Raw genomic sequence first — 47,602 nt, forward strand, 5'->3', positions numbered from 1 at the left:
TACCTGATGGCCAACCTCGCCACGCAGGACGGCGCGACGGATGTCGGCCAGAACATGAAAATCGATTACATTCGGGCGTACTCGAACGACGGATCCAACCCGACCGTCGCCCTCGACCGTGTCTCCGCCCCCGACGGCAAGGATCCGGGGATGTACGGCGCAACCGCTCTCAACGGCGGCCCCGCGACTCCATCCGCGCCGGTCGAGCCCGTTCCAGTATCCACCACGCCGGCTCCGACCAATCCGGTCCCCACGACGCCATCGTCAGTGGAGCCGCCTGCCCAGGTCGCCCCGCCGCCGGTCACGCAGCCCACCAGCGACAACGTCGTCATCGCCGGCGACAGCACCGGCACCCCTATTGGAACTCCCATCAGTTCGACGAGCGCAGTTCATCCCGAGACTTCGGGGTCGGCCAGTGCCGTGCAGCCCGCCGCCTCCAGCTCATCAAGCGCTCCGGCCACTGACCCAACAGCCATCGCCGACTCGTCAGCGCCTGCGAGTGGAATGGCCCATACGACACCGGTCGAACCCACGGGTTCAACCAGCCCGACCAGCGTCTCGCTCAGCCCCCCGATTGCGGCGGCCGTACCAAGCCCCACCAATCCGGCCGCCACCTCGTCGGGTATTCCCGGCTCGGCGGTCACCAACTCGACCGGCGCGGTCGGCGGTGCCACCAACGCGCAAACCATTCCAGTGTCCGACTCGGGAGGCTCCCTCGCCCCAACAGCCACTATTTCGGGCAACGCAGCACAGCCTCTAGCTGTCAGCCCGACGAGTTCGATCAACTCAACAGGCATGCCTCAACCAGCAACTACAAATTCTGGAATGGTTGGAGCAAATGCCTCTGGAATTGCAAACAGCTACGCTTACCGAACATTTACTTCTACTTCGCAGGCGAGAGTAGCGGCTTTGACGGCGCAGAAGAAGGTGATCCAATATGCCGTCAAACACCCAGAAGCGAGAGGTATAGCCAACAAAATGTTAGAAATCCTGATGAGTCATTGGTAATGAACCTATTTTAGGAGGAAATAATCTTGATGGTGCTCGCTCGCTTGCCCGGCGTCTGGAGCACCGCTCACCTAGACCGAAGCGCCGCAAGAAGGCGTTCGTCATCGCTCTGCGCTGGCCGACGCCTTCGACGCTTTGCCGAAATGATGAGGGTGCGCCGGGGCCCCGCTGCCGGCGAAGTGCGAACTCTTACGGCGCCTCCGACGTCAGCGCCGCTGGCAAACTGGTGCAGTGAATCGACGATGCGCTGACCCACGTGGAGAGCGCGGTCAACAGAGAGACTCGGCGGCGCAGGCCGACAACGCGCCTTGACCGCAGGACGCTGCTGGAGATGCTGGCCGCGATCCTGCCTTGCGGCCATTTCTTGATCGGTGAACGCGACGGCGCTGCACCACTGGTCGTGGACCGGGTTCGGCATGGCGGAACTCCGCGCCGGGTCGGACCCGGCGGCCTCGAATGGGTTCCGGGCTGGGATCAATCTGGCACCCAGAGGCTGTCGAAGAACGCGAGAAGTTGGGATTCGTGATCCTCTAAGGCTTCGCCAATCCCGAGGTCGAAAGATACAACTGCACCATCTGCGCGGCGCACGACGCATTAAGGCTCAAAGTTCGCGGCCGGAAGGATCAGCCCAGCTGTGGCCTCGGCAGGGGTTTGTCGGCGCAGGCGATATGAGCGCCTCGGGTGCATAGCGAAATATAGGCGGTCGCGATCCGTCAAAGGCATACCGCCTCTTTTCACGCTGCCGAACGGGCCACACCGGCGTAGTTGGGGGCGCCGGCCGAGGTATGAATCCACTCGTCCCCGTGATGACGGGAGCAGCACGGCTGACCGAATTTCACCGGCATTCGCCGGTAGCCATCCGGGGCATTGGGGTAAGCGTTGGGGTGAAACAATAGGTTTGTGAAGAAGTAGCAGCCATCTCAACCACTTGGTGAGATATGCTGGCGGAAGGGGTGGGATTCGAACCCACGGTGGAGTTGCCCCCACGGCGGTTTTCAAGACCGCTGCCTTAAACCACTCGGCCACCCTTCCCCGGCGGCATCCGGGTGCTCACGGTTACGGCTCCCGCGGACCCCGCGTCAACCGGTAAGCATGCAGCCCGTCCGGGCCGAAGCATCAGGCCGCCCGGGGCCGATGGGCGTGCGCTGTTCGAGAACCTTGACCGTCCTGTGCGCCACGACGGTCGTTGGCTTCGTAGAAAGGCAGGCCACGGCAGTTGACCCGTTGCGCCTTTCCCCCTATCTCACGGCCGCCCGGTCTTGACGACTGGGCTCTATCTCCCGGGCGTGAGACGGCTCCGGGAGCGCGAACCAGAGAATGGTTCATTGGGGGATAGTTTAACGGTAGAACGGTGGACTCTGACTCCTCTAGTCCTGGTTCGAATCCAGGTCCCCCAGCCACCTGATTTCCTAAGTCATCCTGATTGCTGAATCGAAAGTCGTGCCGCCCCGCGGTGTCGGCACCCTTCTACGCGCCCCAGCTAGACAGGCCGCCATGCGCGGCGAGTGAGCGGCGGAGCTGGGATCGCGAAACCAATCTTGCGCGGACGCGTCGTCGACTTGCGGCGCCACAAGTCGACGACCTTCAGGAGCGGCTTGGCCCGGGTTAACCCGGGCGCAGCCCTGCAACCGCCGACCCAGGGGGTTGGAGACGGTCGGTGCGCGTGGGGTTCACCTTCCAGCGCGCCCACCGCAACAGGTTGCAGGCGGCGGTAGCCGCAGCGCATCCGTGCGGCAGAGGGCTCACTCAGCCGCATCCGCAGTGGGACCTGCGGTGCGGAGCGCTCGCGGTAGCGTAGAGACCAAGGCCCGAAGCCAATGGCCGGACAGGCCCGACCCTCCATGACATCGGCGGCCACCTGCAGGGGACCGGCGACGATGCGGCGCGCGGCCAAGCCTCACCACTGTCGTTTGAGCACGTCTCGGAACGCAGGGAGCGGTCCAGCGCCAGGGCCGGGCAGGCAGGTCGCCGCCGCCACGGTCCGGGCGCGGTGAGGAACGCGCATGGGAACCGACTGGGTCGGCGCCAGCGCGAGGTCAGTCATCGTGCAGCACGCGGTACTCGGCGCCCTCGAGGTCGTCGTACTGGCCGCTCCGCAACGCCCAGAGGAAGGCGAGCAGGCCGAGCAGGCCGAGTCCAAGCGCGATGGGGATGACGAGGAGGAGGACATTCATGACGGCCTCAGGAGGTTCCGGCGACCGGGGCTGGGGCCGTGGGCCGGTGCGCGGCCGGCACCGGGGCGGGCATCGTCGCGAGGCGGGCGCGCAGGGCGTTGGCCGTCACGGCGAGGGACGATCCCGACATGGCCAGAGCCGCGATCAGCGGCGTCAGGCATCCCGTCGCCGCCAGCGGCACCGCCAGCACGTTGTAGACCGCCGAGAACCACAAGTTCTGAAGCATGAGCCGTCGGGCCCGCCGACCCGCGGCGAGCACCGACAGGACCGGGGCGAGACTTCGTCCCAGGAACAGCGCGTGGGCGGCGGCTTGGCTCACATGCGCGGCGGTGACCGGCGAGAGCGAGGCGTGCGCGGCGGCGAGCGCAGGGGCGTCGTTCAACCCGTCGCCGACCATCAGGACCCGCCGTCCGGCTCGCTCGAGCGCCTCGATCCGGGCGATCTTGTCCTGCGGCGTGAGCCCCGCCTCCCACTCGGCGATGCCGAGGCGGCGGGCGACCGCCTCGACGGATGCGGCCCGGTCGCCCGAGAGGATCAGCACTCGATGGCCGAGCGCCGCCAGGCCGGCGACGACCTCGGCGGCGTCCGGGCGCAGGCCCTGGCGCACCGGGAAGGCGGCCGGTGCCCCGTCACCGGCCCGGAAGCAGATCACCGAGGCCTCCGGGTCGGCCGCCACCGCTGCCGCCGCCTCGGCCTCGGCCCCGCAAAAGCGGGCCGAGCCGAGCCGCAGCTCGACGCCGCCGACGACCGCGCGCACGCCCAGGCCGGCCGCCTCCTGCGCGCCTGGGAACGGCTCGGCGGGACCCGCCGCGGCGACGAGGGCCGCCGACATCGGGTGCCGGCTCGACAGGGCCAGCCGGGCCGCACTCTCCAAAGCTGCGGGCGCGTAGCGTCCGCCCGACAAGGTGGGCTCGGGCAGGGTCAGTGTGCCGGTCTTGTCGAAGACGACCGTGTCGACCTGGGCGAAGCGCTCCAGGGCCGTGCCGTCGTTGAGCAGCACGCCCTCGCGAAACAGGGCACCGGCCGCGACGACCTGCACGGCGGGAATCGCGAGCCCGAGCGCGCACGGGCTGACAATCAGGACGGCGACGGCATCGAGCAGCGCCGCGTGCCACCCGGCCCCCGCGGCGAGCCAGCCGACGAAGGTCAGGGCGGCGCCCGCGTGGACGAAGGGAACGTAGAGGCGCGTCGCCCTGTCGGCGAGCACGAGGGCGCGCGAGCGCGCCTCCAGGGCTCGCCGCATCAACCCCTCGACCTCGTCGAGCAGGCTCGCACCGGCCGCCGCGGTCACCCGCACCGTCAGGGCGCCGCTGCCGTTGAGCGCCCCGGCGAAGACACGGTCGCCGCCGCGCACGGCCACGGCGGCGGTCTCGCCGGTGACCAAGCTCTGGTCGAGGTCGGAGGTGCCGTTCTCGACGAGGCCATCGGCCGGCACCCGCTCGCCCGGCCGAACGAGGATGCGGGCGCCCGGGGCGAGTTCCGCCAGCGGGACATCCCGCAGGCCGCCGTCCGGCCCGGCGAGCGTCGCGCGCTCACAGCGCAAGGCCGCAAGGTTCTCCGCGAAGGCGCGCGTGCGCTGCCGCATGGCTTGGTCGAGGACGCGCCCGATCAGGAGGAAGAACAGCAGCATCACGGCGCCGTCGAAGTAGGCGTGCGTGGCACCCGACAGCGATTCCACGACTGACATCACCAGCGTGAGGACGACGCCGAGCGTGATCGGGAAGTCCATCGTGACCCGGCCTGCCCGCAGCCCCCGGACCGCGCCCTCGTAGAAGGGGCGCCCGGCATAGGCGGCAGCCGGCAGGACGATGACGGCCTGGATCCAGTGGAAGAGGTCGCGGTTCTCCGGGCTCATGTCCGAGATGTTGCCAGCCCAGACCGAGATGGCGAGCAGCATCACGTTCATCGACGCGAAGCCCGCCACCGCGAGCGCCTGGATGAGGCGCTTCGTCTCGGCGGCTTCCGCATCCGCAAGGCCGCCCGGTGCGAAGGGCTGCGCCGTGTAGCCGAGCATCTCCAGCGCCGCCAGGATGGCAGGCACGTCGGGCTCGGCCTCACGTGTCCAGGTGACGGCGAGGCGCCGGTCCGAGAAGTTCAGCCGCGCGGAGGCCACACCGGGCATGGGCGCGAGCCCGCGCTCGATGGCCTTCATGCAGGCGGCGCAGCGCACGCCCTCGACCGCGAACTCCGCGCGGGCCGATCCGTCCGGCGCGACGGCGACGAAGGCGCTGTGATCCCGGCCGAGGGAGGGCTTGGTGTTCGCCGCGCCCCAAGAGGCGTGGGCTTCCACGTAGGCGAGCGCCATGTCGGTGCAGCACATCGGGATGCCCCCTCAGTCCAGGACGATTCGGTGCCTGCGCCGGAACGCGACGCCGTCCTCGCCGGCGACCTCGACGACGAGGTCCCACTGCCCGCGCGCGACCGGCTCGGCTCGTGCGGCGTAGGTCCCGGCAGCGACCTCCGCGAGGTCGACCGCCACGTCCTTCCGCTTGTCGGTCGGGCGCTCCAGCCGGGCATGCAGCGCTCTGCCCCGGAGCGGGTGCGCCTCCCCGTCGGCCGCAATCACGGTCACGGTCGCGACCCCGGACGGGTGCCGGACCACCGACGCATCGAGGTGCCAGCCGAGGGCGTCCTGTTCCCGCGCGTGGCGCAGCTCGGCGTTGTAGAGCTGGCCGGCCCTGTAGGGCGAGGCGACCTCCAGCCCGGACCAGGTCCGCGTCGCCAGGACGAACAGCGCGGTATCGGCGGCGGCGACGGTCCCGAAGAAGGCGACGAAGACCGCCATGACCTTGCGGCCCGTCAGGCGGCCCGAGGCACGCGGCGGCATCGGCGGAGCGGCGGTCATGGCGCGGGGGCCTTGAAGGTGTCCTGCGCCCGGGCGGTCTCGCCCGTCGAGGCATCGGTGAGGTGGAAGGTGAGCTGGACGCTCGGATCGGGCCGCGCGTCCGCGGCGGCGAAGACGAGGACGCGGAACTCCTGGGTCGCATCGGACGGCACCGGCAGGTCGCCCGGCGCGCCGCCCACGACCTCGACGCGCGCCCCGGCGAGGCCCTCGACGGCGAGGGCGTAGTGCCGCTCACCGGGCCGCTTGTTGCTCAATCTGACCGTGTAGCCGTTGCGGATCGAGCCGTCGGAGAGCGTCACGTAGAGCGGGTTGCGGTCGTGCAGCACGCTCAGGCCCATGAAGCTGCGGGCGCCGAGTTGGTACAGCATGAACCCGCCGATGCCCGCCACGAGGGTCGCGTACAGGATGGTGCGCGGTCGGACGATGCGGCTCACCGGGCCCCGGCCCGCGGCGCGGCTCCGGCGGTTCGCCTCGGTGTCGTAGCCGATCAGGCCCGCAGGGCGCCCGAGCCTGCCCATGACCGTGTCGCAGGCGTCGACGCAGAGGCCGCACTGGATGCAGTCCATCTGCAGGCCGTCACGGATGTCAATGCCCGCCGGGCAGGCGGTGACGCAGGCGAAGCAGTCGACGCAGTCGCCGGCCGGCTTGCCGACCGCGCGAAGCGCGGCGGCCTGCTTGACGGAAACGCGGGGTTCGCCCCGCGCGTCCCGGTAGAGGATGTTGTAGGCGTGCTCGTCGGTGAGCGCGGCCTGGATGCGCGGCCAGGGGCACATGTAGGTGCAGACCTGTTCGCGCATGTGGCCGGCGAGCAGGTAGGTGGTCGCCGTGAGGGTCAGGATGGCGACGTAGGCCGGTGCCGGCGCTTGAAAGGTCGCGAGCTGGACGACCAGCGTCGGCGCGTCCGCGAAGTAGAGGACCCACGCGCCTCCGGTCCACCAGGCGATCAGCAGCCAGATGGAATGCTTCATCGTCCGGAGGGCGATCTTCTCCATCGACCAGGGCGCCGCGTCGAGCTTCAGCCGCTCGCGCCGGTCGCCCTCGATCAGGCGCTCCACGGCCAGGAACAGGTCGGTCCAGACGGTCTGGGGGCAGAGATAGCCGCACCAGACGCGACCCGCGACGGCGTTCATGAGGAACAGGATCAGGGCCGCGAGGATCAGGAGACCCATGACGTAGGTCACGTCCTGCGGCCAGAGCGCGATGGAGAAGAAGTGGAAGCGACCGCGGTCGAGGTCGAGCAGGACGGCCTGCGAAGGTTCGCCCGGGCCCCGGTCCCAGCGGATGAACGGCAGCGCGTAGTAGACGACGAGCGTCACAGCGAGCAGCGCCCACTTGATGCGCCGGAAGGTGCCCCGGACCGCCTGCGGCTGGATCTTGGTTCGGGCGGCGTAGAGCGACCCGGTTACCGCCGGGATGGCCGTCCGCGTCGCGGCGGCGCCGAACTTGCCGGCGCGCCGCGCCGTGGCCTTCTCGACTGTCCGGGTGGGTCTGGCGAGCGACATCGGTCCTGAGTTCCGTCCGGCGGCAGGCCGGCCTCGATGCCGTTAGGGCGCCGTCGCGCGGCTCGCCTTGATCTCGCTCAAGCCGGGGGGAGCCACGGTCGGGGCTGCTCGCGCCGAGCGTGGCTCGCGGGACGTCTTCCGGCCCGGCCCACTCGGGTGAGCCAGGCCGGCATCCCGCTAATGGCCGCCGCCCAGGCCGTGCACGTAGACCGCGAGCGACTTGATCGTGGCCGGGTCGAGACGGCCCTCCCAGGCCGGCATCACGCCCTTGCGTCCGTTCATGACCGTCGCGACGACCTGCTCGGGCGACGAGCCGTAGAGCCAAATCGGGTCCGTCAGGTTCGGCGCACCCATCTCGGGATTTCCCTTCGCGGTCTCACCGTGGCAGGCGGCGCAAGTGCCGGCGAAGGTCTCGGCGCCCTTTTCCAGGCTCGCCCCGGCAACGCCCGGTTTTCCCGATAGCGAGAGGACGTAGCTCGCCACCGCCTCGGCCTCGTCGCGCTTCAGGACGCCGTCGCGTCCGAAAGCCGGCATATCGCCGACATGCGCCTCGCCGTTGCCCGAGCGCGCGCCGTAGCGGATCGTGCGCTCGATCTCCTCGGGGCTGCCGCCCCAGAGCCAGTCGTCGTCCTGCAAGTTGGGGTAGCCCGTCCGTCCGGTGGCCGAGGTGCCGTGACAGGCGGCGCAGTTGTCGCCGAAGGCCGCCTTGCCGGTGGCGAGCGCGAGGCGCAGCAGCGCCGGGTCGGCGCGGATCTCGGCGACGGAGGCACCCGCGAGCTGCGTCTGCCCGCGCGCGTTCCGGTCGCGGCGAACCGCATCGACCTCGTCCAGGACCGTTTGGCGCTGGGAGTAGCCGAGCACCCCGCCGGTATAGCCGCTCACCAGCGGCCAGGCCGGATAGGCGACCCAGTAGCCGAAGGACCAGACGATGGTGGCGTAGAGGGTGTAGAGCCACCAGCGCGGCAGCGGGTTGTTGTACTCGGCGATGCCGTCCCACTCGTGCCCGGTGGTCTCCGGGGCCGCGGGCGGCGTGCCGGGGTTCGCGGTATCGGCCACGGCTCAGTCCTCGTTCAGGGGGAGATGGGCGGCCGCGTCGAACCGGGCGCGATTGCGCGGCCAGAAGGCGTAGACGGCAACGGCCATGAAGATGGTGACGAAGTAGAGTAGGCCGCTGGTCTGCGCGAAGGCGGATGCGTTCTCGTAGGTCATGGCGCTCACCTCAGGTTCTTCTTGTCTTCGTAGATCTTGAAGTCGACCATCGTGCCGAGCACCTGCAGGTAGGCGACGAGGGCGTCGATCTCGGCAATCCTGGCCTTGTCGCCGCCGAAATCGCGGACGCTGACGCCGGGATAGCGGCGCTGCAGGTCCGCGGTGGCCGGCCCGTCCGGATCGAGCTGCGCCTTCAGGTCGCTCCGGGCGAGCGCGACCATCTCGTCGGTGTAGGGCACGCCGAGCGCCCGGTTGGCCTTCAGGTCGTCGGCGATGGCGTCGGCGTCGATGGGCCGGTCCAGGAAGGCGTAGGCCGGCATGATCGAGGCCGGGACCACGGCGCGCGGATCCTTCAGGTGCTCGCGATGCCACTGATCGGAATACTTGCCGCCGACGCGGGCGAGATCGGGACCGGTCCGCTTCGAGCCCCACTGGAAGGGGTGGTCGTACATGCTCTCGGCGGCGAGCGAGAAGTGGCCGTAGCGCTCGACCTCATCGCGCATCGGCCGGATCATCTGGCTGTGGCAGAGGTAGCAGCCCTCGCGGATGTAGATGTTGCGCCCGGCGAGTTCGAGCGGCGTATAGGGACGGACACCCTCGACCGTCTCGACGGTGCTCTTCAGGTAGAACAGCGGCGTGATCTCCACGAGGCCGCCGATGGCCACGACGAGAAGCGCGCCGAGGAGCAGGATGATGGAGTTCTTCTCGAAGACCTCGTGCCTCTTCCAGAGGCCGGCTTGGGCGGTGGCCATCGGGCAATATCCGTGATGCGGGAGACGGTGCGGGGCCGCCGGATGGACGGCCCCGGGCTGGGTTCACTCGGCCGGCGCGAGGCCGGCGGTACCGGGTAGCGCGCCGTCCGCGGGCAGCGGATCGCTCTCGGCGGCGGTCTTGCCCGCGATGGTCATGGCGAGGTTGTAGGCCATGATCAGCGCGCCGGTCAGGAACAGCACCCCGCCGAGCGCCCGCACGAGGTAGTAGGGCTGCATCGCCTCCACCGTCTCGACGAAGGAGTATTCGAGGAAGCCGAGCGCGTTGTAGGCGCGCCACATCAGCCCCTGCATGATCCCGGCGACCCACATCGAGGTGATGTACAGGACGATGCCCAGCGTCGAGATCCAGAAATGCCACTCGACGAGCTTGAGCGAGTAGAGCTCGCGCCGGTTCCACAGCCACGGGACGAGGCAGTAGAGGGCGCCGAAGGAGATGTAGGCGACCCAACCGAGGGCGCCCGAATGCACGTGCCCGATGGTCCAGTCGGTGTAGTGCGACAGGGAGTTCACGGCCTTGATGGCCATCATCGGCCCTTCGAAGGTCGCCATGCCGTAGAATGCGAGCGACACGACCATGAAGCGCAGGACCGGGTCGGTCCGCAGCTTGTCCCAGGCGCCCGACAGCGTCATCAGGCCGTTGATCATGCCCCCCCAGGAGGGCATCCACAGCATGATCGAGAACGTCATGCCCAAGGTCTGCGCCCAGTCCGGCAGGGCAGTATAGTGTAGATGATGTGGGCCGGCCCAGATGTACATGAAGATCAGCGCCCAGAAGTGGATGATCGACAGCCGGTAGGAGTAGATCGGCCGCTCGGCGCGCTTGGGCACGAAGTAGTACATGATCGCGAGGAAGCCGGCGGTGAGGAAGAAGCCGACCGCGTTGTGGCCGTACCACCACTGGATCAGGGCATCCTGCACGCCCGCGAACATCGGATACGACTTGGAGCCGAGGAAGCTCACCGGCATCGCCAGGTTGTTGACGATGTGCAGCATGGCGATGGTCACGATGAAGGCGAGGTAGAACCAGTTCGCGACGAAGATGTGCGGCTCGGTCCGCTTCCGGAGCGTGGCCAGGAACACGAGCAGGTAAGTGACCCAGACGACGGTGAGCCAGAGGTCGGCGTACCATTCGGGCTCGGCGTATTCCTTCGACTGGGTCACGCCCATCAGGTAGCCGGTGCCGGCGACGACGATGAACAGGTTGTAGCCGAGCACCACGAACCAGGGCGCGAGCTCACCCGCGAGCCGGGCCCGGCAGGTGCGCTGGACGACGTAGAAGGACGTCCCAATCAGGACGTTGCCGCCGAACGCGAAGATCACCGCCGAGGTGTGCAGCGGGCGCAGGCGTCCGAACGACGTGTATTCGAGGCCGAGGTTGAGCGACGGCGCCCAGAGCTGGAAGGCGATGATGCAGCCGACCGAGAAGCCGGCGATGCCCCAGGCCATCGCGGCGACGGTCGCGAACTTGATCGGTCCGAGATTGTAGTTGGGTTTGCCGTCGATCTCCTGCCGCGGCGGCGCGGCGGGCCGGGCTCCGTAGCGCCTGAGGATGGTGACGAGGCCCGCCAGCGCGGCGAGCGCGAAGACGGCCATATGGATGGAGAACGGCGCATCGACCGCCCGGGCCGACGCCAGGGCGCAGAGGAGGGCCCCGACCATGAGGGCGACGCCGAGGCCGACCTCCCCCTCGGTCATGTACTTGGATGTCGGTGTCGCGGATGTTGGTGTCGCGGCCATGGCTCGCTCGATTCGCCCCACGCAAGAACGGCTACGTCGGCGCTTAGGGACGGGGACGCCCTCAAGCCTTGATCTCGATCAAACGGCCCGCCGCCACGCCGTCCCGCCGGGGCGCGGGGCCCGAACCGGCTGCCGCTCGCCCTCCGCGACGTCCGCCGGTGCCCTGTCCGCGATCGCGACGGCGAGGCGTGCATGACGGCGGGTGGTGGCCGGCGATGTCGGAGCCTCGGGGACGAACGCCACGCCAGACGCCCTCGGAGGGCCGGGCATCCGGTCGTACCGAGCGCCTCAACCGTCGAGCCGAACCACGGGCGGCGTCTCCGCCCGCGGGGGCCGGGACTTCGGTGAACCCGCCTTCGGCGGCTTAACGACCGGGTGGCCTCAAGCGCGTAGCGGGCGGCAGAACCCGAGTAGCCCCCGCGTCAGGATCATGGCCGTCAGAACCGGGGGCGCGAGGATCTTGGTGCCGGTGACCAGCGCGTGGAACGCGAAGCCTCCGGCGTTGAGAACCAAGGTCACGACAAGCAGCGCGCACACGCCGGCCACCGCCAATCCCCCGAGGAGGATTGCCGAGACGAACAGCACCGTGAAGGCACGGAGCGGGCTCCATAGGAGGGCAAGCGGGCGGGCGCTCATCGAGGGTGTCTCCGGCTGAACGCCCCTGCCGTCACACGCGCCGGGATGCCCGGCCTTGGGATGGATCAAGGACGGCGATGGGCACGACCATTCCGGCGGTCGACTGGCGTCCTCCGGAGCGTCTCGCCGCACACCAGTCCGACCTGCCGTACCCCAGAAGGCCCCGCGCCCCCGTTCCTTGATCCAGCGCAAGGCCGAGTTTCCCGCTGCGTCGCACGAGAGGCCGTCCGGTACGGTCGCTACCTGCCCGACTGCCAAGGAAAACGAAGCTATGCGTACCTCACTTGCCGTTCTCGCCGCCGGCCTGTTGGCCGGTTCCGTCCTGCCCGCGCTCGCAACCCCGTGCGCGCAGCAGGTCGGCGCCCTGCAGCGCCGCCTCGATAGCTTGGGCGCCGTGCGCGTCGCTGGTCTGGAGCCCGGTCACACCCTGACCACCGGCTCGGTCAAGGCTCTGCCCCGCGCGCTCGCCGAGGCACCGAGCGACCCGCAGATGAAGCCCACCCGCGAGAACGTCGCCGCCGCCCGCCTGCTGATCCGCGAGGCCCTTGAGGAGGACCGGGAGGGCAATCAGCGCGCCTGCGAGAACATCCTCACCGACGCCAAGCGCCTCATGGGCGCCCTGCCGTAGGAGGAATCCCGCGCCGGCCACGACGCACGGCGGGCGCGGACAACCCCCGACCTGGATCAGGCCCCGGTCACGTCCCGGCGGGTGGCCGGGACGCGCTTTCCGAGCCCGGACACGCCTCGCCGCCGGGGCGGACGGCCGATCTGGTTCCGCCCGCTGCCGAGAAGGGTCATCCACCATGTTCCACGTCACGCGCGACGTTGCCGCGAGCCCCGTCCATCCACCCGCTCCGGCCACAACCTATCGCGCCTTCCTGGTGGCCCGGGGTGGCCGCATCGTCGACATGGTCCCCCTGCACGCCGACTCCGATGATGAGGCACGACGCCAGGCTCTCGAGCTTGTCGGCGAGGAGGACATGGTCGAACTCTGGGCCGGGTTGTACGCGGTGGCGAGGTTCGAACGCGACGGCGCGGCGCATTCCGGGTCCTGAACGCCTTACCGGACGGCCTCCTGGCGCGGGCCCGAAGGCTGGCATGCAGCCCGTGATCGCCGGCCCAATCGCTCGCGCCGCCGTCTCGTTTCGAGGATGCAGGCACGGGGCACCGTTGCGATAAATCAATGCCAAGGCCCTTCCCGTGAGCTTGGCTGCCGGGTCATTCTCGCCTTCCGGATTCGACAGCTTCATCGCCATGCCCAACGGCGCCGCCACCGCGCACCTCTACAGACCCAAGCTCCTGACCGTACTGGCGGAGGGCTACCGCCTATCGGCCTTGCGCCGCGACCTCGTGGCGGGATTGACCGTCGCCATCGTCGCCCTGCCGCTCTCCATGGCCATCGCCGTCGCCTCCGGGGTCGCGCCGGACCGCGGCCTCTACGCCGCCATCGTCGGCGGCTTCCTCGTCTCGGCCCTCGGCGGCAGCCGCTTCCAGATCGGCGGGCCGGCCGGCGCCTTCATCGTCCTCGTCGCGACGACTGTCGCCCGCTTCGGCGTCGACGGCATGCTGCTGGCCGTGCTGCTCTCCGGCCTGATGCTGACCGCGGTCGGAGCGCTCCGGCTGGGCACGCTGATCAATCGCGTCCCGCATGCGGTGACGATCGGATTCACCGCCGGCATCGCCTGCACGATCCTGGCGAGCCAGTTGCGGGAACTCGGCGGCCTGAGGCTGGCGGGCGAGGAGCCCGGACCGGTCATTCCGAAGCTGGCCGCCCTTGCGCAGTCGCTCCCCACGCTCAACCCGGCCGCGCTCGCCCTGGGCACCGGGGTCGCTGCGGCGGTGTTCGCGCTGCAGCGGTGGAAGCCCGCTTTTCCCGGCATGCTCGTGGCCGTTGCGGCCGCCTCCATCCTCGCCTGGGCATTCCAGTTCGACGTAGCCACCATCGCGAGCAGCTTCGGCAGCCTGCCGCATGGATTGCCGATGCCGGCTCTGCCGCAGATCACGCGGCCGCTGCTCTCCGACATCCTCCCGACGGCCCTGACCTTCGCGCTCCTGGGCGGCGTCGAGAGCCTGCTGTCGGCCAAGGTCGCCGACGGCATGACCGCCCGCGTCCACCGCCCGAACATGGAGCTGGTCGCCCAGGGCGTGGCCAACGTCGCCTCCGCGTTGTTCGGCGGCATCAGCGTGACCGGGACCATTGCCCGGACGGCGACCAACGTCCGCGCCGGGGCAGCAAGCCCGGTTTCGGGCATGCTGCATGCGGCCTTCCTGCTGCTGTTCATGCTGGTGGCCAGCCCGCTGGCCGGCTTCGTGCCGCTCGCGGCGCTGGCGGGCGTGCTGGTGGTCGTGTCGTGGAACATGGCCGAGAAGGCCGAGTTCGTGCGGCTGCTCAGAGTGCGGCACACCGCAGCCGTGCTGCTCGTCACCTTCGGCCTGACCTTGCTGCGGGACCTGACCGCCGGAATCGTCGTCGGTTGCGCGCTGGCCGTGGCGTTCGCCCTGATGCGGGGAGGCGAACCGGTCGAGCGTTCTTAGAGGGCCGCCGATCCCTGCGGCAGCCCTCTCTTTCTGCAACTGCCGTCGTCGAGGCCATTGTCGCGACCTTGGCTTGCAGTGCCGTCGCGGACGCGAAGATCAGGCAGACGACGGCCCGCTCGAAGCCGAAGGTCCGCTTTGTCATGCGGCGAAAGGGCCGACGCGGTTGGCGCCACGCTCGGACAGCGCATAGTGCGTCCGGATACATCGCCGCGCAGGATCCCTCGTGAACCCGGACGAGACCCACGACGAGGACGAGGGCGAAGATTGGCGTTCCGTCAGCACGCGCCGGCCTAGCCCGAGAAGCCTCACCCTCGCACAGAGCCGCGCGCGCGAACCTGGGCGCGGGCGAACCGCGGACGACCCTGCCCAGATCCCGGCCATGGGGTGGAAGGACGTCTTCTGGAGGGTCCTGTACTCCGTCCCGCGCGATCGCGTCTTCGCAACGGCCGGGGGGGTCGCCTTTTTCACCCTGTTGGCGACCTTCCCAGCGCTCGCCACCATCGTGTCGGTCTACAGTCTGTTCTCGGACCCCCATGCCATCAGCCAGCACGTGAGCCTCCTCGCGGGCGTGCTGCCAGGCGGCGTCCTCGACCTCCTGTCCGACCAGCTCGTGCGCGTCGCCCAGCAGAGCACCGGCGCGCTCAGCACAGCCTCGTTGGTGGGCGTCCTAATCGCCCTTTGGAGCGCGAATTCGGGCGTGAGCGCCCTCTTCGATGCGCTCAATGTGATCTACAGGGAGCGCGAGAAGCGTTCGCTGATGCGCTTCTACGCCACCACCTTCCTGTTCACGCTCAGCGGCATCCTGTTTGCCCTGACGGCTACCAGCCTGGTCGTCATTCTACCGATCGCGCTCAATCAGCTCGGTCTGGGCGTGCTGGCGGATGTCACGCTGCGCCTCGTGCGCTGGCCGGGACTGCTCGTCCTCGTCAGCCTCGGCCTAGCCGTGACGTATCGGTACGGACCCAGTCGGCGCGAGGCCAAGTGGCGGTGGGTGAGCTGGGGTGGCGTCGCCGCGGCCGTCTCCTGGGTTTGTGCCTCGGTCTCGTTCTCCTGGTACGTGGCGAGCTTCGACAGCTACAACAGGATCTACGGTTCACTCGGGGCGGGAGTCGGGTTCATGACGTGGATCTGGTTCTCGGTGGTGATCGTGCTTCTTGGGGCCAAGTTGAACGCCGAGATCGAGCGTCAGACTGCACGCGACAGCACGACCGGGAGGCCGAAGCCGCTCGGGTCTCGCGACGCCCATGCGGCGGACACGATCGGACCGCCGGAAGGCTGACCGGGTAACGGCGAGGCGAAGAAGATCGCCGCGGAGGTTCGGGACGACGGCGCCGGTCCGCTCCGCAAACGTTTCGCGGGACAGGGGGACGGCCTTCTACCGACCCGGCGTGACCTTCGATGCCGATCGAGCCTGTTCCCGGGATCGAGCAGATCAGTGTTCCGACTGGATTTGCTTGGCCAGAGTTTATGCAATCAGAAGCTGCAATTCCGGTTGCATCAAATGCAAGCGAAATTGCTATGAGCATCTACCGGCCGACGGTGCATCCTTCACCTCATCGAGGTCGAGAGCTCTACCGGCGCTCGACGCCCGCCATCTCCGCGACTTGGACGTCCAGCGCATGCTTGCCCGCATCTTCACCTCACTGTTCCTTCGGGCTTGCAGCTCGCCGTCCTGCGGATGGGCGGTGCGCGCGGTCATCGTCCTGACCTCACGAGACGTGTCGCCCCGCGGCGGCACCACGAACGGTGGCCTGAGCAGGATGGTCCCCGTCCGGTAGAAGAGTCGGAGAATTTTTCGCGGGCGGTCCGGGTCAAGCCGCCCGGGCGAGATCGCCCTCGATCGCGGCGAGCGCCCTCTCCAGAGCCGCGAAGCAGATTGGATCGAAGGCCGTTCCGATGTCCGCCCGCATGATGCCGAGCGCTTTCTCGAGCGACATGGCCGCCCGGTAGGGCCGGTCGGCGGTCAGGGCGTCGAACACATCGGCCACCGACACGACGCGCGTCTCGGGTGCGATCGCATCGCCGCGCAGCCCGCGCGGATACCCCTTGCCGTCCAGCCGCTCATGGTGGCCGCCGCCGATGCTGGCCATCTCGTGGAACACTGCCGCGCGGATCAAGATGGTCTCGGAGAGGGAGGCGTGATTGCGCATATCGCGCCATTCCGCGTCGTCCAGCTTGCCGGCCTTGTCGAGGATGGCGTTCGAGACGCCGAGCTTGCCGACATCGTGGAGAAGCGCGGCGCGCTTCAGCCAGCGGCGACGCTCCGGCGTATAGCCGAGCTCGGCCGCGATCATGTCGGCGTAGACCGCGACCCGCTCCGAGTGGCCGGAGGTGAACGGGCTCTTGGCGTCGATGATCTGAGCGAAGGCCCGGGCGATATCGTCGAGGTAGTCCTCGTCCACGACGATCGGACTGCCGGGCGCCAGCGCGAACACCGCCTCCTCGACCTCGTCCGAGGCAAGGGTCTCCCAGAAGCCGGGTTCGGCCGCGACCGACTCGAAGCAAGCGACGACCTGAGGATCGAACCACGTTCCCGCGCGCGCGCGCGCCTCGGCGATCGCGGCCGCGGGGCCGGCCGCGGTGTGGAAGACGTCCACCACCTGGGCCAGAAGCGCCACGCGGGCGTAGAGCGGGATCGCGGGCCCGGCGAGGTGGTCCGGTCGCCCGCTGCCGTTCCAGTGCTCGTCCAGCGCGTGGATGGCCTCGCAGACGCTCGCCGGGAAACGAAGCTGGCGGGCGATCTGGGCACCGCGCTGACAACGCGTCTGGATGAGGTCGTCGACGATCGCGCCGCCGTTCTGCAGGATGTTGAGCACCGCCCGGAAGCGTTCCGCGAGGCCTGCCTTGAGACCCGTGTGGGAGAAGACGAAGCCCAGTACCTTGGGCAGGCTGTCGCTCACCGTCTTGAAGTCGCGCTTGAAGCTGAGATCGTCGGACAGGTAGAGCTCGCAGATACGCGCGGCGTTGCTGGAACACCCGAGGTCCTTCAGCATCACCGTGTGGTAGAGTTCCCAGAGCTGCAGGTCGCGCAAACCCATCGCCCGGCCCACGTGGAAGCCGATCCAGGTCGCCCGCACGCAATGCCCGACGGGCTGACCTTCCGTCAGGTCGAGGGCGTGGCTCAGAGCCCCGAGGACTTCCGATAGCTGGACCGTCCTGGCTTCTTCGCTCCGGCCCGTCACGGTCTGCATCGTTCCCGCCCGTCTCTTGCCCTATAGGCCTCAATAGGCGGCAAGACTGCCGATAGAAGCTGATTAAAACGTTGCGCCGCGGGCGTGTTCGAGCGGGCGGGACGCCCGGCAGGACGATCCGCGTGTCGGCTTCTCCGGCATCCGGACGGACGTCGAGGCTGCGATCGACCGCGATCGAACAGCACCTCTTCGCCCATCTGGCTCCCCGCGCCTCGTCGGCATCGACGGGGACGGCCTCTGCGCTGGCCATCCTGCCGTCGGGTCGGCCAAGGGCGTTCTCCCGATCCGTGCCTCAGAAATCTCGCGCGGGCCACTAGACGACCGGTCTAATCGTTCCTATGTCAGCGTCATGGCAAGCGTCAGCGGCAACATCGACACGAGGCAAGGCATCCTCGACACCGCCCACCGTATCGTGGGCGCGAAGGGGTTCTCGGGCGTCGGCCTCAACGAGATCCTCGCCGCGGCCGGTGTCCCGAAGGGCTCGTTCTACCACTACTTCGGCTCGAAGGAGGCCTTCGGCGAAGCTCTCCTGGCCGATTACTTCGAGGCGTATCTCGCTGACATCGACGTCACCCTCGCCGAGACCGGCTTGAACCACGCCGAGCGCCTGATGAATTACTGGGGCAAGTGGCAGGCGACACAGGGCAGCATCGACTACCAGCGCAAGTGCCTCGCGGTGAAGCTCGCTGCGGAAGTCTCGGACCTGTCCGAGCCCATGCGGCTGGCGCTCAAGGCGGGCACGGCCGGGATCATCGACCGTGTGACCGGGGCCATCGAGGCAGGCATCGCCGAGGGGTCGCTCCGGATCGACGGCGAGCCTCGTGCAACGGCCGAGACGCTGTACCACCTGTGGCTCGGCGCGAGCCTCATGGCGAAGATCGAACGCACCGACGTGCCGTTCCACGCCGCGATGAAGACGACGCGGCGCATCCTGAATCGGCAACAGGCCTGACCTGCGTGGCAATCGCAACGCCCGACTCGTCAAGCTCACATTGTAGACGACCAGTCTACTCAAGACCGAACAGAGGAGCAAACCATGACACCGCGAACCGCATATCCCGTCGCCCCCTACCTGCTGCTCGCCGAACTCGGGGCCGCCTTATTCGGCGGCACGGCGGCCTCCGCCGAGGAGCGCATCACCCTGGAGGTCATCGGGGCGGTCCGGATGGCGGCTGACCCGGATGTCCGCCGCGCCGACGGCGCCCATCAGAGAGCCGAAATCCCGCCGGCCCGCGAGACGGCTGCCGATCACGCCGATGCCTGGATATCCTCGCACCACAACTGACACGCCGGCGGGCGCAGGCGCGGCTGTTCGAGCCGTCTTTCCCATAACCTTCACCCACCCTCTGACCGCGGAGAACGACGATGAAGATCCTGATGGTGCTGACCTCTCACGACCAGCTCGGCGATACCGGCCGCAAGACCGGCTTCTGGCTGGAGGAACTCGCCGCGCCCTATTACGTGTTCAAGGATGCCGGCGCCGAAATCGTCCTGGCATCGCCCAGGGGTGGCCGTCCGCCGCTCGACCCCAAGAGCAACGAGCCCGGCTTCCAGACCGACCTGACCCGCCGCTTCGAAGCCGATAGCGAAGCCAATGCCGTCCTGTCGAACACGGTCCGCCTCGACGGCGTCACCCACGAGGGCTTCGACGCGGTCTTCTACCCCGGTGGGCACGGTCCGCTGTGGGACCTCGCCGAGGACCCCGCCTCGGTGCGGCTCATCCAGAACACCTTCAAGGCCGGCAAGCCGGTGACCTTGGTCTGCCACGCCCCCGGCGTGCTGCGCCATGTGAAGGCGCCCGACGGCAAGCCGCTGGTCGAGGGCAAGGCTGTCACCGGCTTCACCAATACCGAGGAGGAGGCAGTCGGCCTGACCCAGGTGGTCCCCTTCCTGGTCGAGGACGCGCTCAAGCGGAACGGCGGCGCGTTCTCCAAGGCGGGCGACTGGGAGCCGTACGTCGTCGCCGACGGCCTGCTGATCACCGGGCAGAACCCGGCCTCGTCCGGACCGGCGGCCGAGCGCCTTCTGGCTCTCTTCCGCAAGGGATGACTGCCGGGGGCGGTCAACCCGCGCGCCTGACGATCCCGGTCTTCGCGGAGGGCGACCGCATCAACTTGCTGGTTTCCGGCGGCGTCGCTGTCCCTGCTCCCGACGCAGGCAGCGACGCCATAAGACGGATTGTTGGGGTGGCTGGTCAGCGCCAGCCACGTCTGAGCGGGGTCGGATGCGGGACATCCGGCCCTTGACCCTGGGCCGAGGTCCATCCCTGCTCCGAACGAGCATGGCCCTCGGCTCGACGGGGCCCTTCGCGCCCCGGTGACGGTGAACCGACCGCCCCGACCGCACGGGAAACCGAACTCTACGCCGGCAGGAGGCCCGAGGCGCGGTAGCTCTCGATCAAGGTGTCGAACTGCGACAGGTCCGAGCGGCTCCTGGCGTAGAGTTGGGCGCCGGATACGGCGGCAAAGATGGCCCCGGCCCGGGCCTCGCTGTCCTCGGGCTTTGCCGTCCCCGCCATGACCAGCACCTTGGCGAGCCAGGCGATGTTGACGTCGGCGAAGCCCAGCGCCTCTCGTTGCACGGACTCCGGCAGGTTGGCGTACTCGGCCGACATGAAGCTGCACAGGCAGAGCCTGTTCCCGTCCTCGAGCGACCGGCGGAAAGTGCCCGGATAGAGCCGCAGGCATTGGAGCGGGTCCGAGGTCTCGGCCAGCATCGCATCGAGTTCGGCCGCGGTGTCCTCCCAGTAGCGCCGCGCCACGGCCGCGCCGAGGTCCGCCTTGCTGGCGAAGTGATGGTAGATGCTCGCCGCCTTGATGCCGACCTCGGCGGCGAGATCGCGGTAGCTCAGCCCGCCGTAGCCGTGCGCCTGCGCGGTCTTCCTGGCGGCCGCCAGGATCGTCTCCTTCGCGCTCGTGCTCACCTCTGCCTCCAGCTGCCAAACCTACCAACCGTTAGTTAGGCCTTGACGGGCGGGAAATCCAGTCCTAGCTCTCGACTGCCTAACGACAGGTAGGTACACCATCATGGCTCAGGACATCCTCTTCACCGATGCCACCGGACTGGCCGCGCTGATCCGGAGCAAGCAGCTGTCGCCCGTCGAGGTCGTCAAAGCCCATCTCGACCGCATCGAAGCCGTTGATCCTCAGGTCAACGCCATCGTCATCGTCGCCGAGGGAGCGCTGGCCGCCGCGAGACAGGCCGAGGCGGCGGTCATGGCCGGCGGGGAACTCGGCCCCCTGCACGGTGTGCCGTTCACCGTGAAGGACTCCATCGACACCGAGGGTGTGCCGACCCAGCGCGGCTCGCCCATCTTCAAGGGCCGGGTGCCGGCTGCCGACGCCACCAGCGTCGCCCGCCTGAGGACGGCCGGCGGCATCCTGCTCGCCAAGACGAACCTTCCCGAGTTCTCCTACTGGATCGAGAGCGACAACCTGCTCTCCGGCCGATCGAATAACCCCTGGGACCTCGACCGCACGCCGGGTGGCTCCAGCGGCGGCGAGTCGGCGGCCATCGCGGCGGGCATGTCGCCGCTCGGCCTTGGCACCGACCTCGCCATCTCTGTGCGCGGTCCGGCCGCGCAGACCGGCATCGCCGCGCTGAAGGCCACCCACGGTCGCATCCCGATGACCGGCATATGGCCGCGCGCGCCCCGCCGCTTCTGGCACGTCGGCCCGATGGCGCGCTCGATCCGCGACCTCGCGCTCGCCTTCTCACAACTCGCCGGTCCCGACGGGCAGGACGCCTTCGCCACGAGCGCCGTCTCGTTCAACGCGGGCATTGGTGCCGCGCCGGACCGCCCACTCAGGATCGGCTGGATGGTCGGGCCGGGCTTCGGACCCATCGACACGCAGGTCGTCGCGACCCTGCGCGCGGCGGCCGAGGCCTTCAAGGGTGAGGGGCACTTCGTGGAAGAGGTGCGCATTGCTGCCTTGGAACGCGACTTCGCCCTCGACGTGTTCAACAAGCTCCACGTCATGGAGATGAAGCCGGCCTTCCGCGAGGCGACGTCTGGACATGAAGACCAGATGTACAAGATGGCCAAGACGATGCTGTCCCTGCCGGACACCTCGGTCGAGGACTACGTCGCTGGCCTAGCAGGCGGCGGAGCGGCTGCGGGACGGTTACGCAGCCTACTTCCGAAACTTCGACGTGCTGCTGACCCCGGTGCTGCCGGTGCCGGCGCACAGGCACGGCATCACCGAACTCGTCGTCAACGGCGAAGTGGTCGACCTCACCTACCTGCAGGGCGCGACCGTACCCCTGAACGTGACGGGTTTGCCGGGGCTGTCGATGCGGTTCGGAACAAGCCGCGAGGGCCTGCCCATCAACGTGCAACTCGTGGGAAGCTGGCAGGAGGAGATCAAGCTCCTCTATGCCGCCTCGGTGTTGGAGGGCATCAGCCCGGTCCGCAGCCTGCACCCCAGCGTCTGAAGGGAGGGGACCTCGCCGGGGGCCATTCACCGGGTCCCCGGGACTCCTGAGGTTTGAGGACGCGCGTTGCGCCGCGCTCTCGGCCCCGGTTCCAGGGCGGCCGCCGTCTTGTGGCCGGATCGTATGCGGTATGCCCCATCGTCCGTCTCTCGCCGGCCCAGGCCGACGAGGCCAGATGACACCCGAACGGGTCCCGCCACGGTGGGGTCGGCAGAGGCGGTCGTTCCGGATCCGACCCCGGTCGGTCATCCAGCCGGCCTTCGCAACGCCCCGAACGCCGTCATTCGGCAGCCGTCCGATCCCATCGAAGACGTCGGTCGCTACCAACGGTTTCGGAGGCAGGCGCACGCCAGGGAATATCACGCCTCCTCGGCCCCTGTGACCTCGCCACAGTGTCGGAAATGCTTTTCCAACACGCGGGCCAGTCTTCGGGGCGGCGGGGTGGGTGACCGTGGGCCGGGCACGCCGGATTGTTCTGCCATGCCTCTGTGCGGCAAATACTCACCTCGAAAAGGCAGAAAATCTAGCAATCTTCGAACCCGTATGCGGTGCAAATGAAATTATTGCTTAAACCATTTTTTATAACATACATCAGCGACGCCTTCGTCACGGTTTGCGGACGCCATTCGGTGATGACGTGCGATGATTGAGATCACAGCAGATTGTCTTGCGCCGCACGAGGGCGACTTGGATCACCCCGTAACGGAAGTTGCGGGTGCCTTCGGTCTGGCTCGGGCCGCCACCTATGCCTTCATCACCAGCGACGAGAGGGGCCGCATTACCTTTGCGAACGCGGCCGCCGCAGCCCTCTTCGGCTACAGTATCGGCGAATTGTTGGGCGCGAACATCGATCTGATCGTTCCGGAGCGATTCCGTGCCAGCCACGAGGCCGGCATGGCGCGGATGGCCCGCCACGAGCCCTCGCGTCTGTCCGGTCGAACGGTCGAGGTCATGGCCCGCCGCCGCGACGGCGGTGAGTTTCCCGCCGAGTTCACGCTCTCGATGTGGCGGGACCGCTCCGGCCTCGGCTTCGGCGCGATCCTGCGGGACATCTCCGAATGGCGGGCGCGCGACGAGCGTCTGGTCCAGTTGGCCCATCATGACCTCCTGACCGGATTGCCGAACCGCGCCTGCTTCGAGGAGGCGCTCGATGCCCGGCTGGCGGCCGGAAACGCCGTCGGCGTCCTCATGCTGGACCTCGACGGGTTCAAGGAGGTGAACGACAGTTGGGGGCACAGCACGGGCGATGCGCTGCTCCAAACCCTGGCGATTCGATTGCCGGCGTGGCTCGGAGCCAATGCGGTCTTGGCGAGGTTCGGTGGCGACGAGTTCGCCGTCATGCTGCCGAACGCGGGCGACACCCCGACGCTCGCCGCGAGCGCGACGACGCTCCTCGAAGCCTTCGGCGCCCCCCTCCGGGTCGGATGCCACACCTTCCACATCGGAGTCAGCATCGGCGGGGCCGTCGGCTCGACGCAGGGCGCTTCCGCGGAGGAGCTCATCGGCAATGCCGACTTGGCCATGTTTCGAGCGAAGCAAGAGGGGAAGCGCCGATTTCGCGCCTTCCAGCCCGCGATGCGCAGCGCGCTGCTATCCCGGCTGGCCATGCGAGCCGAGCTGCACGCGGCGGCCCGAGCGGGCGAGTTCGTGCTGCACTACCAACCGCAGGTCGCTCTCGAGACCGGGCGCATCGTCGGCGCGGAGGCCCTCCTGAGATGGCAACATCCCCAGCGCGGCCTGCTTCTGCCAGGCGCCTTCCTGTCCCATCTGGAGGATCATCCCCTGGCCCTGGAGGTGGGGCAGTGGGTCGTCGAGGAGGCATGCCGACAGGCCGCACTGTGGCGCGATGCCGGCCATCCGGTGATGAGGATGGGCGTGAACCTGTTCGCCGCTCAGGTGCGGTCGAGGACGCTCGCGTCGGACGTCGTCGACGCGCTCCGGCGGCACCGGCTGTCACCCGGGATGCTGGAGCTCGAGATCACTGAGACCATCGTGCTGAGCGTCGACGAGGCCGACCTCGACCAGTTCCGCGACCTCCATCGCCGGGGGGTTGGTATCGCGTTCGACGATTTCGGCACGGGCTATGCCTCGCTGAGCTCGCTCAAGCGGTTCCCGCTGACGCGCCTCAAGATCGACCGGGGTTTCGTTCGGGATTTGATGGCCGAGCGGCACGATGCCGCCGTCGTGCGCGCCATCGTCCAGATCGGGAACGACATAGGCCTCAACATCATCGCGGAGGGCATCGAGACCAAGGATCAGGAGGCGCGGTTGGTGGAGATGGGTTGCCGGCAGGGGCAGGGCTACCTTTACGGCAAGGCGCTGCCGGCGGCGCAGTTCGCGGATCTCGTCCGGGCGTCCGGCAGCCTCGAGCGGTTGGCCGGTTGAACGGGCAGGGCCGGTGACGCGCAAGCGGCGCCCTTACCTCCGCGTTGTCTATCCGGACCGACACCTCCCGGCTCCGCGGCCCACCGCGATGGATCGCGAGCGGGTGAAACGGCAGCGTCCGCTGTTTCGCACTGCTTCGCCGAAGCAGAGTGTCGCGAATCCACGCGGACCGGTCACGCGACTGAGGTAGAAACCCTTCGCGGTGCAGAGCGTCCGCACCGTACCGGTACGGTGCTTCACCGCCATCGCTGCCCGGGCTGGCCGCGTTCGATTCCAACTCCGGTCCCGAAGGCGGTCAGGACGACGATGCTGCGGGGACCCCTCGGGGGCCAAAGATTCGCCCGCAGTATGCCGCCAGATGGTCTGTCCGGTCTGGCGTAGCGCGAAAGGCGATGTGGCCGTCGGGGCGGATGAGGACGATAGCGGGCTGACACTCCAGGCCGTAGGCCCCGTGAGCCTTTCCGTCGAGATCCGACAGCACGGGCACGTCAGCGCCGTTCAGGAGCGGGCCGGCGAGGACGAGCCGCGGTCGCACCCAGTTCCAGGGCGCGACGGCCTCGACGGCTGCGCGCAGCGAGGCGCCCGCCTCCGAAGCCCCCCCGTCGAAGCACAGCAGGGCCCAACCCGTGGTCCGCCCGTCCGGGTTGTAGAAGAACGGGAAGAGTGAGGTCGTTCGGCCATCCTGGGTCACTTCCGCCTCGGGGGCCCGCTCGCCGGGCTTCGGCCCGCGTTGAAGGAGATGGCTCAGCCCCTGGAGGTGATCCTCGCTGAGCGGGCTCGTCGGATACCGCACCGAGAGCTGCTGCAGGTCGTCCGTACCTTGAAGCAGGGCGCCGAGGCCTGGAACCACCTTGGTCGCCAAGCCGAGGGCCGCATCCGTCAGGGGGCCGCGGTAAACGGTACGGCGAAAGCCCTTCGCCTGCTGCTCGCTGAGCCTGGCGTGCTCGCCGCCGCGCTCGACGTCGTAGGAGTCGAGCAGTACCGGGGTAGCCTGACCCCGCAACGTCATGGCCAGCCGCCACGCGATCTCGACTGCGTCGTGCAGGCCGGCGTTCATGCCCTGGCCGCCGATGGGCAGGGACAGGTGGCCGGCGTCGCCGGCCAGGAATACGCGACCACGGGCGTAGGCCGGCGAGACGCCGTATTGAAATCGGCTGTGGGTCAGCCATTGCGGGTCGGTGAGCGTCAGCGTCTCGTCGCCCGTGACCGCGCGGGCCACGGCCTGGACCTCGTCCAGCGTCGGATCGCGATCCGGCACGTCGGCGTCGTCGGCCAGGAAGAACAGCCGGTGATAGCCACCCCAGACCGGCATCACGCCGCAGAAGCCGCGCTCGTAGTAGAAGAACCAGAGCTGATCGGGCTCCAGTGAACGCCGCCAGGAGAGCTTGGCGTCGACCTGGCGGTTCATCCGGCCCTCGAACCGCTCGGGTTCGAAATCCAGGTCGAGTTGCGGGCGCAGCGTGCTCTTGGCGCCGTCGGCGGCCACGAGGTAACGGCAGCGCAGCCGGCCATCCGGTCCCTCCTCGCCGCGTCTCGTCGTGATGGTCACGCCGTCCGCGTCCTGGGCAACGGCGACGACCTTGCAGCCGCGCTCGATCCGGCCGCCGCGCCCTTCGTAGGTTTCGGCCAAGGTCGTCTCGATGACGTCCTGCCCGCTGTACAGGACCTTCGGGTAAGGGCTGGCGACATCGTCGATCGGAATCGGCGTCGTTTGCGTTCCGTTCATGAAGAAGTTGACGAGGCGAATGGGATAGGCGCGCTCGGCGAGGGCGTCGCGGAGGCCGACGCCGGCCAAGAGTTCCTGAGGGCGCGCCCAGAGGTTGTTGGCCCGGGAATAGGCCCGACCTTCGGTCCGCGCCTCGAGGACGAGGCAGTCGACGCCGTGATGGCGCAGGGCACAGCCCGTGGTCAGGCCGACGGGACCGGCGCCCACGACGATGACGTCGGCGTCCAGGGTGTCCGGAAGGATGTCGCGGGACATGAAAAGCTCGGGCTCGGGAACGGAGGGGCTCACGCCGGGCAGATGCCGGGCACGTCTACCTTCCGGAACAGGTGCGGGCTCACCGTCGCGCCCTCGGGGTAATCCGACAGGCGGGCCCGGAACTCGGGATTGGTGAAGGCCGCGCGGAAGTCGGCGACGCTGTCCCAGACGGCATAATTCAGGAACACCCCGCTGCCGGCGAGGCCGCGATGCAGCTGGGTCGACACGAACCCAGGCTGGCGCTTCATGACCTCCGCGTCGGCGGTCCAGGCGGAGACCAGCCGGTCGGCATCCGCGGCCTGGACGACGAAGGTGTTGATCAGGACGACCGGACCGTCCTCCACCGTCAGTTGGTCGGCCAGGGTGACGGTGCGGTCCATCTCGACGAACGTCGGCATGTTCAGGCTCCTTGGGTCTGGGGGTGGCGGCGTGCGGCGGGCGCCGGCTGCGCCGTGTCGAGCCGCCGCTGCATCTCGCGCAGCAGGGCGCTCGCGGCTTCGAACCCCTCGGGCGACAGACCGGCCGTAAGGTCGTCGGCCCAGCGCTCCTGACGTTCGATGGCCGTGCGATAGGCAGCCTCTCCCCGCTCCGTCGCAACGACCAACATGGCTCTCCGGTGATGCGGGTTCGGGGCGAGGCGGACGAAGCCCTCGGTCCGCATGTCGTCGACCAAGCGCTGAACCGCCTGTCGCGTCAGACCCATGTTGCGGGCGATGTGGGCGACGGGGAGGGGGGCCGCCGAGAGCGCGATGGCGCCCAGCACCTGCCAGCGGGCGCTCGTCAGCCCGAGGTCGCCGACCAGTGCATCGCCCGCGGCGAGCAAGTCGCCGTTCATGCGGAAGACCTCGATGACGAGTCCGGTCCACGCGCGGCGAAGGTGCGCCTGATCGGGCGCGGCGGCCCCTGTCGTTGTGTCCATGGCAGACACCATAACGATTCGACGAGATCGGTCAATACGACAACAGGTTGTCATATTTCGTTGGTGTCCTCTCCTTGGCCGAACGCTGGGATCGATGCGCGGTCCTCCGTCAGATCGCGGCAGCTCGCGGGGAGGTTCGGCCGTTCCCGCACGGCGTGCGGCTAAAGGTGTCGCCGCGTCCTGCGCGGGAAACGGCCGGCGCGAATCCGCGACGCTGTCCGTATGCCGTCTCTCGTGCTGCGGAGCGGACCGGCAGACCGCCACCCGACGCGGACGCGCGGTGAGCTGTCGGCGGGAGTTGAACCTAGCCGAAGACCGCCGGTCCCCTTCGGACAGGGATTGCTGAAGAGCGGATAGGCCCTTCCCGACTCATGCCGGAGACGTGGGTAGCCGTCGCCGCATCCCCTGAGCGGCCCTTCGTCGGGCGTTCGGCTGACGGTGGGAAGGGGGCGTTCGCCTGACGCTCTGTATGAGGCGGACGTGACCCGCAGCGGATGTCGAGCATCGACCGCGGGCAAGCGCCCTACGTCTCTTCGAGCTTCTGGCCTAGGCTCGCCCGATGGGACTCTTGACCTTCAGCATGAACGCCACCCTGGACGGCTGCGTCGACCACCGGGAGGGGATCGCCGACGACGAGACACACGCGTATTTCACCCGCCTCATGGACGGGTGCGGGGCGATGCTGTGGGGCCGCATCACCTACGAGATGATGGAGAGCCACTGGCCGGCGGTGGCGCGCGGTGACGTGGAGGCGCCGCCGACGATACGGGCGTGGGCGGTCAAGCTGGAGGACAAGCCGAAATACGTGGTGTCGTCGACGCGAAAGGACTTCCCGTGGACCAACAGCCACCACATCCGTGACGACCTAAGAACAGGCGTACAGAGGCTCAAGGATGCGACGCCGGCGGGCGTGCTCCTCGGTAGTGGCCAGCTCGCGACCGAGCTGGACCGGCTTGATCTGATCGATGAGTACAAGCTCCTGATCCACCCCAGGATCGCCGGACGCGGCCCGACCCTGTACCAGGGCGGCCTGCCCAGGACGCGACGGCTCGCGCTGGTCTCCGCGACGCCGCTCGGCAATGGCGCAGTCTCCCTGCACTATCGGCACGAACACGGGCGCAACGCCGCATCGCACACAGCTCGGGGATCTGCGCATCGCGGGCGCCCCGCCGATTAGCGATCGGCATCGATCGCCTGCCTCCATCAATCAGGACAAAGCACCCACGCGTTGAGCGTGCGGCGGTGGAGACCTTGGCTGGCTGCCAGCACGGGCGGTGTGAGGCCGATCGCGGGGGCAGGGCAGTCCGATCCTCATGCCGAGCCATCACGAGCCGAACTTCTACGAGGGGTCGGGACAGGCGCGGTGGCGATGTCCGCCCACGAATATTGTCTCTCCGAGGCAGACTGGCGGAAATCCAACCCGGGCGGTCGGTCGGCTTGCGACCCATCTCGGCCGTTCCAGCGGGGATCGGCGCATCTCGAAAGCGGTCGATCGCTGGTGGTTCAGCACCTCCGGCTCGGGGTGGTGAGCCGCCACTGGGGCTACGCCTGAAAGCTGAACTGCCGGTTGGCTCCCAACGGCGCCGATCAGCCGGCGCGACCGCCTCTCGGAGGCGGACGATGTGACAGCGTACGCCGGCGTACCCCAGGGATACCGGAACTCAGCATTCGCGCAGTCCGTGAGTCTTCTATGACGTGCAACCCCGGGCACATAACGGGCGGACGTGGAACGTTCGATCGAGCGCACCGGCTCGCGCAACGCACCATTGCGAGCCGTCTGCTTGGTGACGCGATACGCGAACGTCGACTGTGTCCCGTATGAAACTGACTGGCCGCAAAATACAGGTTAGAGAGACCCGATATTCCGGGACAGCAGAACCGATACCGTGAGCTTCGTACCCAGCTCCCTCTTCACGACCGAGAGTCTGCCCGAGCGCGACCGTTTCGATGCTTGGCGCACCCTGTTCTCCGCCCACGATCTCGATGCCGACCCACAAGACTTCTCAGGCAGCATCGAGACCGCCCAGATCGGTGCGGTCGCCCTGCGCGTCATGAACGCCGCGCCACAGGGGCCGGGCCGGTCGAGGCCGCAGATCCGGCGCGACGGCATGGACGGCTTCGTCCTCTACTTGAGCCAGCACGCCTACACCGTCGAGACCGAGCGCGGCGTGCTGGACGTTCCGGCGGGCGCCATCAGCCTCAACGATCTGTCGCAGCCCTACCGGCGCAGCCGGGTGCCGGAGACGGACTCTCTGATCATCGCGCTTCCGCGTTCGTCCATCGCCGCCCTGCTGCCCGACGAGGACGCGTTGCACGGGCTGCTCCTGCACGGCGGTTCAGGGCGCTTGCTCGCCGATCACATGCGGAGCCTGGCGGCGAACCGACACGCGATCGCCGCGGTGGACGCCGGCCATCTCGCCCAGGCGACGCTCCACATGATCGCGGCCTGCGTGCGCCCGAGCCTGGAGGGCGTCGCGCGGGCGGGCGCACCGCTCGATGCGGCGCGCCTCAGGATCGCGAAGCAGTACCTCCGCTCCCATCTGGCGACGCCGCTACGCATCGACGCTATGGCGAAGGCGCTCGGCATGTCCCGCTCGCAGCTCTACCGCTTGTTCGAGCCGGAGGGTGGGATAGCGCGCTACCTCGCGCGCCAGCGCCTCGGGGCCGTACGAGCAGCGCTCACCGATCCCCTCGAGCGGCGGTCCATCGGCGAGATCGGAGCGGCTTACAGCTTCGGCAACAGCGCCATCCTCAGTCGTGCGTTCCGGCAGGCGTACGGCTTGAGTCCGCGCGACTACCGGGCGTCCGTCGGGGGTGCCTGAAGAGAGCGGAGTTCCTGTCGAAAACGAGCTCCCTCGAGCGATGCCGCAGCCGAAGTAGCCGCCGGCCGTGAGCGCAGTCCGGCCCAACGACATGAACGGCTCATTCCCATCTTAGAATGGATCGCCGTCGCGTAGACGCGGTCGCCAGACCGCTGCGAAACGGCTTCGGGGAGGTAATCCGTTCCGCCTCCGGCCGGGTCCGGTCGTTCAGGACCGATCAGAAGGCCGGCCAGCGGACGTTCCGAACGTTAGAGACGGGTCGAGAGCCGGCGCAGGGGCGACGTCCGCTTCTCTGAAGCACCCGGAAGCGGCCCGGCGGAGATCCATCCGTCGTGGATGCTCACCAGCGCCGGTGCGACAGCCGACGCCCGTCGAAAGCCGCCGGTCCGCTTCGGAGGAGAGAACCGGAAAGCTATCGTCGTCCCGTCGATCGTCGATCCCGACGCGATCGTTCAGATCGGATCTCAGCGCGCCCTCGGAAACTCCAGGGGGAAGTTGTTGAGCACACGCCAGAGTTCGTAGCCGATCGACACGGTCTCCATGAGGATCCAGCCGCGCACCTTGGCACCCAGCGGGATGAAATCGTAGTCGGGCCACGGGGACCGGTCGGGGTCCTGCTCGACCAGCACGCGAAACAGGCCGCTCTGCTGCGCCGAGGGGTCGACGGCGCGCACCCGCCCGTCGAACATGCCTTGGGCCACCGACGGCCAGCCGCTGAACTGGATCGCCGGCCAGCCCTCGAAGGCGAGGCGCACGCTCTGGCCGGGCCGGATCAGGGCGACGTCGCGCCCGTCGACCATCAGTTCGACGACGCGGGTCGGCGCGAGCGGCGCAAGGGTCGCCAGGGTATCCCCCGCGTTGACCAGCGTGCCGGCGGCCGCCGCGTTGATGTGTAGGATCCGGCCCTCCCTCGGCGCGCGAACGAGTTGCGCCGATTGGCGGTTCACGGTCACCTCGAGCCGGCTGAGCTTGGCCTTCGCCTCCGCCAGCTTCGCGCGCTGCTCCGCCACGCGGATCTGCGCGGCCTCGAAGTTGCGCCGCGTCACGAAGCCCTTCTCGGCCGCCTCGCGGGTCTGGCTGACCTGACTTTCCGCCACCTGCACTCCCTGCTCCGCTGCAGCGATCTCGGCCTCGATCTGCTCCCGCTCGGCGGCGAGCCGCTTCAGCAGGAACGGATCGTTGTCCATGAGCTGGGCGATCGCGTCCCCCGCGCGAACCCGCTGGCCATCCTCGACGTACCAATGCTCAACCCGGCCCTGGACCAAGGCCGTGACCGTCTGCACGCGGTCGGCGGGATTCGGGGCGATGACGCGCCCCGTTCCGGCCGCGGTCTGCACCCAGGGCACGTACAGGAGGATCAGGACCGCCAAGCAGATCGCGATGCCGATGATCCAGGTCAGGACGGCCGCCGCGCGGGGCGGCCGGATCGAGGTCAGGCTCGGGAAGTGTCGGAGGTGTTCAGGCCGCGACAGCATGGGTCCTCTCCCTCAGCACGGGTTTGTCGAGCCGGTCCTCCGGGTCGGCGGCGCGCACATAGCCGTGCGAGCCCAGCCGGATCTGGCCGTCGTGGATCGGTTGTCGGGGGCGACGCGTGACATGCAGAACCGTCGTGCCCATCTCCCGGAACCTCGCGAGCGCCGCCGCGACGCGGTCCGGTGGCAGCAGGTCGAGCAGCGTCGACAGGACGACGAGCTTCGGCCGCTGCAGAAGGGCGGCGGCCAGCTTCAGCGCGACGGCTTCCCCCACCGAGAGCGGCGCGCCGGACACGGAGAGCGGCGTGTCGAGGCCGGAGGGCAGGCGCCCGAGGCGCTCGGCCAGGCCGACACGCTCCAGGCAATCGTGGATCGTAACCGCATCCTGGCCCTCGACCGGCGACAGGACCTCGCGAATGGTTGTCTCGGCGAGCGTCGGCCGATCCAGCACGAGGATCTGCGCCCGCAGCGCGTCCGGACCATAAACTGCGATGTCGGCTCCGCCGACCATCACCCACCCGCGCTGCGGCCGAACCCGTCGCTCAAGGAGCGCCGCGACCGTCCGCTCAAGCCTCTCGTCGGCGGGCATGGCGAGGATCTCGCCGCTCTCGACCGCGAAGTCGAGGCGGCAGCCTTCGACCTCGACCTCGCGCAGGCGCAGGTCTCCTTTGGCCGGGCCGGGGCCGGTCCACTGATCCCCGTCCGCCGCCTCGATCCCCTCGAAGAGCGACAATTCATGGAGCGCCGCGACGAGGTCGTAGAAGGCCCGCGCATGCGAGCCCAGTTGGGAGATGCCGTAGAAGGCGGCCGACAGGACGAGTTCCGCCGCCACGAGCTGCCCGAGCGACAATTGCCCCTGCAGGATGAGCCATCCGCCCATGGCCAGGAGGGCGGCACTGGCGACTGCGTAGACCAGGAGGAACCCGATGGTCTGCGCGAAGGTGTGGCGGAAATGCCGGCGATGCGCCCGCAGGTAAGCGGCGGTCATCGCCTCGGAGCGCGCCATCGCGGCCGAGAGCCGATTACCGTGCTGGTAGAAGCCGTTGGAAGCGCCGACGCTCTCCAGCCAACGCGCCGTCCCGTGCTTCGCATGGCTCAGTGCCGCGCCGGACCGGACCGCCGGCCCCGCCCAGAGGAACCCGATGCCGAGCAGCACGGCGGCGACGACGAGATTGAAGGCGAGAAAGAACGGATGATAGAAACTCGTCAGGACGAGTCCGATCGCGGCTTGTAGAAGGATCGCGAAGCCGCCGACCAGGAGATGCGGGACCGCCTTCTGGACCGTCATCAGATCGAAGAAGCGGTTGAAGAGGTCGCGGCGCCCTGTCTCGTCGAAGTTCGGGACTTTCGCGTGGAGCGCACGCAAGGTGATTTCTGCGACGATCCTCGCGAACACGCGCCGCTCGAACAGCGCAAGGACGTAGATCCGCGCGGCGCTGAGCAGGGCGGCGGCGAGCAGAAGCCCGAGCAGAAGCCCGGACAGCACGAACAGGGGCGCCGGCAGCGCCGTGTTGGCCACCGAATTGATCAGGAGCTGCACCGACACCGGCACGGCGAGGCCCAGGAGCGCCACGGCGACCCCGTAGACGACCGCCGTCCAGATGAATCCGGCTTCCGGCTTCAGCAGACGCGCGATGAGCCTGCAGGCTTCCGTCAACGTCAGGGGCGTGTGTTTGATCGCATCCATGGGTCGAGGACCTTTCAGATCCGGTCGGGGGCGTGCGAGGAGGCCATGCCGCCGCCACGTTGCCGGGCATGGCCGCGGAGACGCGGATAAATCGTCGGGGTGCGCGAGCGCGGAGTCGACCCGGTACCGCCGGCCCATCCCGGGCGCGAACTCGTCCGGTCCGATTTAGCCGGCTGGCGGTTCACCGGAGGGCGTTCGGCGGATGCCGGTGGGAGACCCTCGAGGGCGAGGGTCGCACGCACGGTCCGCCATGTCGGGGGCACGGCGGACCGATTTGATGCCGGCCCGTACCGGATTGCGGCCGGCCGTCGGGTCGAGGCGATGCGCCCGCTTCAGCAGCGGTAGCCGCCCGACGTCTGTCCGTACTGCTGCACGGGGAAGTGCTGCTGGTCGGCATTGCCTTCCTGGGCCGAGCTTCTCCGGCAGCCGCCGACGGTGGGCGTCAGCACGTCCCCCGTGACGATCGAGCCGGTCGAGAGCCCATCCCAGGTCGTCCGCGGAAGGGGCCGCGACGGAGTGCCCACACGCAGGTCGGCGAAAGCGGCGGAGAGCGGCGCGACGCAGAGCGCGGCCGCGACCGACAGGATGGATAACTTCTTCGACGCCTTCATCGCTTGTCTCCAATCAATTGTGCGCTCGTAACGCGCTGTCCGTGGATCGAGGCGGGCAGGGAGACCGCAGTCTTGCGGACAGTTCCGCCTCATCCACGCAAATGATTTGGCGGCGCCCGGGTCGTACCGCAATTTCGCAACTTCAATGGCCCTCATTTGGAAAACAAATGACGACGAATGCATCGCGCGGGCTGCTGTATATTTAATCCCCATTGTTCAACTCGGGCCGATGATCGTGTGTGTTTCGTCACATCACACCAGTACGGGTGCCGGGGATTTGGCGGAGGCTGAAGGCCCGAGCTTGATGTCTCGCCCCGTTGAGATGATTTGACGGCGATGCCCGGCCCGCCGTTGCCCTTCGACCTCGACCTGCTGCGCACCTTCGTCGCCATCGCCGACAACGGGAGCTTCACGCGCGGCCAGTCGGTTGGGCCTGACGCAGTCGACCGTGTCGCTGCAGATCAAGCGCCTGGAGGAGGGCGTCTCCCGTCGCCTGTTCGACCGGGACGGCCGGGAGCTGCAGCTGACGCCCGAAGGCGAGGTTCTGCTCACCTACGCGCGCCAGATCCTCAAGCTCGGCGGCGAGGCCCTGTCCCGGATCGTCACCCCGGAACTGATGGGTCTCGTCCGGCTGGGCACGCCGGAGGATTTCGCGACCACGCACCTGTCGGAGGTTCTGGCGTGCTTCGCTCGCACCCATCCGCATGTCGCGCTCCAGGTGAACTGCGACTTCACCGTCAACCTCCTCGACGACTTCTCGAAGGGGAAGTACGACCTCATCCTGTTCAAGCGCGAGCCACAGGGTCCGAGCGGCGGGACCAGGGTCTGGCGGGAGGTCCTGGATTGGGTCGCGTCGCCGCGTCTCGTCGCGGAAGCCGGCGACCCGATTCCGCTCGTCCTCTCGCCGGCGCCGGACGTCTATCGCAAGCGCGCGCTGTCGGCCCTCGATGTCGCCGGACGCGACTGGCGCATCGTCTACACCAGCCCGAGCCTCGCCGGATTGCAGGCCGCCGTGCAAGCCGGGCTCGGGGTGACGGTGCTGCCCACGGAAATGATCCCCGCGGACATGGTGTCGGTTTCGGGCTGCCTCCAACTGCCGAAACTCCCCGATACGGAGATCGTCCTCTACCAAGCGCCGGGCCATGTCTCGCCGGCGGCTGAGTTGTTGGCGGCGACCATCGTCGCGGCGCTGGAGCGGCGCGTCGTGGCGCCTGCGGTGTTCGTGCCGTGAGGACCAGAGGCACTTGCGCGCAGTCCGGCGGCCTGCTGCGCTCGGCCTTGGGTCCGATCCCGCGTCGGCGATGATGGCGAGCTCGCCGCACGCCGGGGAATGCACGGCGTCCGAGTCGTGGCGCTGCGGCCCGCAGGTGTTCCGGGGGAAGCGCATTCTGTAGGGTCGCCGGCGAGTACCGGACATACCCATTCAGGTTTTCTCCCGGTGGAAGTGAGCCAGACGGGACTCCCACGAACATGCGCGTGCCGAGGTATGCCGGACGCCCCCTCCGCCAGGGCGGTGGATCGAAGGATCGCGCCGGTATTCAATCCGCGTCCGCTCTGGGCGATCCGCCTTCAGCTGACCTCCTCTCGCCTGCCGCCGGCCGCTGGATGGACTCGATCTTCCTGATCCGTTTCCGCACATTCTGGACGACGCCAATGCGTCGATCGATCGTGCGCTCGTTCCTCGCAGGGGGGGCCAAACATCCATTTCGTGTCACCAAGTCGTTTTAAATATAATTCCTGCCGACGTACAACATAAACTGCAATGTCATTATGAAGGCGCCATCTTTCATTGCGTTGAGGTATAAAAACAAAATACGGTGGCCGGGAAGCAAGACGATCAAGATCTGCGCGGCGAATGACGGGTCTCCGGGCCTCTATGGTGATCCTGATCCTGAGGCAGGATGCCTGGAGCGCACCAGTGCTGTTTTCGGGGCAGCGCTGACCCGTGTGGCTGCGGTGAAGATCAGTCGTGACGTGCCGGGGTCTGCTTGACGCGGTCGCCTTGATGCTATGACCATCGCTGTCACGGGTCGTGCCCGCTTTGCGTGCGCCCGGGTGGGATGCGTGTGAGGCCACACGGCGATGAGTAGGCGACTGGCGGCGATCCTGGTGGCCGATATCGTCGGGTACAGCCGGCTGATGGGCGCCGACGAGGCCGGCACGATCCGGCGCTTGAAGGCGCTGCGCCGCGAGGTCACCGACCCGGCCATCCAGGCCGCAAGGGGCCGCATCGTCAAGGCCATGGGCGACGGCCTGCTGGTCGAGTTCCCCAGCCCGCTGCGCGCCGTCACCTGCGCGGTGCACATCCAGCGGGCGATGGCCGCACGCGAGCCGGGCCTGCCGGAGGAGCGGCGTTTCCGGCTGCGATGCGGCATCAACGTCGGCGACGTGGTCGCCCAGCCCGACGGCGACCTGTTCGGCGACGGCGTCAACGTGGCCGCGCGCCTCGAGCCGCTGGCCGAACCAGGCGGCGTGTGCGTCTCGCGCTCGGTCCACGACCAAGTGCGTGACCGGCTGCCCTACCGGTTCGAGGATCGGGGCAAGCTCGACCTGAAGAACATCGCCCGGCCCGTGGGCGTGTTCGCGCTCTCCGCCGCCGCCGTCCAGGCGCTCGTCCCGCCGGACGACGACACGGACGACGAGGACGGGGACGTCGATGACCGCCCCGGTGCGGGGCCCGGGACGGCCCGATCCGGCTTGGCCGCGGCGCCACCCGCCCGCACCCGGCCGGCTCGCCGCATCGCTGGCGCGGCGCTGCTCGTCGCCGTGGCGGCCGCCGGAGCGGTCGGGGGGCTGGCCTGGTGGCTGGGTGCAGGCCAGGGGCCGCGGGCCGACACCACGCTGGCCGTGCAGAACGGCCTGCCGCCCAAGCCGCTGCCGCCGCTGTCGCTCGTGGTTCTGCCGTTCGCAAACCTGAGCCAGGATCCCGAGCAGGACTTCTTCGCCGACGGGTTGACGGAGGACCTGACCACCGACCTGTCGCACTTGGTCGGCAGCTTCGTCATCGCGCGCAACACGGCCTTCACCTACAAGGGCAAGGCCGTCGACGTGAAGCAGGTCGGCCGCGACCTCGGTGTGCGCTACGTGCTGGAGGGCAGCGTCCGGCGGACCGACAATCACATCGTCCTCAACGCGCAGCTGATCTCCACCGAGACGGGCGCGCATGTCTGGGCCGACCGCTTCGAGGGTGAGCGAAGCCGCCTCGGACAGATACAGGCCGAATTCGTCGCCCGCCTCGCGCGCTCGCTCGATGTCCAACTGAGCCAGGCGGAAGGCCTGCGGATCCTGCGGGAGCGGGCCAGCGATCCGAACGCCGCCGACCTGAGCATGCTGGGGTGGGCGGCGCTCAACCGGCCTCGTTCGCCCGCCAACACGTCGGAAGCCAGGACGAGATTCGAGCAAAGCCTCAAACTCGACCCGAACAATCCGCAGGCGAAGATCGGTCTGGCCAGGGCCATCGCACAAGCCGTCAACACCAAGGTGAGCAAGGACATCGCGGGTGACCGACGTTTGGCGACCAAGCTGGCCGACGAGGGACTCGAGGCGTCGTCACAGAACCCGATGGCCCACTACGTGAAAGCCGAGGTGCTCCGCGCCACGAAGGAATTCGAGGCCGGGCAGAGGGAGATCGCGACGGCCATCGAGTACGATCCCAACATGGCGATCGCGCATGCCCTGGCCGGCATCATGAAACTCTGGGCCGGCAAGGCGGGGGAGACGTTCGACCATGTCGAGCGCGCCATCCGACTGAGCCCGAGGGATCCGCTGCTGAACGCTTGGGAATACTATATCTGCCACGCACACACGCATTTGGCGCAGTGGGAGGACGCAATCCGGTGGTGCGACAAGTCCGTCGCGCGCGCGCCGTACTTCTTCGCCTACCTCGATCTCGCTGCTGCGCACGCTTGGCTCGGCCACAAGGAAGACGCTCGCAAAGCGATCGAGAACGTCCTGCGACTGATGCCCGGTTACAATCTGCAGACGATGATCAGCGCAGACTATTCCCAGGATCCGACCTTTCTTCAGGAATATCGGCGCATCGCCGACGGCGCCCGCATGGCGGGCCTTCCGGAAGGCCCGACGGATTGAGGGCGCGTCGCCTCCCTACCGCGCCCGGTCTCACACGGTTTCAGATCCATGCGGCGCGTGAGCGCTCCTAATCCCACGGGACTGCCTGCCGCGTAGGGCGGCGTCCGCGTTGCTTCTGCCCGATCGAACGATGACGATGTTTCTCCGCACCACCGCAAGGCGCTGTGTGACGCCCGCAAATGAGGCCGCTCCGGCTTCGGCCGGGGGATGATCGTGCGGATTTCGGCGCTGCGCCGGCGGATCGCAGCCCCGCACTGGCGGTGGGCGACCTTGGATTTGGGTTGCGCGACGCCGGAGCCGCCTCCGGCAAAGGTCGACCGTCCGAGTCTCCGCGACGGCTTTGCGCCGATCACCCTCGGATGCGTCGACCTGCGAGCGACGGTCTCAGCGGAAGACCGGAAGACAGAAGCCGATGAGCCCGAGGCCCAGGACAAGGAAAAGCCCGCCGATGGTTTCCACCAGGGCCATCCGATTCGGCCAGACATCCACCGAGCATGTCAGGGCGATGCCCAGGACGAGGCTCAACAAGCTCAGTGCGAACATTGTTTTCGTCAATGCCGTTGATTGTAAGGACGCGGCTGTTAGCCGTCCGGTCGGTGAATTGCAGTCTTCGTAACAGAGTATTCGGCTGCCGGAAATGAATCCGTGTGGATCCGGGCGATCCGGGGACGGATTGTGTCTGATCAGCAACGAAATTTCCGCGCGCCCGGCGCCGAACCGGGATACCCGGACGCCGATTCAACCCGGGATGCGGACGATGCCCGTCCGGCGGTCGGTGCCGCCCTTGACCCCCGGGCGCGCGACGAGGCTGCTCGGCCTGCCTGTTACGCCGCGGGTGGGCGATGCTGCGGGTGCCGGTCGCCGCGGCCGTCCCGGTGCCGCAGATCAGGCGGCGGCGCTGAGGTTGTTCTGCGCGAGGATGAAAGCGGCGACTCCGGCGGCAGGGATCGGCCGGCTCAGGAGATAGCCTTGTACCTCGGAGAACCCGCTCGCCCGCAACCGCGCGAGTTGCTCCGCCGTCTCGACGCCCTCGGCCGTGGTGGTGATCTTCAGGCTGCGGCCGAGTTCCGCCACCACGTGGACGATCGCGGCGGCTTCGTCGCGCTCCATCAGGTTCCGTACGAAAGACTGGTCGAGCTTGATCTTGTCGAAGCGGAAGCTGTTCAGCGAGCTGAGGGACGAATAGCCGGTGCCGAAATCATCCATCGAGAAGCGAACGCCCAGGCGGCGCAGGCGCGTCAGCATGTCGTGGGTGGCCTGATCCTGGTTCAGGATCACCGATTCCGTGATCTCGAGTTCGAGGCGCTGGCTCGGCAACTGGGTGGTCCGCAGGACCTCCTCGACGAGCTGATCGAGGTTGCCTTCCCGGAACTGTGCTGGCGAGATGTTGACGGCGACGCGCAGAGTACCGGGCCACTGCATCGCGGCGGCGCAGGCAGTCTTGAGGACGTACACACCGAGCGCATCGATGAGTCCGGTGGCCTCGGCGACCGGGATGAACTCGCCCGGGGAGATCATCCCCCGCTCCGGATGGTGCCAGCGGGCGAGAGCCTCGAAGCCCGTCACCGTGTTGGTCGCGAGCTCGAACAATGGCTGGTAGTGCAGCTCGATCTGCCCGCTGTCGATCGCCAGCCGCAGCTCGCGCTCCAACCAGCGCCGCTGATGCTGACGCTCCTCCATCTCAGGCTCGAAGGCGCGCACGCGCCGGCCCCCCTCGGCCTTGGCGACGTAGAGCGCGAGGTCGGCGCGGCGGAGCAGGTCGTCGCCCTCGGCGTCCAGGGCGGACGACACGGCGATCCCGAGGCTCGCGTCGGCGGCCACGAACTGGTCGGCGATGATGAACGGGCGCCGGAGCTGAGCCAGCGCCTCCTCCGCCAGACGCAGTGCTCCGTCCGCGAGGTCAGACCCCGACAGGACGAGGGCAAACTCGTCGCCGCCGAGGCGCGCCACCGTGCTGCCGGGCGGGCTCAGGGCCGTCAGACGAGCGCCGACCTGCCGGAGCAGGTCGTCGCCCGCCGGATGTCCGAGGGTGTCGTTCACGCCCTTGAAGTCGTCGAGATCGAGGCAGATCACGGCGACCGGCCGCCCGCCCTGAGCGTGTTCCGAGAACGCGGCGGCCAAGCGTTCCGCCAGCAGCGCGCGGTTCGGGAGCCCGGTAAGGGCGTCGTGGGTCGCCAGGTGGGTGATGCGGGCCTGCGCGATCACGCTCGTCGTCACGTCCTCATGCGTCTCCACCCAGCCGCCATCGGCCATGGGCTGAACCGTGATCTCCACGCAGCGCCCGTCGGCGAGGGTCGCGGTCGTCACGCGCCCCTGGACGCCGCGGCCCTGGCCGAACTGATCCACGAGCCCGGCCATCGCCTTGACTTCGGCGTGGGTCGGACCCGCCCCGAGCGTTTCGGGCGCGATCCCGTAGATGCCGAGGAATTGCGCGTTGAAGACTTTCAGGCGGCCGGATGCGCCGAACATGCACAGGCCCTGGGACATGTTGTTCAGGGCCGCGTCGAACCGTTCGTTCTGCTCCTCGAGCTGCACCTCGCGCTGCGTCAGGATCGCGTTCTTGCGGAAGACGTCGTCGCGCAATTGGTCGCGCTCCGCCAGGGAATGTTCCAGGACGACGACGGCGCGAGCGATGTCGCCCACCTCATCCTCGCGGCTGACATCGGGCACGTTCACGTGCCAATTGCCCCGCGCCACTTCGGAGACCGTCTGGGTGATCCGCACCAGGGGGCGCGTGATCCGGTTGGACAGGAACAGCAGGACGATCGCGACGAGGAACAGGGTCAGCCCCGCCACGACGCAGAGCGTGGTGAGCAGGGAGCGGGAACTCTCCTCGCCGATCCCGACGACCTTGTCCTTGATCTGATCCAGCTCCCGGAGGGGCGCCGCGACGCACAGGCGGATATCGTGTTCCGTCGGGATGCAGCGCGCGACCTTCTCGGCGCCGAGGACGGTCTGGAGCCCGGATCGGGAGGGCGCGCCGAGGGCCGCATCCGGCATCTCGGCACCGGCCGAGGAGAGGACGCGCGATCCTGAAAGGATGAGGACGTCGCGCCCGCTCAGCGCCGAGAAGGCTTCCAGGGTGGTCTCGCGGGGGCGAAGGATCCGGTAGCCGACGAGCCCGCCGATCACCTCTCCGAAATCGTCGAACAGCGGCTGGCCGAAGATGTCGGCGACGGAGCCGCTCTCGTCCGCCGCCAAGGCGCCGGCGAGCGCCTCGTCCCAGTGCAGCGTCAGGACGAAGCCGACCGAGCGATCCCTGTCGTTCCGGGACATCATCGCGCGCAACGACGACGCCAGCGTCGTGCGGCCGAGCGCCGTGTTGGCCGAGAGCAACTCCGCGTCGACACGGTCCGCTGTGAGCGCGCGCAGGTTGATGTCGAAGGCGATGACGCCGTCGATATCGGCCAGCGCCAGGGCGGGCCGCATGAGCTCCGACGCCGCGACGGTGTTGCCGGAGAAGACCGCCTTCGACACGTCCCAGCGCTTCGCCATCGTGGCGAAGCGCCGTTCCACGTCCTCGCGCTGCATCTGGAGCCGGGCCGCCGCCAGCTTCGCGTCGCTGAGGAGCCGACCCGAGAGCTGGGCCTCGGACCAGCGGGAGATCTCCTGACCCTGCTCGCTCAGCGTCTGTCCGGACCGGAGCGCGACCAGAGAGACGAGGGCCGTGAGGGCGATCGCGGCCGTCGACAGCGTCGCGCCGACGAGGCGGGCGCGAAGGGAGCGCGAGAAGGGGTTGTGGGTCACGGCTTGAGCGGAGCGCCGCCCCGCTCCGCCAGCAGGTGCCGCGCGCGATCGGATGTCGCGAAGGCGAGGAAGTCGGAGGCCGCCGCGTCCCGGGTGGCGGCCTTGTAGATCAGGGCGAGGGTCACCGCGCTGGGATAGGCCGGATCGCGCGGGGCATTGCCGTCGATCGACAGGACCGCGAGGTCACCCACCAGCGCCGGCGAGAAGGGGCCGAAACCGATGGCGCCGGGCGTCTGGCGCACCGTCTCGATGGCGTCCTGCGTGGTCGTCGCCGTCTTCGACCGGCTGGTCAACACGAGATCGCGCCAGCCCGGCATGCTCGACCGGAGGACGGCGAGGGTGCTGTCCGTGTCTTCGCGCCGGACCACGCGAATCTTGAGATCGGCGCCCCCGACCGCGCTCCAGTTCTCGATCGTGCCCGAGAAGATGGCCGCCGCCTGCGCGCTCGTGAGGCTCGCCACGCCGACGTCGCGGTGCACGAAGATCGCCGAGGGGATCCGGATGAGGGGAACCTCGATGAGGCCCTGACCCTTCTCGGCCTCGGTGAGGGGACGGGCGATGCGCCCGAGCTTCTGGCGCTCGCCGCCCACGGCCGCGACGGCGCCGCCGGAGCCGATGCTCGGCGGCACCGATACACGGACTCCGCCGGCATCGGCATTGTAGGCGGTTGCAACCGCCTGCAGCATCTCGATCCCGTCGCCGGTGCCGACGACAGCAAGGTCCTCCGCCCGCGCGCTGCACGTCAGGGCGAAGACCGCGAGAACGCCTGCGGAGATGTGCCGGAGGCAGACGAAAGCAGAAGCCATGGCCGGATTTTGCGGCCTGAATAATTAAATTGGCGTCACCGAATATATCGCAATCAAGCTGTGGTTGATGAATCGCTAGGCGACAGATTCGGTTTTGGCCTTCTGATTACGTGAGACGCGCTGGAGAAGGCGCTGGATGAAGTTGAGGTCCGCCGGATTGCTCGCGGCGGCGGTCCGGTCGGCCGCGTAGAACGGGTCGGCGTAGCAGGTCGCGCCGGCGGCTGCCGCCAGGAACTGGACGGCGGCCACCATCTCCGGTCGGCCGGCCGCCACGACGATGTCGTCCGCGGTGAGCATCGGCAGATGAAGCGTCGGCCGACCCGGCCGCGCATCGCCGGGCGGATGCGCGCCGCTGCAGGTCAGGATCGTGATCGCGCCCCGTTCACGCAGCCAGTCCAGCGCCGGGCGCATGTAGAGGTTGTGCGGATCGCGCGCGCCGGCCACGACCAGCAAGGCGCGCGCCGGCTCCCGCAGGCGGCTCGCCCGCGCGACCGCCCAGGCCGGCGCCCAGCCGACGCCGGACGAGACGATCACGAGGCGGCCGCGCCCGAGCCGGTGAAAGGCGTGACCGAAGGGGCCCTCGACCTTGACGGCGCTCCCCGGACCGATCCGGCCGCCGAGGTGCGACGAGACCGTGCCGCCGTCCTGGCGGCGGATCTGGAAGATGAGTTCGTTCAGTTCGCCGGAGCCGTTGGAGCGCAGCGTGGGGCTGTAGTCGCGCGCCGGCAAGCCCGCGAAGGCGACACGGACATACTGTCCCGGCAGGTAGGCGAGGCGCTTGCGCAACGCCACCGTGACTTCGACGATCTCGGGCGTCAGTTCGACGAGGCTCTCAACGGTACCGCCGCGCCGGACGACGTCGGGCACCTCGTCGAACTCGATCGCGGCCTCGCTCGTGAGTCGTGCCCGGCAGGCGAGCACGGTGTCGCCGATGCGCGTGCCCGCCTCGTCCACCGTGCCCGAATGGATCCGGACGCGGCAGGTTTCGCATTGGCCGGTGGCGCAGTCGTGCGGGATCACCCGGCCGCCGGTGAGACCCGCATCGAGGAGGGTCTGCCCGGCGGTGGCCGAGACTCGCCGCCCGTTGATCACGAGATCGACCCGTGCGGCCATGATCGGCGCTCCCCGTCAGCGCATCAGGACTTCGACCGGCCGCATGTGCCGGGTGTGGCGCGTCTGCGTGTGATCGAAGGCCGAGACGTACAGGTAAAACAGGTTGCCGGGCAGGAAATCCACGTCGTACTTGCTGCCGGTCGCGATCTTGCGCGAGGCGACCAGGGTCCAGTGATCATCGGCCCAATGGGCGGCCGCCGAGATCCCGGCCCGGTCGCCCGTGTAACCGTCCGTCAGCAGCACGCCCGGAATCACCGTCCCGACCGGTATCTCCGCGTCGACGTCCCTCGAATAGGGAACCGTGTCGCTCTTCTCGACCATCCACCACGCGGCGCCCTCGGATACGCCGGCGTCTGGATCCAGGTCCACGGTCCCGAGCTTGGTCTTCGTCACGCGCCAATCCTTCGGGAGCCGCAGCGGCTCGACGGAACCCGTGTAGCCGCCGGGACCCTCGAAGCGGAAATTGTAGCGATAGGCGCTGGTGCCGGGGTCGCCCCAGTAGCCGGCCTGATAGCGGCCCTGGACCGCGCGCTCGGCGGCCGTCGGATCGGTCGGCGGTCCGATATGCATGTCCTCGACCACGCCGAGCATGCCGCCGCGGCCCGACTTCCACTGCCACATGTCGATGTAGCTGCCGTCCGTCGTGTAGTGGTAACCGCGGCCGTTCAGCGGAGCCGGTGCATCGGGGAGGGGCTTGGCACCGAGATGGGTGGAACCGCCGCTGCCGAAGGCGTCCGAGCGCGAGAAGATCACCGCGAACTTGTCCTCGTAGTAGGCGGTGACGTCCGCCCGCGCGGCGTTGACGTCGAGGAGGTGCCAGCCGTCCTCCTTCTTGATCAGCGGCACCCGCTTCAGCGACTGCGACGGATCCCACCACCGGAAGGCGAAGTAGACGTTCGCGTCGTCCCGCACGGCGCGGATCTCAACGGTGGTCTCGCCGGTGCCGCCGAAGTTGCTGCCCTGCATCGTCCGCACCGAGACGGGACGCGCGGTGCGCCAGACCGGATCGTCGAGGAGTTTGCTGACATCGGGACCGGCCGACACCTTGTCCACCACCAGGGTCGAGCGGCCCGCGACGTCCGCCCAGGCAAGGCCGCCCACGACCGGGATGCCGAGGGCGGCCGCTGCCAGCAGGGGCCGGCGCCGACGCACGGTCCCATCGACCAGGGGTGCGGGGCGGAACAGCCGCAGGAGCTGCCACAACCCGCCGTACATGAAGTGCGCCAGCGTGTGGACGACGATGTATCCGAGGGACACCAGCGCGCAGGTGGCGTGCAGCCACACGACCCATCCGCCGTAGCCGAGGTAGAGCGCGACGCCGGTCCCCGTGAGGATCAGCGTGACGGCGTAGATCAGCCAGTGGAGTCCGACGTTGATGCCGCCCCACCGGGCCTTGCGGGCTGCCTTAGACCCGCCGCCGACCAGTACGGCGCGCATGCGGGACGGGCTGTTCCGCTCCGTCAGCCGGCCGCGAACGAGATAGACGAGATAGGCCGTGATCCCGAAGAACAGGCTGAGACCCGCCACGAAGTGGACGGTCCAGACCTCACCTTGCGGTAGGAACGGGGCGAGAAACTTCGCGGTCCGGGCGATGGGCGCATCGGCGGAGATGCGCAGCCCCGTGATCAAGCTCGCGATCATCGCGATGGCGACGATCCAGTGGATCACGATCGTGCCGGTGTCGGAACGGGGTCGCCGATCGGCGCGGGCGTTTGAAGTAGACTTGGATTCAGGAACGGCGTTGCCGTCGTCGGAGGGGGGCGGCGCGAGGCTCAGTGTGTCCGCCATCCAACTCTCTCCGATCGCTTACACGTATCGCCAGTGCTGTATTAGCATTCCGATAAGCATAGCGCGGCCGGGCCGCTATTGCCAAGCTTATCAGTCTTTATATTCGTCTCGCTTGCCGGTGCGCTGATGGCCGGTGCATCGGGCGGACTAGCCGGCCCCGGAACCGGCGCGCGGTGGGCGGGAGGCGGGGCGGCGGTCGCGACGCGATGCGACTTCACCGTCGAGGCAGGGCGCAGTGATCCGCCGGAGCCGCATCCTGGGCACGACGCCCGCGACAGGCCGCCCGATGGCCCGGACACCGCTCACGGCGGGGGAGGGGCTCAGGCCGCCCTGTGGCGGTCGGCGCGGACCTTCGGGACGGGAGACGTCGCACCCTGCTGCGCGATGCCGCGAAGCGAGGCCACCATCGCGTCGGTCTGGGCGTCGAGGGATGGGCGCGCGCGATGGCTGCCGGTGCTGCGCCACGCAATGGCGAAGCAGCCGAGTACCGCCGCGAAGCTCCCCGCCAGGGGTGCGACGATCAATGCCGCCAGGAGGCTGATCGGAGCCAGAATGGCGGCTGCGACAAGGCCGCTGCCGATCGCAACCGCAACCAAGAGAAGCATCGTAGCCTCTGCCCAAAGGTCCAGCGGGTACCATCGATCGCTGTCAGCATCCTCCTACGCCCCATTGGTTAACATTTGGTTAATGACAAGCTTCCGCTTCAGCTTAGGTTTTAGGATCCGCGCTCAAAGAAGCATTCGTTGAGAGTATGAGCGGATGGTCCGGCTTTGGTGCCCTGTATGCTGTCGGGATCGGGCACGCGTCGCCGCCGTCTTGCCCGCCGCCGTCTTGCCCGCCGCCGTCTTGCCCGCCGCCGTCTTGCCCGCCGCCGTCTTGCCCGCCGCGGTGCTGCTGCCGGAGGCTCGGTCTGCGTGGGGCGACGATCCATCGGCGGGTGCGTCGCGACCGCGGGCGGCCCGTCGGCCGGACCTCAGATCTCGTCCGTTCGCGGATGGAGCCGAAGCCTCTGGTGCAGATGAACCAATCCTGGTCCATCCTGATCACTTGTGGCGCTTCGCCCGGGAGTGTTACTGGTCCGGACCGGTTTCGCGTAGGATAACCACCTCCGATGACCAGCGAAGAACGCGCTTCCCGGCGCTTGATCGCGATTGCAGAAGTTGTCGGCTGCCCCGTCGAAACTTTTTACCGGCCCGAAAGCGATACAAATCCGGCGAATATGACCTGGGAGCTGCTGCGGCTGTGGAGCTCGATCACCGAGCCTCGCACGCGGGAGCGCATTCTCGCACGCCTGCGCCAGGAGGCCGGTGTCGGACCGGCCTCGGCCCAAGCCGCCGAGTGATCGTGCGATAGTCCGAGGCCGTCGACGGCGGGCGGGCCGGGCGGTCGACGACACCCTTCGCGCGACCGTCCGTGCGCACCGATCCTCAACTCCCCTGAGCGATCCAGCCCAGGATCGTGGCGCATCGTTCGGCCTGATCACGCGTCAGGCCCGACGCGACCGCGGTTCCGTCCCGGTACACCGCGAAGGTTCCGTCGCTGACGGCGCGGATCTTGACCGAGGCCATCAGGCGCCGACCGGAACGAGCGCTTGCAACTGGGTCAGCCCGGACGCCGTGAGCTGCCAGACCGCGAGCGCCTCGTCGACGGTCCCGGATCGGCCGATCCGCTCCAGATGCCCGAGGCTTTCCAGTGCGGTGAGGCGACTGTGGTCGGCGGGCCACCGGTCGTCGATCTTCTTGCGGATCGAAATCCGGTAATCACGGGCTTCTGCTGCCTTGTTGAGAAGTCGGCGCTCGTGGTTGACCAGCATCAATCCTCCTGCGTTGAGCGGGTCGCTGCCCGTTACTTACGTACAGGCTGGCCGATATGGTCAAGCTTGGCAACCCCGCCGGCCCGGAGCCGCAGGGGACCGTTCGCGCTCATCCAGACGGATCACGGCTATCCGGGACGCCGGGCCGGCGCGTGCGCGACCTCCGACGGGGGGACGGGTTGCTCCCGCGGGCCGTGGGCCGATTCCGTTCGGCGACCGCGCACGAGAACGGCCGGCCGGGTTTCCCCGGCCGGCCGCTGGTATGTGGCGCGCCCGGGATGGGCGCGCGATCGGCGTGCGATCAGCGCAGGAGCTGAAGGAC

General features: G+C 68.6%; 38 protein-coding genes, 2 tRNA genes and 2 pseudogenes. 16 read left to right on the top strand and 26 right to left on the bottom strand.

Annotated features, from left to right (window positions below):
* Positions 1-1,008, top strand: a pseudogene (locus tag MFF58_RS23955) (hypothetical protein); the annotation flags it as partial.
* 942 nt (positions 1,009-1,950) lie between these two features.
* On the opposite strand, the gene MFF58_RS23960 reads toward MFF58_RS23955, so the two are convergent.
* Positions 1,951-2,040 (bottom strand) — tRNA-Ser (locus MFF58_RS23960).
* Between the two features lie 294 nt (positions 2,041-2,334).
* Here MFF58_RS23960 and MFF58_RS23965 point away from each other — a divergent pair.
* Positions 2,335-2,408 (top strand) — tRNA-Gln (locus MFF58_RS23965).
* A gap of 636 nt (positions 2,409-3,044) precedes the next feature.
* Here MFF58_RS23965 and ccoS read toward each other — a convergent pair.
* The 9 genes from ccoS to MFF58_RS24010 form a co-directional block, all read right to left on the bottom strand.
* Positions 3,045-3,182 (bottom strand): cbb3-type cytochrome oxidase assembly protein CcoS, encoded by a 138-nt coding sequence (gene ccoS / locus MFF58_RS23970; protein ID WP_238291521.1) that lies wholly within the window; start codon positions 3,180-3,182, stop codon positions 3,045-3,047.
* Between the two features lie 7 nt (positions 3,183-3,189).
* Positions 3,190-5,502, bottom strand: a complete 2,313-nt coding sequence (locus tag MFF58_RS23975; RefSeq protein WP_238291523.1) for a heavy metal translocating P-type ATPase — start codon at positions 5,500-5,502, stop codon at positions 3,190-3,192.
* Between the two features lie 12 nt (positions 5,503-5,514).
* Positions 5,515-6,027 (bottom strand): FixH family protein, encoded by a 513-nt coding sequence (locus MFF58_RS23980; RefSeq protein ID WP_238291525.1) that lies wholly within the window; start codon positions 6,025-6,027, stop codon positions 5,515-5,517.
* On the bottom strand, positions 6,024-7,529 hold the full coding sequence (ccoG, locus tag MFF58_RS23985; RefSeq protein ID WP_238291526.1) for a cytochrome c oxidase accessory protein CcoG: 1,506 nt from the start codon (positions 7,527-7,529) through the stop codon (positions 6,024-6,026). Before ccoG ends, MFF58_RS23980 begins: the two co-directional genes overlap by 4 nt.
* A 177-nt stretch (positions 7,530-7,706) precedes the next feature.
* Positions 7,707-8,585 carry a cytochrome-c oxidase, cbb3-type subunit III gene (gene ccoP, locus MFF58_RS23990; protein WP_238291527.1) on the bottom strand — a complete coding sequence of 293 codons (879 nt, stop codon included), beginning with the start codon at positions 8,583-8,585 and terminating at the stop codon, positions 7,707-7,709.
* A 3-nt stretch (positions 8,586-8,588) separates the two neighbouring features.
* Positions 8,589-8,738: a cbb3-type cytochrome c oxidase subunit 3 gene (locus MFF58_RS23995; protein ID WP_238291528.1), complete on the bottom strand. Its 150-nt coding sequence runs from the start codon at positions 8,736-8,738 to the stop codon at positions 8,589-8,591.
* Between the two features lie 5 nt (positions 8,739-8,743).
* Entirely contained in the window at positions 8,744-9,490 is a 747-nt protein-coding gene (gene ccoO, locus MFF58_RS24000) for a cytochrome-c oxidase, cbb3-type subunit II (RefSeq protein WP_238291529.1), read from the bottom strand.
* Positions 9,491-9,553: 63 nt separating this feature from the next.
* A complete protein-coding gene (ccoN, locus tag MFF58_RS24005; RefSeq protein WP_373323382.1) occupies positions 9,554-11,248 on the bottom strand; it encodes a cytochrome-c oxidase, cbb3-type subunit I in 1,695 nt (564 codons plus the stop codon).
* A gap of 381 nt (positions 11,249-11,629) precedes the next feature.
* Positions 11,630-11,884, bottom strand: a complete 255-nt coding sequence (locus MFF58_RS24010; protein ID WP_238291530.1) for a hypothetical protein — start codon at positions 11,882-11,884, stop codon at positions 11,630-11,632.
* A gap of 271 nt (positions 11,885-12,155) precedes the next feature.
* Here MFF58_RS24010 and MFF58_RS24015 point away from each other — a divergent pair, with 271 nt between their 5' ends.
* The 4 genes from MFF58_RS24015 (at position 12,156) to MFF58_RS24030 (ending at position 15,701) form a co-directional block, all read left to right on the top strand.
* Positions 12,156-12,512, top strand: a complete 357-nt coding sequence (locus tag MFF58_RS24015; RefSeq protein WP_238291533.1) for a hypothetical protein — start codon at positions 12,156-12,158, stop codon at positions 12,510-12,512.
* A 175-nt stretch (positions 12,513-12,687) separates the two neighbouring features.
* Positions 12,688-12,939: a hypothetical protein gene (locus MFF58_RS24020; RefSeq protein ID WP_238291534.1), complete on the top strand. Its 252-nt coding sequence runs from the start codon at positions 12,688-12,690 to the stop codon at positions 12,937-12,939.
* 199 nt (positions 12,940-13,138) lie between these two features.
* Positions 13,139-14,419, top strand: a complete 1,281-nt coding sequence (locus MFF58_RS24025; protein WP_308445480.1) for a SulP family inorganic anion transporter — start codon at positions 13,139-13,141, stop codon at positions 14,417-14,419.
* Positions 14,420-14,645: 226 nt separating this feature from the next.
* Positions 14,646-15,701, top strand: coding sequence for a YihY/virulence factor BrkB family protein (locus MFF58_RS24030; protein WP_238291536.1), 1,056 nt, complete (start codon positions 14,646-14,648; stop codon positions 15,699-15,701).
* 532 nt (positions 15,702-16,233) lie between these two features.
* Here MFF58_RS24030 and MFF58_RS24035 read toward each other — a convergent pair.
* Positions 16,234-17,613 (bottom strand): HD-GYP domain-containing protein, encoded by a 1,380-nt coding sequence (locus tag MFF58_RS24035; protein WP_238291537.1) that lies wholly within the window; start codon positions 17,611-17,613, stop codon positions 16,234-16,236.
* A 349-nt stretch (positions 17,614-17,962) separates the two neighbouring features.
* Here MFF58_RS24035 and MFF58_RS24040 point away from each other — a divergent pair, with 349 nt between their 5' ends.
* From MFF58_RS24040 to MFF58_RS24050, 3 genes are all read left to right on the top strand, one after another.
* Positions 17,963-18,565 (top strand): TetR/AcrR family transcriptional regulator, encoded by a 603-nt coding sequence (locus tag MFF58_RS24040; protein ID WP_238291538.1) that lies wholly within the window; start codon positions 17,963-17,965, stop codon positions 18,563-18,565.
* A gap of 84 nt (positions 18,566-18,649) precedes the next feature.
* Positions 18,650-18,898, top strand: a complete 249-nt coding sequence (locus MFF58_RS24045) for a hypothetical protein (RefSeq protein ID WP_238291539.1) — start codon at positions 18,650-18,652, stop codon at positions 18,896-18,898.
* Positions 18,899-18,978: 80 nt separating this feature from the next.
* The gene (locus MFF58_RS24050) at positions 18,979-19,662 is read left to right on the top strand and encodes a type 1 glutamine amidotransferase domain-containing protein (protein WP_238291540.1); all 684 of its coding nucleotides are present in this window, start codon (positions 18,979-18,981) and stop codon (positions 19,660-19,662) included.
* A gap of 310 nt (positions 19,663-19,972) precedes the next feature.
* Here the strand turns inward: MFF58_RS24050 and MFF58_RS24055 are convergent, their stop codons facing one another.
* Positions 19,973-20,536 (bottom strand): TetR/AcrR family transcriptional regulator, encoded by a 564-nt coding sequence (locus tag MFF58_RS24055; protein WP_238291541.1) that lies wholly within the window; start codon positions 20,534-20,536, stop codon positions 19,973-19,975.
* A gap of 103 nt (positions 20,537-20,639) precedes the next feature.
* Here MFF58_RS24055 and MFF58_RS24060 point away from each other — a divergent pair.
* Together MFF58_RS24060 and MFF58_RS24065 are read left to right on the top strand one after the other, a co-directional pair.
* Positions 20,640-22,047: pseudogene (locus MFF58_RS24060) on the top strand (amidase).
* 687 nt (positions 22,048-22,734) lie between these two features.
* Positions 22,735-24,432, top strand: coding sequence for a putative bifunctional diguanylate cyclase/phosphodiesterase (locus MFF58_RS24065; protein WP_238291542.1), 1,698 nt, complete (start codon positions 22,735-22,737; stop codon positions 24,430-24,432).
* A 295-nt stretch (positions 24,433-24,727) separates the two neighbouring features.
* On the opposite strand, the gene MFF58_RS24070 is transcribed toward MFF58_RS24065, so the two are convergent.
* From MFF58_RS24070 to MFF58_RS24080, 3 genes are read right to left on the bottom strand one after another with little or no spacing between them, the layout of a single operon-like run.
* Positions 24,728-26,413 (bottom strand): FAD-dependent monooxygenase, encoded by a 1,686-nt coding sequence (locus MFF58_RS24070; protein WP_238291543.1) that lies wholly within the window; start codon positions 26,411-26,413, stop codon positions 24,728-24,730.
* 29 nt (positions 26,414-26,442) lie between these two features.
* Entirely contained in the window at positions 26,443-26,811 is a 369-nt protein-coding gene (locus MFF58_RS24075; protein WP_238291544.1) for an antibiotic biosynthesis monooxygenase family protein, read from the bottom strand.
* 2 nt (positions 26,812-26,813) lie between these two features.
* Complete coding sequence (locus MFF58_RS24080; protein ID WP_373323383.1) at positions 26,814-27,332, bottom strand: MarR family winged helix-turn-helix transcriptional regulator; 519 nt, start codon at positions 27,330-27,332, stop codon at positions 26,814-26,816.
* Positions 27,333-27,891: 559 nt separating this feature from the next.
* Here MFF58_RS24080 and MFF58_RS24085 point away from each other — a divergent pair.
* Both MFF58_RS24085 and MFF58_RS24090 read left to right on the top strand, forming a co-directional pair.
* A complete protein-coding gene (locus tag MFF58_RS24085) occupies positions 27,892-28,509 on the top strand; it encodes a dihydrofolate reductase family protein (protein ID WP_308445481.1) in 618 nt (205 codons plus the stop codon).
* A gap of 709 nt (positions 28,510-29,218) precedes the next feature.
* A complete protein-coding gene (locus tag MFF58_RS24090; RefSeq protein ID WP_238291546.1) occupies positions 29,219-30,154 on the top strand; it encodes an AraC family transcriptional regulator in 936 nt (311 codons plus the stop codon).
* A gap of 464 nt (positions 30,155-30,618) precedes the next feature.
* Here the strand turns inward: MFF58_RS24090 and MFF58_RS24095 are convergent, their stop codons facing one another.
* The 3 genes from MFF58_RS24095 to MFF58_RS24105 form a co-directional block, all read right to left on the bottom strand.
* Entirely contained in the window at positions 30,619-31,629 is a 1,011-nt protein-coding gene (locus MFF58_RS24095; RefSeq protein WP_238291547.1) for an efflux RND transporter periplasmic adaptor subunit, read from the bottom strand.
* Positions 31,613-33,313 carry an ABC transporter transmembrane domain-containing protein gene (locus MFF58_RS24100; protein ID WP_238291548.1) on the bottom strand — a complete coding sequence of 567 codons (1,701 nt, stop codon included), beginning with the start codon at positions 33,311-33,313 and terminating at the stop codon, positions 31,613-31,615. Before MFF58_RS24100 ends, MFF58_RS24095 begins: the two co-directional genes overlap by 17 nt.
* Before the next feature lie 332 nt (positions 33,314-33,645).
* Positions 33,646-33,924, bottom strand: coding sequence for a hypothetical protein (locus MFF58_RS24105; RefSeq protein ID WP_238291549.1), 279 nt, complete (start codon positions 33,922-33,924; stop codon positions 33,646-33,648).
* Between the two features lie 448 nt (positions 33,925-34,372).
* On the opposite strand from MFF58_RS24105, the gene MFF58_RS24110 reads away from it, so the two are divergent.
* On the top strand, positions 34,373-35,155 hold the full coding sequence (locus MFF58_RS24110) for a LysR substrate-binding domain-containing protein (RefSeq protein WP_238291551.1): 783 nt from the start codon (positions 34,373-34,375) through the stop codon (positions 35,153-35,155).
* A gap of 851 nt (positions 35,156-36,006) precedes the next feature.
* Positions 36,007-38,013, top strand: a complete 2,007-nt coding sequence (locus MFF58_RS24115) for an adenylate/guanylate cyclase domain-containing protein (protein ID WP_238291552.1) — start codon at positions 36,007-36,009, stop codon at positions 38,011-38,013.
* A gap of 384 nt (positions 38,014-38,397) precedes the next feature.
* Here MFF58_RS24115 and MFF58_RS24120 read toward each other — a convergent pair whose 3' ends face one another.
* From MFF58_RS24120 to MFF58_RS24145, 6 genes are all read right to left on the bottom strand, one after another.
* The gene (locus tag MFF58_RS24120) at positions 38,398-38,538 is read right to left on the bottom strand and encodes a hypothetical protein (protein WP_238291553.1); all 141 of its coding nucleotides are present in this window, start codon (positions 38,536-38,538) and stop codon (positions 38,398-38,400) included.
* Positions 38,539-38,898: 360 nt separating this feature from the next.
* Entirely contained in the window at positions 38,899-41,760 is a 2,862-nt protein-coding gene (locus tag MFF58_RS24125) for a putative bifunctional diguanylate cyclase/phosphodiesterase (RefSeq protein WP_238291554.1), read from the bottom strand.
* On the bottom strand, positions 41,757-42,566 hold the full coding sequence (locus MFF58_RS24130) for a PstS family phosphate ABC transporter substrate-binding protein (RefSeq protein ID WP_238291555.1): 810 nt from the start codon (positions 42,564-42,566) through the stop codon (positions 41,757-41,759). Before MFF58_RS24130 ends, MFF58_RS24125 begins: the two co-directional genes overlap by 4 nt.
* 75 nt (positions 42,567-42,641) lie before the next feature.
* A complete protein-coding gene (locus MFF58_RS24135) occupies positions 42,642-43,679 on the bottom strand; it encodes a 2Fe-2S iron-sulfur cluster-binding protein (protein ID WP_238291556.1) in 1,038 nt (345 codons plus the stop codon).
* Between the two features lie 15 nt (positions 43,680-43,694).
* Entirely contained in the window at positions 43,695-45,467 is a 1,773-nt protein-coding gene (locus MFF58_RS24140) for an ethylbenzene dehydrogenase-related protein (RefSeq protein ID WP_238291558.1), read from the bottom strand.
* A 320-nt stretch (positions 45,468-45,787) separates the two neighbouring features.
* Complete coding sequence (locus MFF58_RS24145; protein ID WP_238291559.1) at positions 45,788-46,072, bottom strand: hypothetical protein; 285 nt, start codon at positions 46,070-46,072, stop codon at positions 45,788-45,790.
* Between the two features lie 506 nt (positions 46,073-46,578).
* Between MFF58_RS24145 and MFF58_RS24150 the strand changes: the two genes are divergently transcribed.
* Positions 46,579-46,809, top strand: coding sequence for a hypothetical protein (locus MFF58_RS24150; protein ID WP_238291560.1), 231 nt, complete (start codon positions 46,579-46,581; stop codon positions 46,807-46,809).
* 85 nt (positions 46,810-46,894) lie between these two features.
* On the opposite strand, the gene MFF58_RS24155 is transcribed toward MFF58_RS24150, so the two are convergent.
* Entirely contained in the window at positions 46,895-47,035 is a 141-nt protein-coding gene (locus tag MFF58_RS24155; RefSeq protein ID WP_238291561.1) for a hypothetical protein, read from the bottom strand.
* Positions 47,035-47,280 carry a hypothetical protein gene (locus MFF58_RS24160; protein ID WP_238291562.1) on the bottom strand — a complete coding sequence of 82 codons (246 nt, stop codon included), beginning with the start codon at positions 47,278-47,280 and terminating at the stop codon, positions 47,035-47,037. Before MFF58_RS24160 ends, MFF58_RS24155 begins: the two co-directional genes overlap by 1 nt.
* Positions 47,281-47,602 lie beyond the last annotated feature (322 nt).

This window comes from Methylobacterium longum, assembly GCF_022179385.1.
Taxonomy (GTDB): Bacteria; Pseudomonadota; Alphaproteobacteria; order Rhizobiales; family Beijerinckiaceae; genus Methylobacterium; species Methylobacterium longum.

Excerpts from the sequence above, each read along its gene's own strand:
- ccoS (WP_238291521.1), bottom strand. The coding sequence starts at position 3,182 with ATGAATGTCCTCCTCCTCGTCATCCCCATCGCGCTTGGACTCGGCCTG.
- MFF58_RS23975 (WP_238291523.1), bottom strand. The coding sequence starts at position 5,502 with ATGTGCTGCACCGACATGGCGCTCGCCTACGTGGAAGCCCACGCCTCT.
- MFF58_RS23980 (WP_238291525.1), bottom strand. The coding sequence starts at position 6,027 with ATGACCGCCGCTCCGCCGATGCCGCCGCGTGCCTCGGGCCGCCTGACG.
- ccoG (WP_238291526.1), bottom strand. The coding sequence starts at position 7,529 with ATGTCGCTCGCCAGACCCACCCGGACAGTCGAGAAGGCCACGGCGCGG.
- MFF58_RS23995 (WP_238291528.1), bottom strand. The coding sequence starts at position 8,738 with ATGACCTACGAGAACGCATCCGCCTTCGCGCAGACCAGCGGCCTACTC.
- ccoO (WP_238291529.1), bottom strand. The coding sequence starts at position 9,490 with ATGGCCACCGCCCAAGCCGGCCTCTGGAAGAGGCACGAGGTCTTCGAG.
- ccoN (WP_373323382.1), bottom strand. The coding sequence starts at position 11,248 with ATGGCCGCGACACCAACATCCGCGACACCGACATCCAAGTACATGACC.
- MFF58_RS24010 (WP_238291530.1), bottom strand. The coding sequence starts at position 11,884 with ATGAGCGCCCGCCCGCTTGCCCTCCTATGGAGCCCGCTCCGTGCCTTC.
- MFF58_RS24015 (WP_238291533.1), top strand. The coding sequence starts at position 12,156 with ATGCGTACCTCACTTGCCGTTCTCGCCGCCGGCCTGTTGGCCGGTTCC.
- MFF58_RS24020 (WP_238291534.1), top strand. The coding sequence starts at position 12,688 with ATGTTCCACGTCACGCGCGACGTTGCCGCGAGCCCCGTCCATCCACCC.
- MFF58_RS24025 (WP_308445480.1), top strand. The coding sequence starts at position 13,139 with ATGCCCAACGGCGCCGCCACCGCGCACCTCTACAGACCCAAGCTCCTG.
- MFF58_RS24035 (WP_238291537.1), bottom strand. The coding sequence starts at position 17,613 with ATGCAGACCGTGACGGGCCGGAGCGAAGAAGCCAGGACGGTCCAGCTA.
- MFF58_RS24040 (WP_238291538.1), top strand. The coding sequence starts at position 17,963 with ATGGCAAGCGTCAGCGGCAACATCGACACGAGGCAAGGCATCCTCGAC.
- MFF58_RS24045 (WP_238291539.1), top strand. The coding sequence starts at position 18,650 with ATGACACCGCGAACCGCATATCCCGTCGCCCCCTACCTGCTGCTCGCC.
- MFF58_RS24050 (WP_238291540.1), top strand. The coding sequence starts at position 18,979 with ATGAAGATCCTGATGGTGCTGACCTCTCACGACCAGCTCGGCGATACC.
- MFF58_RS24070 (WP_238291543.1), bottom strand. The coding sequence starts at position 26,413 with ATGTCCCGCGACATCCTTCCGGACACCCTGGACGCCGACGTCATCGTC.
- MFF58_RS24075 (WP_238291544.1), bottom strand. The coding sequence starts at position 26,811 with ATGCCGACGTTCGTCGAGATGGACCGCACCGTCACCCTGGCCGACCAA.
- MFF58_RS24080 (WP_373323383.1), bottom strand. The coding sequence starts at position 27,332 with ATGGACACAACGACAGGGGCCGCCGCGCCCGATCAGGCGCACCTTCGC.
- MFF58_RS24085 (WP_308445481.1), top strand. The coding sequence starts at position 27,892 with ATGGGACTCTTGACCTTCAGCATGAACGCCACCCTGGACGGCTGCGTC.
- MFF58_RS24095 (WP_238291547.1), bottom strand. The coding sequence starts at position 31,629 with ATGCTGTCGCGGCCTGAACACCTCCGACACTTCCCGAGCCTGACCTCG.
- MFF58_RS24100 (WP_238291548.1), bottom strand. The coding sequence starts at position 33,313 with ATGGATGCGATCAAACACACGCCCCTGACGTTGACGGAAGCCTGCAGG.
- MFF58_RS24105 (WP_238291549.1), bottom strand. The coding sequence starts at position 33,924 with ATGAAGGCGTCGAAGAAGTTATCCATCCTGTCGGTCGCGGCCGCGCTC.
- MFF58_RS24115 (WP_238291552.1), top strand. The coding sequence starts at position 36,007 with ATGAGTAGGCGACTGGCGGCGATCCTGGTGGCCGATATCGTCGGGTAC.
- MFF58_RS24130 (WP_238291555.1), bottom strand. The coding sequence starts at position 42,566 with ATGGCTTCTGCTTTCGTCTGCCTCCGGCACATCTCCGCAGGCGTTCTC.
- MFF58_RS24135 (WP_238291556.1), bottom strand. The coding sequence starts at position 43,679 with ATGGCCGCACGGGTCGATCTCGTGATCAACGGGCGGCGAGTCTCGGCC.
- MFF58_RS24140 (WP_238291558.1), bottom strand. The coding sequence starts at position 45,467 with ATGGCGGACACACTGAGCCTCGCGCCGCCCCCCTCCGACGACGGCAAC.
- MFF58_RS24145 (WP_238291559.1), bottom strand. The coding sequence starts at position 46,072 with ATGCTTCTCTTGGTTGCGGTTGCGATCGGCAGCGGCCTTGTCGCAGCC.
- MFF58_RS24150 (WP_238291560.1), top strand. The coding sequence starts at position 46,579 with ATGACCAGCGAAGAACGCGCTTCCCGGCGCTTGATCGCGATTGCAGAA.
- MFF58_RS24155 (WP_238291561.1), bottom strand. The coding sequence starts at position 47,035 with ATGGCCTCGGTCAAGATCCGCGCCGTCAGCGACGGAACCTTCGCGGTG.
- MFF58_RS24160 (WP_238291562.1), bottom strand. The coding sequence starts at position 47,280 with ATGCTGGTCAACCACGAGCGCCGACTTCTCAACAAGGCAGCAGAAGCC.